Origin of the sequence: Phenylobacterium sp., from assembly GCF_035569475.1 — a bacterium.
Lineage (GTDB): Bacteria > Pseudomonadota > Alphaproteobacteria > Caulobacterales > Caulobacteraceae > Phenylobacterium.
The window spans coordinates 1-55763 of sequence record NZ_DATMNA010000046.1 but is presented as its reverse complement, the minus strand read 5'-3'; the positions used below and the strand labels follow the sequence as shown (position 1 = coordinate 55763).

At 69.9% G+C, this 55763-nt stretch carries 52 protein-coding genes (1 of these 52 running past the window's edge); 34 read left to right on the top strand and 18 right to left on the bottom strand.

What is annotated here, in order from left to right; genetic code table 11:
- Nucleotides 1-704 carry the 5' portion of a cysteine--tRNA ligase gene (cysS, locus tag VNW53_RS07885; protein WP_325554794.1) on the bottom strand. Its footprint begins 694 nt before the window's first position, so only the first 704 of its 1398 coding nucleotides appear in the window; its start codon is at nucleotides 702-704; its stop codon lies off the left edge, out of view.
- Nucleotides 705-898: 194 nt separating this feature from the next.
- Here cysS and folE point away from each other — a divergent pair, with 194 nt between their 5' ends.
- From folE to VNW53_RS07860, 5 genes are all read left to right on the top strand, one after another.
- The gene (gene folE, locus VNW53_RS07880; RefSeq protein WP_325554793.1) at nucleotides 899-1543 is read left to right on the top strand and encodes a GTP cyclohydrolase I FolE; all 645 of its coding nucleotides are present in this window, start codon (nucleotides 899-901) and stop codon (nucleotides 1541-1543) included.
- A 43-nt stretch (nucleotides 1544-1586) separates the two neighbouring features.
- Entirely contained in the window at nucleotides 1587-2729 is a 1143-nt protein-coding gene (locus tag VNW53_RS07875) for a hypothetical protein (protein ID WP_325554791.1), read from the top strand.
- A gap of 166 nt (nucleotides 2730-2895) precedes the next feature.
- Nucleotides 2896-3825 (top strand): PEPxxWA-CTERM sorting domain-containing protein, encoded by a 930-nt coding sequence (locus tag VNW53_RS07870; protein WP_325554789.1) that lies wholly within the window; start codon nucleotides 2896-2898, stop codon nucleotides 3823-3825.
- A 50-nt stretch (nucleotides 3826-3875) separates the two neighbouring features.
- Nucleotides 3876-4271, top strand: coding sequence for a phosphoribosyl-AMP cyclohydrolase (gene hisI, locus VNW53_RS07865; protein ID WP_325554787.1), 396 nt, complete (start codon nucleotides 3876-3878; stop codon nucleotides 4269-4271).
- A complete protein-coding gene (locus tag VNW53_RS07860; RefSeq protein WP_325554785.1) occupies nucleotides 4268-4894 on the top strand; it encodes a LysE family translocator in 627 nt (208 codons plus the stop codon). The genes hisI and VNW53_RS07860 overlap by 4 nt, the downstream gene beginning before the upstream one ends.
- Here VNW53_RS07860 and VNW53_RS07855 read toward each other — a convergent pair.
- A complete protein-coding gene (locus VNW53_RS07855) occupies nucleotides 4891-6546 on the bottom strand; it encodes an alkaline phosphatase D family protein (protein ID WP_325554783.1) in 1656 nt (551 codons plus the stop codon). The two genes, VNW53_RS07860 and VNW53_RS07855, sit on opposite strands and share 4 nt — an antisense overlap.
- A 78-nt stretch (nucleotides 6547-6624) precedes the next feature.
- On the opposite strand from VNW53_RS07855, the gene VNW53_RS07850 reads away from it, so the two are divergent.
- From VNW53_RS07850 to VNW53_RS07830, 5 genes are all read left to right on the top strand, one after another.
- Nucleotides 6625-6942, top strand: coding sequence for a ferritin family protein (locus VNW53_RS07850; protein ID WP_325554781.1), 318 nt, complete (start codon nucleotides 6625-6627; stop codon nucleotides 6940-6942).
- Nucleotides 6932-7945 (top strand): RluA family pseudouridine synthase, encoded by a 1014-nt coding sequence (locus VNW53_RS07845; protein ID WP_325554779.1) that lies wholly within the window; start codon nucleotides 6932-6934, stop codon nucleotides 7943-7945. Before VNW53_RS07850 ends, VNW53_RS07845 begins: the two co-directional genes overlap by 11 nt.
- A 150-nt stretch (nucleotides 7946-8095) precedes the next feature.
- Entirely contained in the window at nucleotides 8096-10777 is a 2682-nt protein-coding gene (locus VNW53_RS07840; protein WP_325554777.1) for a hypothetical protein, read from the top strand.
- A 234-nt stretch (nucleotides 10778-11011) separates the two neighbouring features.
- Nucleotides 11012-11899, top strand: a complete 888-nt coding sequence (rpoH, locus tag VNW53_RS07835; protein WP_414693254.1) for an RNA polymerase sigma factor RpoH — start codon at nucleotides 11012-11014, stop codon at nucleotides 11897-11899.
- A gap of 288 nt (nucleotides 11900-12187) precedes the next feature.
- A complete protein-coding gene (locus VNW53_RS07830; RefSeq protein ID WP_325554775.1) occupies nucleotides 12188-12850 on the top strand; it encodes a hypothetical protein in 663 nt (220 codons plus the stop codon).
- Between the two features lie 45 nt (nucleotides 12851-12895).
- On the opposite strand, the gene VNW53_RS07825 is transcribed toward VNW53_RS07830, so the two are convergent.
- Complete coding sequence (locus VNW53_RS07825) at nucleotides 12896-13381, bottom strand: hypothetical protein (RefSeq protein WP_325554773.1); 486 nt, start codon at nucleotides 13379-13381, stop codon at nucleotides 12896-12898.
- A gap of 311 nt (nucleotides 13382-13692) precedes the next feature.
- Complete coding sequence (locus VNW53_RS07820; protein ID WP_325554771.1) at nucleotides 13693-16488, bottom strand: M14 family zinc carboxypeptidase; 2796 nt, start codon at nucleotides 16486-16488, stop codon at nucleotides 13693-13695.
- Nucleotides 16489-16705: 217 nt separating this feature from the next.
- Here VNW53_RS07820 and VNW53_RS07815 point away from each other — a divergent pair, with 217 nt between their 5' ends.
- The gene (locus VNW53_RS07815) at nucleotides 16706-17695 is read left to right on the top strand and encodes a hypothetical protein (protein WP_325554769.1); all 990 of its coding nucleotides are present in this window, start codon (nucleotides 16706-16708) and stop codon (nucleotides 17693-17695) included.
- 73 nt (nucleotides 17696-17768) lie between these two features.
- On the opposite strand, the gene VNW53_RS07810 is transcribed toward VNW53_RS07815, so the two are convergent.
- A complete protein-coding gene (locus VNW53_RS07810; RefSeq protein ID WP_325554767.1) occupies nucleotides 17769-18578 on the bottom strand; it encodes a response regulator in 810 nt (269 codons plus the stop codon).
- Nucleotides 18579-18680: 102 nt separating this feature from the next.
- Nucleotides 18681-19967, bottom strand: a complete 1287-nt coding sequence (locus VNW53_RS07805) for an adenylosuccinate synthase (RefSeq protein ID WP_325554765.1) — start codon at nucleotides 19965-19967, stop codon at nucleotides 18681-18683.
- Nucleotides 19968-20213: 246 nt separating this feature from the next.
- Between VNW53_RS07805 and VNW53_RS07800 the strand changes: the two genes are divergently transcribed.
- From VNW53_RS07800 to VNW53_RS07790, 3 genes are read left to right on the top strand one after another with little or no spacing between them, the layout of a single operon-like run.
- On the top strand, nucleotides 20214-20633 hold the full coding sequence (locus tag VNW53_RS07800; protein ID WP_325554764.1) for a VOC family protein: 420 nt from the start codon (nucleotides 20214-20216) through the stop codon (nucleotides 20631-20633).
- Complete coding sequence (locus VNW53_RS07795) at nucleotides 20630-21607, top strand: threonine/serine dehydratase (RefSeq protein WP_325554762.1); 978 nt, start codon at nucleotides 20630-20632, stop codon at nucleotides 21605-21607. The genes VNW53_RS07800 and VNW53_RS07795 overlap by 4 nt, the downstream gene beginning before the upstream one ends.
- Before the next feature lie 56 nt (nucleotides 21608-21663).
- Nucleotides 21664-23463 carry a cation:proton antiporter gene (locus VNW53_RS07790; protein WP_325554760.1) on the top strand — a complete coding sequence of 600 codons (1800 nt, stop codon included), beginning with the start codon at nucleotides 21664-21666 and terminating at the stop codon, nucleotides 23461-23463.
- Here VNW53_RS07790 and VNW53_RS07785 read toward each other — a convergent pair.
- From VNW53_RS07785 to VNW53_RS07775, 3 genes are read right to left on the bottom strand one after another with little or no spacing between them, the layout of a single operon-like run.
- Nucleotides 23460-26588 (bottom strand): efflux RND transporter permease subunit, encoded by a 3129-nt coding sequence (locus VNW53_RS07785; RefSeq protein ID WP_325554759.1) that lies wholly within the window; start codon nucleotides 26586-26588, stop codon nucleotides 23460-23462. The genes VNW53_RS07790 and VNW53_RS07785 overlap by 4 nt on opposite strands.
- Nucleotides 26585-27706 carry an efflux RND transporter periplasmic adaptor subunit gene (locus tag VNW53_RS07780; RefSeq protein ID WP_325554758.1) on the bottom strand — a complete coding sequence of 374 codons (1122 nt, stop codon included), beginning with the start codon at nucleotides 27704-27706 and terminating at the stop codon, nucleotides 26585-26587. Before VNW53_RS07780 ends, VNW53_RS07785 begins: the two co-directional genes overlap by 4 nt.
- A gap of 12 nt (nucleotides 27707-27718) precedes the next feature.
- Nucleotides 27719-29155, bottom strand: coding sequence for a TolC family protein (locus VNW53_RS07775; protein WP_325554757.1), 1437 nt, complete (start codon nucleotides 29153-29155; stop codon nucleotides 27719-27721).
- A gap of 291 nt (nucleotides 29156-29446) precedes the next feature.
- Here VNW53_RS07775 and VNW53_RS07770 point away from each other — a divergent pair, with 291 nt between their 5' ends.
- The 14 genes from VNW53_RS07770 to VNW53_RS07705 all read left to right on the top strand — a co-directional run bounded on the left by VNW53_RS07770 (nucleotide 29447) and on the right by VNW53_RS07705 (nucleotide 42618).
- On the top strand, nucleotides 29447-30232 hold the full coding sequence (locus VNW53_RS07770) for a TetR/AcrR family transcriptional regulator (RefSeq protein ID WP_325554756.1): 786 nt from the start codon (nucleotides 29447-29449) through the stop codon (nucleotides 30230-30232).
- 128 nt (nucleotides 30233-30360) lie between these two features.
- Entirely contained in the window at nucleotides 30361-32019 is a 1659-nt protein-coding gene (locus VNW53_RS07765; protein ID WP_325554754.1) for a M28 family metallopeptidase, read from the top strand.
- A gap of 4 nt (nucleotides 32020-32023) precedes the next feature.
- On the top strand, nucleotides 32024-32827 hold the full coding sequence (locus VNW53_RS07760) for a DUF72 domain-containing protein (protein ID WP_325554752.1): 804 nt from the start codon (nucleotides 32024-32026) through the stop codon (nucleotides 32825-32827).
- Between the two features lie 207 nt (nucleotides 32828-33034).
- The gene (locus VNW53_RS07755; protein WP_325554750.1) at nucleotides 33035-33943 is read left to right on the top strand and encodes an SDR family oxidoreductase; all 909 of its coding nucleotides are present in this window, start codon (nucleotides 33035-33037) and stop codon (nucleotides 33941-33943) included.
- Between the two features lie 219 nt (nucleotides 33944-34162).
- Nucleotides 34163-34786 (top strand): TetR/AcrR family transcriptional regulator, encoded by a 624-nt coding sequence (locus tag VNW53_RS07750; RefSeq protein WP_325554749.1) that lies wholly within the window; start codon nucleotides 34163-34165, stop codon nucleotides 34784-34786.
- 2 nt (nucleotides 34787-34788) lie between these two features.
- The gene (locus VNW53_RS07745) at nucleotides 34789-35835 is read left to right on the top strand and encodes an alpha/beta hydrolase (protein WP_325554747.1); all 1047 of its coding nucleotides are present in this window, start codon (nucleotides 34789-34791) and stop codon (nucleotides 35833-35835) included.
- The gene (locus VNW53_RS07740) at nucleotides 35835-36815 is read left to right on the top strand and encodes an NADPH:quinone oxidoreductase family protein (protein WP_325554746.1); all 981 of its coding nucleotides are present in this window, start codon (nucleotides 35835-35837) and stop codon (nucleotides 36813-36815) included. The genes VNW53_RS07745 and VNW53_RS07740 overlap by 1 nt, the downstream gene beginning before the upstream one ends.
- 358 nt (nucleotides 36816-37173) lie before the next feature.
- A complete protein-coding gene (gene map / locus VNW53_RS07735) occupies nucleotides 37174-37923 on the top strand; it encodes a type I methionyl aminopeptidase (protein WP_325554744.1) in 750 nt (249 codons plus the stop codon).
- Between the two features lie 75 nt (nucleotides 37924-37998).
- Nucleotides 37999-38133, top strand: a complete 135-nt coding sequence (rpmH, locus tag VNW53_RS07730; protein ID WP_111457208.1) for a 50S ribosomal protein L34 — start codon at nucleotides 37999-38001, stop codon at nucleotides 38131-38133.
- Nucleotides 38134-38172: 39 nt separating this feature from the next.
- Complete coding sequence (rnpA, locus tag VNW53_RS07725; protein ID WP_325554742.1) at nucleotides 38173-38538, top strand: ribonuclease P protein component; 366 nt, start codon at nucleotides 38173-38175, stop codon at nucleotides 38536-38538.
- A gap of 34 nt (nucleotides 38539-38572) precedes the next feature.
- Complete coding sequence (gene yidC / locus VNW53_RS07720; RefSeq protein WP_325554740.1) at nucleotides 38573-40363, top strand: membrane protein insertase YidC; 1791 nt, start codon at nucleotides 38573-38575, stop codon at nucleotides 40361-40363.
- Nucleotides 40360-40998: a ribosome biogenesis GTP-binding protein YihA/YsxC gene (gene yihA, locus VNW53_RS07715; protein ID WP_325554738.1), complete on the top strand. Its 639-nt coding sequence runs from the start codon at nucleotides 40360-40362 to the stop codon at nucleotides 40996-40998. The genes yidC and yihA overlap by 4 nt, the downstream gene beginning before the upstream one ends.
- A 36-nt stretch (nucleotides 40999-41034) precedes the next feature.
- Nucleotides 41035-41421, top strand: a complete 387-nt coding sequence (locus tag VNW53_RS07710; protein WP_325554737.1) for a YciI family protein — start codon at nucleotides 41035-41037, stop codon at nucleotides 41419-41421.
- Between the two features lie 54 nt (nucleotides 41422-41475).
- Entirely contained in the window at nucleotides 41476-42618 is a 1143-nt protein-coding gene (locus VNW53_RS07705) for an acyl-CoA dehydrogenase family protein (RefSeq protein ID WP_325554735.1), read from the top strand.
- A 174-nt stretch (nucleotides 42619-42792) separates the two neighbouring features.
- Here the strand turns inward: VNW53_RS07705 and VNW53_RS07700 are convergent, their stop codons facing one another.
- Nucleotides 42793-44094, bottom strand: a complete 1302-nt coding sequence (locus VNW53_RS07700; RefSeq protein WP_325554733.1) for a metal-dependent hydrolase family protein — start codon at nucleotides 44092-44094, stop codon at nucleotides 42793-42795.
- Between the two features lie 159 nt (nucleotides 44095-44253).
- On the opposite strand from VNW53_RS07700, the gene VNW53_RS07695 reads away from it, so the two are divergent.
- From VNW53_RS07695 to dapD, 4 genes are all read left to right on the top strand, one after another.
- Nucleotides 44254-44661 (top strand): BLUF domain-containing protein, encoded by a 408-nt coding sequence (locus VNW53_RS07695; protein WP_325554732.1) that lies wholly within the window; start codon nucleotides 44254-44256, stop codon nucleotides 44659-44661.
- A gap of 111 nt (nucleotides 44662-44772) precedes the next feature.
- The gene (argB, locus tag VNW53_RS07690; protein ID WP_325554802.1) at nucleotides 44773-45699 is read left to right on the top strand and encodes an acetylglutamate kinase; all 927 of its coding nucleotides are present in this window, start codon (nucleotides 44773-44775) and stop codon (nucleotides 45697-45699) included.
- Nucleotides 45696-46358, top strand: coding sequence for a pyrimidine 5'-nucleotidase (locus tag VNW53_RS07685; RefSeq protein ID WP_325554730.1), 663 nt, complete (start codon nucleotides 45696-45698; stop codon nucleotides 46356-46358). The genes argB and VNW53_RS07685 overlap by 4 nt, the downstream gene beginning before the upstream one ends.
- Nucleotides 46358-47194 (top strand): 2,3,4,5-tetrahydropyridine-2,6-dicarboxylate N-succinyltransferase, encoded by an 837-nt coding sequence (gene dapD, locus VNW53_RS07680; RefSeq protein WP_325554726.1) that lies wholly within the window; start codon nucleotides 46358-46360, stop codon nucleotides 47192-47194. The genes VNW53_RS07685 and dapD overlap by 1 nt, the downstream gene beginning before the upstream one ends.
- A gap of 27 nt (nucleotides 47195-47221) precedes the next feature.
- Here the strand turns inward: dapD and VNW53_RS07675 are convergent, their stop codons facing one another.
- On the bottom strand, nucleotides 47222-47704 hold the full coding sequence (locus VNW53_RS07675; RefSeq protein WP_325554725.1) for a cupin domain-containing protein: 483 nt from the start codon (nucleotides 47702-47704) through the stop codon (nucleotides 47222-47224).
- A 59-nt stretch (nucleotides 47705-47763) separates the two neighbouring features.
- Here VNW53_RS07675 and dapE point away from each other — a divergent pair, with 59 nt between their 5' ends.
- Nucleotides 47764-48912 (top strand): succinyl-diaminopimelate desuccinylase, encoded by a 1149-nt coding sequence (gene dapE, locus VNW53_RS07670; protein WP_325554723.1) that lies wholly within the window; start codon nucleotides 47764-47766, stop codon nucleotides 48910-48912.
- Between the two features lie 155 nt (nucleotides 48913-49067).
- Here the strand turns inward: dapE and truA are convergent, their stop codons facing one another.
- Complete coding sequence (gene truA, locus VNW53_RS07665; protein ID WP_325554721.1) at nucleotides 49068-49811, bottom strand: tRNA pseudouridine(38-40) synthase TruA; 744 nt, start codon at nucleotides 49809-49811, stop codon at nucleotides 49068-49070.
- Nucleotides 49811-50737, bottom strand: coding sequence for a methionyl-tRNA formyltransferase (gene fmt, locus VNW53_RS07660; protein ID WP_325554719.1), 927 nt, complete (start codon nucleotides 50735-50737; stop codon nucleotides 49811-49813). The genes truA and fmt overlap by 1 nt, the downstream gene beginning before the upstream one ends.
- 110 nt (nucleotides 50738-50847) lie before the next feature.
- Here fmt and VNW53_RS07655 point away from each other — a divergent pair, with 110 nt between their 5' ends.
- Nucleotides 50848-51228 (top strand): cell surface protein, encoded by a 381-nt coding sequence (locus VNW53_RS07655; RefSeq protein ID WP_325554717.1) that lies wholly within the window; start codon nucleotides 50848-50850, stop codon nucleotides 51226-51228.
- A gap of 62 nt (nucleotides 51229-51290) precedes the next feature.
- On the opposite strand, the gene VNW53_RS07650 is transcribed toward VNW53_RS07655, so the two are convergent.
- The 5 genes from VNW53_RS07650 to dnaX form a co-directional block, all read right to left on the bottom strand.
- A complete protein-coding gene (locus VNW53_RS07650) occupies nucleotides 51291-51800 on the bottom strand; it encodes a peptide deformylase (RefSeq protein ID WP_325554716.1) in 510 nt (169 codons plus the stop codon).
- A 61-nt stretch (nucleotides 51801-51861) separates the two neighbouring features.
- Nucleotides 51862-53079 carry a DNA recombination protein RmuC gene (locus VNW53_RS07645; protein WP_325554715.1) on the bottom strand — a complete coding sequence of 406 codons (1218 nt, stop codon included), beginning with the start codon at nucleotides 53077-53079 and terminating at the stop codon, nucleotides 51862-51864.
- 207 nt (nucleotides 53080-53286) lie between these two features.
- Entirely contained in the window at nucleotides 53287-53889 is a 603-nt protein-coding gene (gene recR / locus VNW53_RS07640) for a recombination mediator RecR (RefSeq protein WP_325554714.1), read from the bottom strand.
- Nucleotide 53890: 1 nt separating this feature from the next.
- The gene (locus VNW53_RS07635; protein WP_325554712.1) at nucleotides 53891-54211 is read right to left on the bottom strand and encodes a YbaB/EbfC family nucleoid-associated protein; all 321 of its coding nucleotides are present in this window, start codon (nucleotides 54209-54211) and stop codon (nucleotides 53891-53893) included.
- 134 nt (nucleotides 54212-54345) lie between these two features.
- Nucleotides 54346-55763 (bottom strand): DNA polymerase III subunit gamma/tau (gene dnaX, locus VNW53_RS07630; protein ID WP_325554711.1); only part of this gene is annotated, 1418 nt, incomplete at its 5' end.

Genomic DNA, 55763 nt, shown 5'->3' with positions numbered 1-55763 from the left:
GGGAAGACCAGGTCGATGCCGCCGCCGTGGATGTCGATGGGCAGGCCCAGCTCCTGCTCGATCATCGCCGAGCACTCGATGTGCCAGCCGGGGCGGCCGGCGCCCCACGGGCTCTCCCAGACCGGCTCGCCGGGCTTGGAGGGTTTCCACAGCACGAAGTCGGCGGGGTGGCGCTTGTAGGGGGCGACCTCGACGCGGGCGCCGGCGATCATCTCGTCCAGCGGCCGGCCCGACAGCTTGCCGTAGTCGGAGAAGCTCTGGGTGTCGAACAGCACATGGCCGTCCGCCGCATAGGCCGAGCCGTTGGCCACCAGCCGCCCGATCATGGCGAGGATCGCGTCCATGGTCCCGGTCGCCCGTGGCTGCACGGTGGGCGGCAGGGCGCCCAGCGCCGCGGCGTCGCCGTTGTAGGCCGCCAGATAGCGGTCGGTGATCGCCGAGATCGGCACGCCTTCCTCGGCGGCCTTGGCGTTGATCTTGTCGTCCACGTCGGTGACGTTGGCGGCGTAGCGCACCGCGGCCTCGCCGTAGAGCCGGCGCAACAGGCGGAACAGCACGTCGAACACCACGACGGGCCGGAAATTGCCGATGTGGCTGTAATTGTAGACCGTCGGCCCGCAGACATACATCGTCACCCGCTTGGGATCGGCGGGAACGAAGGGCCGCTTCTTGCGGGCCATGGTGTCGTAGAGGCTGAGGGACATCGATCTTTTCTAACGCGGCGCTGCAGTTTCCCCCGGCTTGCCGAGGGGCGGGTCCGGCCCATATACAGATCGGCGGATCGGGAAGCCACGGGAACCCTGGAGCCCACTTGCCGGTCGAACGATGGGGTGGCCACGCGTCATTTCCGGGACCTTCGTCCCGGCGCAACTCAGCCCCGGAAAGAAAACCTCCCGACATGGACGCTGTCCGCGACCGAACCCTGGTCGGCTCTACTTCTTCGGAAAAGGGCGACCTTGATCTTGACCCCGCCAAGCGCCCCTCTCGCGAGGAGGCCATGGAGGCCGTGCGCACCCTGATCGCCTGGGCCGGCGACGATCCCCGGCGCGAAGGCGTGCTCGACACGCCCAAGCGGGTGGTCGACGCCTACGCCGAATGGTTCGAGGGCTATGCCGCCGACCCGGCCAAGGAGCTCTCCCGCACCTTCGAGGACGTGCAGGGCTACGACGACATCGTCATGCTGCGCGAGATCGAGGTGGAGAGCCACTGCGAGCACCACATGGCGCCGTTCCTGGGCAAGGCCTACGTGGCCTACATGCCCACCAACCGCGTGGTCGGCATCTCCAAGATCGCCCGGGTGGTGGAGATATTCGCCAAGCGTCTCCAGACCCAGGAGACCATGACCCAGCAGATCGCCGACGCCATCACCGACAGCCTCAGGCCCGCGGGCGTGGCGGTGCTGATCGACGCCAACCACCAATGCATGTCGACCCGCGGCGTCCACCACCGCCACGTCTCGACCATCACCACCCAGTTCACCGGCGTCTTCAAGACCGACCCGACCCTGCGCCAGCGCTTCCTGGACTTCGCCAACAAGAAGTAGACTCTCCTCCGCCGAAGCGCAGCCGAGGGTTGGGAGCCAACCGGTGATGCCGATGACCCAGGCCTGCGCCGTCGAGCCGCCGGCCGCCGTGGCCGCGCCTCACGGCCCGACGAGGTTCGTCCTGGGCGTCTGGGTGCAGCCGATCGGGTCGATGGACGCCTGGAAGGCCCGCGGGATCAATACCCTGGTGGAGGTTCCGCAGGGGCACGACCCGGTGGCCTGGGCGCAGGCCGCCGGCGGCAAGGGGCTCTACCAGATCCGGCGGCCGGCCGGCGACCTGGCGGGCGACCTCAAGGACGACCACCTCCTGGCCTGGGCCACGGACGACGAGCCCTCGAACACCAAGGTCGGGCGGGTCGACTACGGCTCGGTCGCCCAGGAGCCCGCCGACCTCGCCAAGCAGGCCGCGCCGTGGCGGGCGGCGGCGAAGGCCGCCGGCCGGTTCGTGCCGATCTGGACCAACCACGTCGGCCCGCACATCTATCCCGACTGGGCCCGGAACAGCGCCCTCATGCAGGACTACATGCGCGGCCCGGCCAGCGACTGGCTGGCCTCGGACTCCTACCCGATCGAGGACCGCAAGCCGCTGTTGATGCTGTCCAACGACGGCTACGCCTCCAGCGTCCAGGGCGTGGCCCTCGATCGCCAGCGCGCCTGGTCGGGCGGCAAGCCGGTGATGAGCTTCATCGGAACCTCCCCGTTCGCCGACGGGTCCGGCGTTCCGACCGTGGGCGAGTTCAACGCCATGGCCTGGAGCTCGGTGATCCACGGTGCGGCGGGGATCATCTATTTCCCGGTGCGGTTCTCGCCGGCCTGGTCCTTCGACGCCACGCCGCCGGAGCTGGTGGACGCGATCACCCGCTTCGACCGGCAGATCGCGGCGATGAACGAGGTCCTGATGGACTCGGGCTCCGGCGGGCGCCGGCCGTTCAAGCTGTTCCGCTCCGCCGGTGCGGGCGCGCGCCCCGCGCCCGATCAACTGCCCTATCCGTTCGAGGCGGCCGAGATCGCCACCGGACAGGGTCCCTACCGGATCGTCCTGAACCTGACGCCGCAGGACCAGGTGCTCGACAAGCCCGAGTGGGGCCTGAAGCAGGCCGCGTTCCCGCCCTATGGCGTTCGCACGGGCCTCGGCGCGGCGACCCCGCCCGCGCCGACCGGCGACGGCGCCGAGGGCTGCAAGTGAGCTGAGCGTCGATGGCGCGCATCGTTCAGCCGCCGAGCGAGCTTCTCGCCTCTGGGGGGAAACCAATCGTGCGCGGCGGGAAAAGGGTTAGGTTAAGCTTCGGAAGACGACGGCCCGAGGGGATCTGTTCGAGACACGGGGCGAAGACGGATCGAAGGGGATCGGTATGAAGATGCGTTCCAGCGCGCTGTCGGGTGCGGTCCTCGCCTTCGGGGCGAGCCTCGTCCTGGCGACGGCGGCCCATGCGTCGACCGTGCTGCCGCTCGGCGCGGCGGCCAACTTCGCGGTCCTCTACGAGGGCACGGGCGGCCACAATCTCGGCGTCACCAACGACACCATCACCGGCAATGTCGGCGTGGGCGGCACGGGCGCGGTCCAGTTCAACGGGCCGGGCGCCATCAACGGCGTGCTGGATTTCTCGGCCGCCAACACCGGCCAGTTCCACAACACCAACGGGTCCAATATCGGCCCCACGTCGGTGACCTACAGCGCTCCCGTCGTCGCTACCGCGCTCAGCGACATCGCCTCGCTGTCGAGCGGCGTCACCGGCGGGGCCAACGTCGCCTTCACCAACGCCGGCGAGACCATCAATGAGTCGTCCGGAGTCCTGGAAACCGTCCTCGGCGTCAACGTCCGGGTGTTCAACGTCACCGCCTACAGCGCCAACAACGCCTCGGTGCTGACCATCGTCGGCGACGGCAGCGGCGCGCCGGTGGTCTTCGATTTCGGGTTCAACTCCAATGTGAACCTCGGCGGCAGCGTGGTGTTCTCCGGCTCCGGGCTGACCAGCGGAGACCAGGTGCTCTGGAATTTCCAGACCACCGGCAAGAACATCAGCCTCACCAACAACGGCGAGACCTTCCGCGGCGTGATCCTGGCCCCGTCCGATGCGATCTCGTTGAGCAACACCAACCTCTACGGACGTGTCCTGGGCGGTGGGTCCAGCGACATGCAGATCGTCTCCGGCGCCAATGTCTATGCGCCCGTCGCGCCTCCCGGCGTGCCGGAGCCGGCCGCCTGGGCGCTGATGCTGGCGGGTTTCGGCGGGATTGGCGCTGTGGCCCGCGCCAAGCGACGGCGTATCGCCGCCGCCTAGGAATCGGCGGGCCCTAGCGCCATCCCGTCCGGCGGCGCCATATGGGGCGCATGACCGCGACCTTCCCGACCGCCCGCGACAAGCACGCCCTGGAGCATGGCGCCGAGCTCGCGCCGCGCTTCGACGCCAACGGCCTGATCGCCGCGGTGGCGACCCACGCCGACACCGGCGAGGTCCTGATGTTCGCCTGGATGAACGCCGAGGCGCTTCAGAAAACGCTCACCACCGGCGAGGCGCACTACTTCAGCCGCAGCCGCGGCGAGCTCTGGCATAAGGGCGCCACCAGCGGCCAGGTCCAGCAGGTCGTCGAGGCGCGCATCGACTGCGACCAGGACTGCGTCTGGCTGAAGGTGCGGCCGCAGGGCGACGGCGGCGCCTGCCACACCGGGGCGCGCTCGTGCTTCTACCGGATCATCGCGGACGGCGAACTGAAGGACGCGCCATGACCGTCCTCCAGGCCCTGCTGGCCTTCTCCGTGGCCGCGGGCCTCCTGACGCTGACGCCCGGGCTCGACACGGCGCTGGTCCTGCGCGCCGCGGCGGTCGAGGGGCCGAAGCGCGCGGGCCTGGCGGCCATCGGCATCGGCGGCGGTTGCCTGGTCTGGGGCGCGGCCGCGGCGCTGGGCCTGGCGGCCCTGCTGCAGGCCTCGGCGCTGGCCTTCAACCTCCTGAAATGGGCGGGCGCCGCCTACCTCGTCTGGTTGGGGATCGGCATGCTCCTGAAGCCCAGGGACCGCTTCGAGGTCGGGGCGGCGGACGCCACGGGCGCCGGCGCGTTGGCCTGGTTGCGCAAGGGCTTCCTGACCAACCTGCTGAACCCCAAGGTCGGCGTCTTCTACGTCTCGTTCCTGCCGCAGTTCCTGCCGAAGGGCGTGGCGCCGGCGCCCTTCATCTTCCTGCTGGCCGGCCTGCACGTACTGATGGGGCTGGTCTGGTTCGCCGTCCTGATCGCCGCCACGCGCCCGATCGCCAGGATGCTGAAGACGCCCGCCGTGGTGCGCTGGCTCGACCGCGCGACCGGCGTCGTCTTCCTGGGCTTCGGCGCGAGACTGGCGCTGGAACGCCGCTAGACCGGCTTCAGCGCCGAGACGCCGTTCGGCCCAGGCGTCGCGCGGTAGGTCGCGAGGGGCCGCGTCGTGAAGGCGCGGTCCTTGATCGACGAGACCGCGATCAGCTCGCCCGTCGCCGAGGTGTGGGTGAGCGTCAGCAGGACGAACCCCTTGGCGGTCTGGTTGTTGAACAGCACCTCGCGATTGTGCCTGGCGAAGGCCTCGCCCAGCGGGATCGTCGGATAGGGCTCGCCCGGCCCCGGGCTGGTGATCCCCGCCGTGCCGAACTCGACGGCCACCCGATGGCCGCCGGTCTCGGCGTCGAACAGCTCATTGGCCCAGAAGGCGTGGCTGTCTCCGCTCATCACGATCAGGTTGGCGCGGGCCTTCTGGACCAGGGCGTAGAGCCGCTGGCGGTCGGCGGGGTAGCCGTCCCACATGTCCGCGCCCCACGGCAGGCCCAGCGCCGCATAGGCTTCCAGCTTGGCCAGCCGGGCCTGCGCGGCGCGGGGCAGTTCGGCCCTGGCGGCCGCATAGGCCTCGGGCGTCATGTACCGGTGGACCGGCGGGGTGAAGAGCCGGGCCATCACCACCTCGTTGCCCAGCACCTGCCAGGGTGTCCCGGACGCCACCGAGGCGGCAAGCCCCCTGGCCAACCACGCTTCCTGCCCGGCCGACATCATCTTGCGCGCCGGGTCGCCGAGCCGCCTGCGCCAGGCCGCCACGTCGGCGGGGGTCGGATCCCGCGGCATCTCGGCGTCGGGATAGAGCTGGTGGTCGCGGGCGGTCAGCCGGGTCTCCAGCATGAACAGGCTGGCCACGTCGCCGAAGTCGAAGGACCGGTTGATGGCGAAGCCGCCGCCCGCCGGCTCGCGGATCGGCATCCACTCGTAGTAGGCCTTGATGGCGGCGGCCTTGCGGACGTTCCAGTCGCCCTCGGTGGCCGGCTGGTGGTTCTCGGCGCCGCCGACCCAGCTGTCGTTGGCGGTCTCGTGATCGTCCCAGACCACGATCCAGGGCGCCCGCGCATGGGCCGCCTGCAGCTGCGGGTCGGTCTTGTACTGGGCGTGCCGGCGGCGATAGTCGGCGAGGCTGACGCATTCGTGGCCGGGATCGTGCGGCCGCTCGCCGGCGACGGCGGAGTCCATGCCGTAGGAGCCCGGCCCGCCGTACTCGTAGATGTAGTCGCCCAGATGCACGATCGCGTCGACGCGCGGCAGCCGGGCGATGGCGCCGTAGGCGTTGAAGTAGCCGTTCGGGAACAGGGCGCAGGTGCAGAAGGCCAGCACCACGTCCTTGGTCGGCCCGTCCGGCAGGGTGTGGGTCAGGCCCACCGGAGAGGCCACGCCGCCGCATTCGAACTGGAAGCTGTAGGCCCGGCCGGGGTCCAGGTTCACGACGTCGACCTTCACCGTGAAGTCGCGGTCCGGCCCGGTGACGCCGCTGCCGTGCTTGCCGCCGCCCTTGCGGTCCAGCGGATCGAGCCGCCAGCGGAAGGCGACGTCGTCGTCGGAGCCGCGCTGGGTGATGCGCGTCCACAGGATGACCCGGTCCTGCAGGGGATCGCCCGAGCCGACGCCGTGCTGGAACGAGATGCGGTCGCGCGCCAGCGCCCCACGCGCCGGGGCCGCTGCGCCCAGGCCCAGCAAGGCCAGGGCTCTGCGCCTGTCCATTCGCATCCTTCGTTCCCGCCCTCGCGCTTGTTCGCCCGCGCACGTATCTAGAGAAATAGCACCGGAGAATGGTCAGCCATGTCCAGCGAAGTCCTGCATGTCCCGCGCGAGAAGCTGCGGCGCGAGACGCTCAACCTTCACTACGCCATCGCCTCCCTGATGGAAGAATTCGACGCCGTCGACTGGTACCGCCAGCGCGCCGACGATTGCGACGACCCGTCACTCAAGGCGATCCTGCTGCACAACGCCCACGAGGAGCTGGAGCACGCCGCCATGGTCCTCGAATGGATCCGCCGCAACGATCCCGAGGTCAACGAACAGCTCAAGGAATACCTCTTCACCGAGGGCTCCATCACAGGGCGCGAAGACAACGCCAGCGAGCGGCATGGCCTCTGAGATTCCGTCCGGCGACGACGAGGAGGAGGTCTTCGGGCTTCGTCTCCTGACTCTGACGCCGCAGGAGGCCGGGGGCCGCATCGACAAGACGCTCGCGGACCTGCTGCCGGAGATGTCGCGGGCCCGCGTCCAGGCCCTGATCTCCCAGGGCCGGGTCAGCCGCGGCGGCGCGCCGGTGCCCGACGCCTCCGGCAAGGCGCTGGCCGGCGAATACCGGCTGGAGATTCCCGCCCCGCTGGCCGCCGAACCCGCCGCCGAGGCGATCCCGCTCGGCGTGATCTACGAGGATGAGCACCTGATCGTCGTCGACAAGCCGGCCGGGATGGCGGTCCATCCTGCGCCCGGCAGCGAGAGTGGCACCCTGGTCAACGCCCTCCTCCACCATTGCGGCGACAGCCTCTCGGGCATCGGCGGGGTGGCTCGCCCCGGCATCGTCCACCGCATCGACAAGGACACCTCAGGCATCGTGGTCGCGGCCAAGACCGACGCCGCCCACCAGGGTCTCTCGGCCCTGTTCGCCGCCCACGACATCGAGCGGGTCTATGTGGCCCTGACCCGCGGCGCCCCGAGAGGCGCAAAGGGCGGCCCCCAGGGGACCATCGAAGGCGCCATCGGCCGCTCCTCCGCCGACCGCAAGAAGATGGCGCTGGTGAAGTCCGGCGGCCGCCACGCGGTCACCCACTACGCCGTGGAACGCGCCTACGGGCCGAAGGACAGGCCGCTCGCGGCCCGCGTCGCCTGCACGCTGGAGACCGGGCGCACCCACCAGATCCGCGTCCATCTGGCCTCTGTCGGCGCGCCGTGCCTGGGCGATCCGGCCTACGGCTCCGGCCCACCGGCCCAGGCCGTTCGCGCGGCGGTCGCGCAAGCCGGCCTGACGCGCCAGGCGCTGCACGCCGCGGTGCTGGGCTTCCGCCACCCGGTCACCGGCCAGGCGATGCGTTTCGAAAGCCCCCTGCCGCCGGACATGGCCGCGCTCCAGGGCCTGCTCGAAAACCTCTGATATTTCGGCGCCGCAGGGCGCCGTCGAGGACGGGCAATCGCCTCGCAACAATGGCGCCCTCTTTTGGCCGGGCTGAACGGCGACGTCTGATCGCCGAGAGCCAAGAGGGAGATCGGCGGGCCGCGCGGCCGGCCCATGGATGGACGGCGCGTGACCCTGCATTTCCCGAACCCCTTGCGGCGCCCACGCCGGGCGAGCCTGCTGTGCGCCTGCGCCGCCGTCCTGACCGCCGCCGCCCAGGCCCAGGCCCAGGCCGCCGCCGCGCCCGCGCCCAAGGCCGGCACGGTCTCCGAACTGGTCGTGCAGGGCGCGCCCAAGGTCGAGCCCGGCGCGGCGGTCGGCGACATCAAGCCCGATCTGCAACTGCAGCCCGCCGATGTGCAGGCCTATGGCGTATCGACCATCACCGAACTGCTCGACGAGCTGGCGCCCGAGATCGGCTCCAACTCCGGCCGCGGCGGCGAGGGCCCGGCGATCCTGGTCAACGGCCGACGGATCAGCGGGATCAACGAGATCCGCAACCTGCCCACCGAGGCGATCCTGCGGGTCGACATCCTGCCGGAGGAGGCCGCGCTCAAATACGGCTTCTCGCCGAACCAGCGGGTGGTCAACATCGTGCTGAAGGACCACGTCGACGTGGAGCTGGCCGACCTGCAGGGCGGCGCCTCCACCGAAGGCGGCGGGGCCTCCGGCCAGGCGGAGGGCGGGATCACCCGCATCTTGGGCGAACGGCGCCTCAACATCGACCTGAAGTACAATCCCCAGGCCGCCCTGACGGAGGCCCAGCGGGGCGTGACCCCGCTGACCACCGGGCCCAGCCTGGACCTGGCCGGCAATCCCGTCGACCAGCGGCCCTACAGGACCCTGCAGCCCGAGAGCCAGAAGGTCTCGCTGAACGCCGTCCTCACCCAGCCGATCTTCGCGGGCGTCAGCGCCACGATCAACGGCACCTTCGAGGACACGACCACCGACGCCCGGCGCGGCCTGCCGTCGGTCGACCTCACAGACCCCTCCGGCGCCCCGATCGCGCGGCTGGCGCCCGGCTTCGGAGCCCTGAACCAGACGGCCGATACCTGGACCGGGCACCTGGGCTTCAGCCTCAACCGCGACGTCTCGCAGTGGCGCCTCGCCCTGACCGGCAACTACGACCACGCCGACGCCGCCAACGACAACGACACGGGCCTCGACGCCTCGGCGTTGCAGGCGGCGATCGCCGCCGGCGCCGTCAACCCGGCCGGGCCCTTCCCGGCCGGCCTGCTCACCCGGCGGCCGCAGGACACCAGTCACTCCAGGTCCGACACCGGCAATGTGCAGTTCGTGGCCTCGGGACCCGTCTGGACCCTGCCCGCCGGCCAGATCCGCACCAGCCTGCGCATCGGCGCCACCGCCTCGGACTTCGTCTCGGAGTCGCAGCGTTCGGGCCTGGTCCAGTCGGCGACCTTCAGCCAGGGCGGCGGCAACGCCCAGGCCAGCGTCGACGTCCCCCTGACCAGCGCCAAGAACAAGGTCCTGCCGATGTTCGGCGAGCTGACCGCAAACGCCCATGTCGGCGCTCAGACGGTCTCCGGCTTCGGGACCCTGCAGACCTACGGCTATGGCCTGCACTGGCAGCCGGTCACGGGCCTCTCGATCCTGGTCAACCGCCTGCACGACGAGGCCGCGCCTTCCCAGCAGCAGACCAGCGCCCAGCTTCTGTTCACGCCCAACACCCGGATCTTCGATTTCGCCACCGGCCAGACCGTCGACGTGATCCAGGTCTCCGGCGGCAACCCGGCCCTGACCAGGGACGGCCGCGACCGCACCTCGGTGCGGGTGACCTTCCAGCCGTTCCAGGACAAGCAGCTCGTCTTCCGGGCCGACTACAACCAGATCCACTACAAGAACCCGATCACCACCTTCCCGGCGGCCTCGGCGGCCATCGAGGCGGCCTTCCCCGACCGCTTCATCCGCGATGCCGAAGGCGAGCTCACTGAGGTCGATTATCGGCCCGTCAACTTCGCCAGCCAGGACGTGAGCACGTTGAAGTGGGGCTTCGACTATTCGCGCCCGATCGGCCCGGCGAGCGCTCCGCCGCCGCGCAACCAGGTGTTCCAGGCGCTGCGCCGCGCCGGCGTCGCCGGACAGTTGGGCCGGCGGCCCGGCGGGCCGCAGCCGGAGGGCGGTGCGCCGCCGCCGGACGGCCCTGCGCCGGGCGCGCCTGACACCGGGGGCGGCCCGCCGGCCGGAGGCCCCCCGCTGGGCGCCGTCGCGGGAGGCCCGGGCGGCCCTGGCGGCCCTGGCGGCGGAGGCGGCTTCGGCGGCGGGCGTGGCGGCGCGGGCGGCCGGGGCGGCGGTGGCGGCGCTCAGGACGGGCGCCTGCGCATCAGCCTCTTCCACACCATCTACCTGGCCGACCGCTTCCTGGTGCGGCCGGGCGGCCCGGTGATCGACTTCCTCGACGGCGCGTCGGTGAACGGCGCCGGCGGCCAGACGCGCCACGAGGTGCAGGCGCAGATCAACATCGCCGAACGCGGCTATGGCGCGGAGCTGAACGCCGACTGGAAGAGCGGCTCGACGGTCAAGGGCGCCGCGGGCGGGACCGGCGACCTCGACTTTTCGGGCCTCACCAAGATCAACGCCCGCGTCTTCGCCGACCTCAACCAGCGCAAGACCCTGATCGAGCAGCAACCCATGCTCAAGGGCGTGCGCATCTCCTTCGGAGTCGCCAACATCTTCGACCAGCGGGTCAGGGTGCGCGACGCCCTGGGCGTCGCGCCGCTGAATTTCCAGCCGGCCTATCTCGACCCCATGGGCCGCACCTGGAAGATCGAATTGCGCAAGCTGTTCTCCTGATCCGGGCGGGGCGCCTCCGTGAGCTTTTCTGCACCCGCATGTGAGAAACCATGGCCTTGAAGGCGCCCCGTTCGGAGGTTAGAAAGTCCCACTAAAGCAGTCGGACATTCAGGGCCGGCTCGGGTCTTCCGCAACTGCAACCTCGTACATATCTGAGAGGTTGAGGGGAGCGGACGGCTTTTCGCGCATGGCGCGGCGGCCCGGACCGTCCAGGAGTGAAGGGGAATAAAAACGATGGCCGCAAGCGCCCTGGCTGTGATGTCGCCCGATGGGGGCCTCAGCCGTTATCTGTCCGAGATCCGCAAGTTTCCCATGCTGGCCAAGGACGAGGAATTCATGCTCGCCAAGCGCTGGCAGGAGCACGAGGACCCCGAGGCCGCCCACCGCCTGGTGACCAGCCACCTGCGTCTGGTGGCGAAGATCGCCATGGGCTACCGCGGCTACGGCCTGCCGATCGGGGAAGTGATTTCCGAAGGCAACGTCGGCCTGATGCAGGCGGTGAAGAAGTTCGACCCGGACAAGGGCTTCCGCCTGGCGACCTACGCCATGTGGTGGATCCGCGCCTCGATCCAGGAATACATCCTGCGCTCGTGGAGCCTGGTGAAGATGGGCACCACCGCCGCCCAGAAGAAGCTGTTCTTCAACCTGCGCAAGGCCAAGAGCGAGATCTCGGCCCTGCAGGAGGGCGACCTGCATCCCGATCAGGTCTCGACCATCGCCACCAAGCTCGGCGTGCTGGACGAGGAAGTGATCTCGATGAACCGCCGCTTGAGCGGCGGCGACGCCTCGCTGAACTCGCCGATGCGCGCCGACTCGGAAAGCGAGTGGCAGGACTGGCTGGTGGACGACACCACGCCGTCCCAGGAGACCGTGGTCGCCGACACCCAGGAGAAGTCGCTGCGCATGGGCCTCCTCGAAGAGGCCATGACCGAGCTCTCCGACCGCGAGCGCCACATCCTGACCGAGCGACGCCTGAAGGACGAACCGACCACCCTCGAGGACCTCGCCTCGCAATACGGCGTCAGCCGCGAGCGCGTCCGTCAGATCGAGGTCCGCGCCTTCGAGAAACTGCAGAAGTCGATGAAAGCCGCCGCGTTGGACCGCAACCTGGTCGACGCATAGGGCTCGCGAGACAGCAGACTGACAGGAAGCCGCCGAAAGGCGGCTTCCTTTTTGCCCACGATCCGAGGTGTCGGCCCCTCGTTCATTGTTCCCTATTTGTTCTTGACGATCAGGCTCCGCTGTGAGATAGTTCACAAGCGTCGTTCACTGCGCCACGCCATCCGCCGTTAGGCGGACAAGGCCCGCAGCAAAAAGTCACGCGCTCCCAACCCCATTCGCTGCAGCGGCGGAGCCGTCGCCGCGCGCCCGCTGCTGTCGAGCGCGGGCATTCCCATGAGGAGAGCAAGCATGACCTATGGTCAGGTCGATCCCGCGCGCCTGGATGGCGACGCGCTCACACGCTGGTATCTACGTTCGCCGGCAGACATCGAGCAGGCGCGCCAAGCTGCGGCGACGCAAAGCTACAATGACTTCTTTGGAAACCCGGATGGTTCTGACGATGGTTTAGCGTCGGCGACCGCCGAAAGCTCGTCGGCTGACGATGATCCCAGAACGTCACCGGCGCCCTTGGGGTCGGACGTTCCGCTAAGGCCGTTATCTGCCGGAGCCGACAGCGGAGAACATGGCTATCTCGACGACGGAGTCTACCGTCCCGGACAGGATGATGACCAGAACATCCCGGCTGCCGACACTGTCTGGAACTGTCCGACTTGCCACGGGAGACTTCCGCTCCCGCCGCAACTTCAGCCGTTGCAGCCGCTGTTTCGCTATTTCCCGCCATCGTCCGGCGGCTCCTCATCCTCCGAGCCCGGCCGAGACCGTTATCCACAATGTGAAATGCAGGAGCGGCAGGATCGCGGGATCTGCGCCCAGCAACCGACAGAACCTGCCAAGGCGGTGTGCAATGCGAGCGCAACCGACCGGCGCGAGTGGTGCGAAACTCATCAAGGTGAAATTGGATCGCCGGATCTGTTCACGGCTCGGCGCAAGGATGGTCGACGCTGGCCGTGAACAAGCCCCAGCTTGTTTCGTCCCTGAGATAGTAAGCGCGTTAGCTCATTTGGCGCCGACCCAAGGCCGCAGGGTGTCATCGATATCTGGCGAGAAGCTGAAACGGGCGATGCTCGCCCGTTCTCCATCATCATCGAAGGTGAAGATGTGAATGTATTTCCAGGTGGAGGCGAAGCCGGTCGCCATCGTTGAAATCGCACTTTCTGGGACCAGCAGCGTTGCGCGGAGTTCACCGCGCTGCGCTGTTGGGTTTCGAAAAGAAACCTGTCCGACGTCGTCGTCCGGTCCGAATTCGAGGTCCGGCCCGAAAGGCAGAATCCAGACCCAGATGGTCTTCGATTGAAGATTCCGAGGCGCGCGAATGAGCCCTCGAACATCAAAACTGCGCCCATAGCTCAGGCCGCCCTGGAACCTCTGGTCTGGTGGCGTCAAATCGGAACAGAGCCCCACGTGCAGGTTCCAGTTCCAGGCTTCGATCTCGACAAGGAGCCGTTCTTCGAGGGGGGCGGATATTGGGGTCGTGTCGGTCATGACATCACCTGTCTACCCACCTACGCTCACGGTCGTACCGGCTTTGTTCTCTTGCCGCAAGGCGGCTTTTTTGTCCACGAACCACACCTACCTCCCCCATTGCGGCAGCAATGGCGGGAGGGGGACCGCCCGCCGACCCCGGCGAAGCCGGGGGAAGAGCGGGTGGTGGAGGGGGCGAGCCCCATGCGCTGACTCAGGTCCGCCGTTCGATCCGCCGAGCCTGCGGTTTGCCCCCTCCACCACGCCCTCCCGCCGCTACGCGGGGGAGGTAGGTGCGGTTCGTGGATGACTTGCGCGCGGCTGACGCCGCCCTACCCCTCCGCCTTCTTCTCCGCCTCGTCCCCCTTCTTCTCGTCGTCCTTGGCGTTGGGGTCAGGGATGACCGGCGGGCCGCCGAGGCCCGTGCGCAGGTCCTTGTAGGAGAACAGGGCGTTGTAGAGCATCCGGTACTCGCCGAAGTTCTGCCAGCGGTAGATCGGGTTGGTCATGAACATCACGACCTGGCCGGCGCCCACCGGCAGGTCGACGATGGCCGGGCGGTCCTTCACGTCGGAGGCGCCCACCATCAGCCCGCTCTGCACGGACTTCTCGCCGCCGGGGAAGCTCATCAGCACGTTCTGCTGCTCGCGGACCGGCAGGGACAGGAGCGACGCCGAGGCCCATCGCACCGTCGTGGTCGGCTCGGTGTAGCCGTAGAAGATCGGATTGGCGGGCTTCAGGATCTTGGCCGTCACGATCGGCCCCGGCGCGTAGAAGGTCGCCCCGGGACGGCGCACCTCGACCTGCGGGACGATCCCGAAGTCGGCCGGCACGGCGCTGGAATCGCCCAGGGTGATCAGGGTCCCGCCCTCGGCCACGAACCTGCGCAGTTCCTCCAGGCCCGTCAGCCCCAGGCCGCCGCGGATGTCCGGCGACGAGCCATAGGCCCCCTGCGTCGGGTACTCCGCCGTCTTGGTGTAGGGCAGCGGCTTGCCGGTCATGGGAATGTCGAAGACGAAGTTCTTCGACGAACGGCCCTGGCTGGGCACGACGATCACATCGTACCTGGCGCGAAGCCCGCCCTTCTTCACCTCGTCCTTGAAGATCAGGTCGTAGGGCGTCTCGTACTGGTCGAAGGCGTAGCGCACCCAGCCGACGTTCTGGGTCGAGCCCCAGGTGGAATAGACCGCCAGGCGCGGCAGGGCCGCCTCGTGGGCCGCCACGGTCGGCTTCTCAGCCAGCGCCACCGCCGTCAGGCCCAGCGGAACCACGGCGGCCTTCAGCTTCTCATAGGCCTTGCCGTCGACCAGGAACGAACCCGCCGGCACGGTGACATCGCCCGCCTTGAACGAGGCCTCGGCGATCCGCACGCCCTCGCCCTTCAGCCGGTAGCGCAGGGTCGCCAGGTTGATCGAGCCGTGGTCGATCACGGCGTAGGCCGCCGCGCCCGCCGCGCCGATCGAACCCTCCACCACGTCGCGGTCGACCGGCGTCGCGGCCACGTCCAGGGCCTTGAGGTCGGCGCTGGGCGTCACCTTCACATGGGCCATCATCCCCATGGTCCAGGCGCTGTCGTCATAGGTCTTGAGCTTGTTGTCGGGGAAGGTCTGCTTTTCCAAAAGAATCTTGGCCAGGCGCCCATAGGGCTGGTCGCGCTTGACGATGAACGACCCGGCCGGGAACTTGCCCTCCTTCAGCGTGATCTCCGCCGTGGTCCTCCCCACCTCGATCCCCTGCATGCGCAGCAGGTTCACCACCAGGGCCGCGCGGGTCATGTCCGCCTGGTCGCCGGGAATCAGGAAGGCGTAGGGCGCATCCTTCCTGCCCGCTTCGATGGAGTTGCGGCTCTTCCTGTAGAAGTTCTCGACGATCAGCTCAGGGTTCGACGCCACCGCCGAGAGGCCGGTCAGCACGCCGGTCTCCATGTAGTTGGTGTTGTTGCGCATCGACCATTCGACGACCTTGTAGGGCGGGTCCGGCCGGAACCAGTCGCGGACGGTCTGGTCCTGGGCGTGCAGGTCCTCGCCCGGCCCGTCCACCGGCTTGACGTGGCGCAGCTCGGTCGTGGCGCCGCCGTTGCCGAAGGTCTCGTACATCTTGAAGAGGCCGTTGTGGTTCGTGGACATGAAGCCCACGTAGCCCGGCGACCACTCGTCCACGTAGCCGTGGGTCCAGACGCCCGGCATGCCGTACTTGGTGAGCTGCGCCATCTCGAAATTGGCGATCCAGGGCATCTCGCCGAACAGGATCGGGTCCAGGCTCGGGTTCTGCGGCGCCTGGCCGGAGAAGGTGTAAAGGAAGGGCACGGACTCGTGCAGGTCGTGCATCACCGGCGGATGCCAGGCCAGGTAAAAGTCCAGCAGATTCCGTGCGCTAAGGCCGGTGTAGTTGATGTCCCGGTTGTTGTCGTGGAAGATGTACTTGCCCCAGTAGGGCGCGCCCGGGACCGCGTTCAGGTCGTCGGTGTCGTCGATCTTGTTGCGGTAGTACCAGTCCGTATAGCGGTCGCGCCCGTCCGGGTCGGTGGCCGGGTTGATGCCGACGATCACGTTGTTGCGGATCTGGGCGATCAGCGGGCTGTCCTCAGTGACCAGCCGATAGGCCAGCTCCATCAGCATTTCCGGCGGGCCGGTCTCGGCCGAGTGCAGGCCGCCCAGGGCCAGGTACATCGGCTTGGTCCTGGCGATGATCGCCTTGGCCTCGGCCTCGGACAGGCCCCGGGGATCGGCGAGCCGGGCGAGGTTCTTCCGGTTGGCCTCGACGCCGGCGATGTTGTCGTCCGACGAGATCAGCACGACCACCGTGGGCCGGCCCTCCTCGGTCTTGCCGGTCTCGACGATCTTCACCCGCGGCGACTTGGCCGCCAGCGCGCGGTAGTACTTCAGGATCGCGTCGTAGTGGTCCAGCACCCGGGGCGCGCCGATGTCGTGGCCCAGCACGTCGCGCGGACTGGGCACGGTCGCGGACGCCGGCAGGTGGTCGACCAGCGGGCTCGAGAACTCCGGCTTGGTGGTCCAGGCCTTCTGGTGCTCGGCGAAGGTGGGGTCCATTTGCTGCTGCGCGAACGCCGGCGCAGCCAGCACCGCGCACAGCACGGCCCCGCGCACGAAAGCTTTGGAAAGCAGCATACGGAAATCCCCGAACCCGACTGAGCTCGCAGGGATAGACGAGCCGGCGCGGCTGTCTAGGCCGGCCGGCTCGAACGCCGCCGGCGCCCGCTCCTGCCGCTCCTCCCAGGAGCGCAGCTCGATGGGAGAGGAGCCCATGCCAGCCGCCAGCCCATTGCGGACTGTCGGAGAGTCCGCCTACCGTCGTTCGCGAATGGTCCGTCGGGGGGCTCCAAGCATGGATCTGAAAACGATCGGGAGCGGGTTCTGCGTGCTCTTCCTGGCCGGCCTGCTGGGCCTGTCGGGAGCCAGCGCCGCCGCGGGGCAGGGCTATCGCGCCCCGCGAAACGCATATGGCGCGCCCGACCTGAACGGCGTGTGGAACAACAATGCGCTCACGCGGCTGCAACGCCCGGCCGGGCTCCTGCCCCTGGTCGTGCGGCCCGCCGATGTCGCGGAGGCGGAGCGCAAACTGATGACCGGCTACTCGCCGCCGAGCACGGCGGCGAACGTCGGCGGCTCCGAGAGCGAGTGGTGGGACGGAGCGCACCTGGCCCGGGTGAGCGGCGAATTTCGGAGCTCCTGGCTGGTCGACCCCGACGACGGCCAACTGCCCTACTCGGCCGAGGGCAAGCGCCGTGTCGAGGTGTTCGCCAAAGCCCAGATCGAGTCCTTCGACGGTCCTGAGTCACGGCCCGTGGCGGGGGACCGCTGCCTGCTGCCGAGCTGGGGCGCCATGGGGCCGGTGATGATGAACTCCCCCTACAACGCGAACTACCGGATTGTGCAGACCCGCGACCAGATCGCGATCATGGCGGAGAACAACGGCGAGTTGCGGATCATCCGGATCGGCGCGGCGCACCTGCCCGCCCAGATCCGGCCTTGGACCGGCGACTCCATCGGTCATTGGGAGAAGGACACCCTGGTGGTGGAAACCACCAACCTGCGCACGGACGCCCCGTTGAGCCAGGCGCCGTTCTTCTTCACCGCCGGGGCGAGGGTCGTGGAGCGGTTCACGCGCGTCTCGCCCGCCGCGCTGAAATATGAATTCACCGTCGAAGATCCAATGATCTTCACCCGTCCCTGGCGGGCGGAGATGGCGTTCGTCGCGACCGACGCAGCGCTCTACGAGTTCGCCTGTCACGAGGGCAACTACGCGATGACCAACGTCCTGGCCGGCGCGCGCGCGGTCGAGCGGGCGCCGGCCCCGGCGACCCCGGCGCGCTAGAACTCATCCCACTCGGCTGACGTCCGGCAGGTTCGCTCTGCGGCGGCCAAGCAACTGCCCGCGGCCGCCGTTCTCAGGCCGCGACCGCCTCGTCCTTGGGCATGTAGGCCAGCAGCGCGGCGGCCTTGTCGGTGAGCAGGGCCTGGTCGTAGGGCGCGCCCTTCTTCTCGACCTGGTCGAGGACCCGGCCGAAATCGATGGCCGCGGTGGTCAGCTTCAGGTCGGCGACGCTCATGCCGCATTTGCGCAGGTCGACGACCTGGGCCTGCATGGAGCGCATGGCCTGTTCCGGGTCGCTGCCGACCGCGGCGATGGCCGAACGCAGGATCTTCAGCGCCTGGGCCAGGCGTTCGCTGTCCGGGGTGTCACGCGCGTCGGAGCGTCGCTTCAGCGAACCCTGGTAGTCGCCCGAGTTGAACCGCCGCCGGTCGGGGCCGATGTAGTCCACGGCCTCCACCCAGTCGCGCTGGCGCAGCGTCACCGCCTCCAGGCGGCGCAGCAGGTCCTTCAGGGTGAAGGGCTTGCGCAGGAACTCGTGCACCCCGCCGTCGCGGGCGGCCAGGATGCCGGCGGCCGTGGCCTGGCCGGTGACCATGATCACCGGGGCGTAGCGGGCCGCCAGGTGGCTGCGGCGCAACTGGCGGGTGAAGGCGATGCCGTCGATGGGCGCCGGGCCCATCTCGGCGAAGATGATGTGCGGGTCGTAGCTGCCGGCCAGGCGGATCGCCTTGTCGTTGGTCTCCGCCACCCAGACCTGCGAGCGCGCGATGTCGCGCATCAGCTCGCCGATCAGCCGCGCGCCCGCCGGCTGCGGATCGACGATCATCACCCGCTGCAACAGCGGAACCATCCGCTGGATGACCTTGGCGTCGGCGTTGAACAAGGGATGGGCTCCGGCTGCTGGGCCAGACCCTAGGGCCTCGTCAGTAAAGATCGAATTGACGATAACGTCGTTCGAACGCCGCGTTTCGGACCTCCCGGCGATTTAGTCCTGGAACGGGTCGCGCATCAGGATGGTGTCGTCGCGTTGCGGGCTGGTGGACAGCAGCGCCACCGGCGCCCCGATCAGCTCCTCGATCCGGCGGACGTATTTCACCGCATTGGCCGGCAGGTCTCGCCACGACCGCGCCCCTTGGGTCGTCTGGCTCCAGCCCTCCATCTCCTCGTAGACGGGGATGAGCTGGCTCTGCGCCTTCAGGCCGGCCGGCAGGTAGCTGAAGTCCCGATCCGCCAGCCGATAGCCGGTGCAGATCTTCAGCGTCGCCAATCCGTCCAGCACGTCGAGCTTGGTGAGCGCGATGCCGCTGATCCCGTTCAGGGCGACCGACTGGCGCACCAGGGCCGCGTCGAACCAGCCGCAGCGGCGCGAGCGGCCGGTGACCGTGCCGAACTCCTTGCCGACCGAGCCCAGGTGCTGGCCCACCTCGTCGTTGAGCTCGGTGGGGAACGGCCCCTCGCCGACCCGGGTGGTGTAGGCCTTGACGATCCCCAGCACATAGCCCGGTCCCTTGGGGCCCAGGCCCGAGCCCGCCGCCGCCTGGCCGGCCACGGTGTTGGAGGAAGTCACGTAGGGATAGGTGCCGTGGTCGACGTCCAGCAGGGCGCCCTGCGCGCCCTCGAACAGCACCCGCTTGCCGGACTTCACCAGATCGCCGAGCAGCAGCCACGCGGGCTTGGCGTAGGGCAGGATCAGGGGCGCCAGGCGTTCCAGCTCGGCCAGCAGGGCCGCCCCGTCGGCTTCCGGCAGGCCCAGGCCCCGGCGCAGCGGCGCGTGGTGGGCCAGCAGGCGGTCGATCTTGGCCTCCAGCGCCTCGCGGTCGGCGAGGTCGGCGACGCGGATCGCGCGGCGGCCCACCTTGTCCTCATAAGCCGGGCCGATGCCGCGTCCCGTGGTGCCGATCTTGTTGGTCGCCGCGGCCTCGCGCGCCTGATCCAGGTCGCGGTGCAGGGGCAGGATCAGGCAGGCGTTGTCGGCCAGCACCAGCAGGTCCGGCCCGATCGCCACGCCCTGGCCGCCGAGCTTGGCGATCTCTTCCAGCAGGTGCCAGGGATCGACCACTACGCCGTTGCCGATCACCGAAAGCTTGCCCTGCACCACCCCCGACGGCAGCAGGCTCAGCTTGTAGACCTGGTTCCCCACCACCAGGGTGTGGCCCGCGTTATGCCCGCCCTGGAAGCGCACCACCACGTCGGCGCGGTTGGACAGCCAGTCGACAAGCTTGCCCTTGCCCTCGTCGCCCCACTGGGCGCCGATCACGGTGACATTGGCCATTTGGATACGATCCCTCTCCCTGCCGGAGAGAACCAGCCGCCCTTCGACAGGGACTCGGCGGATGGCCTGGATCAGGTCTGAGGCGCCGACGGCGAACCGGGCGCGGCGGGTGTGTAGACGAGAGCGGCGGGCGACTCAAGCCTCCTCTCCCCTCCCATTTCATGTGGGGGGAGAGGTTCCGCGAAGCCTCCGCTCGCGCTATCAGGCGGGCCTTCGCGCCGCAGTCGGGCGCGCCATGAGGCACAGATGGACATTCCGCGCTTCCACCTCGCTTTCCCGGTCCGCGATCTCGCCGAGGCCCGCGCCTTCTACGGCGGCCTCCTGGGCTGCCCCGAGGGCCGCTCCAGCGACGAATGGATCGACTTCGATTTCCACGGCCACCAGATCGTCGCCCACCTGGCGCCCGATGAGGTCGGCCACAAGTCCACCAACGACGTGGACGGTCACAACGTCCCGGTTCGCCACTTCGGCGCGCTCCTGTCGCCCGCCGACTGGGACGTCCTCGCCGAGCGGCTGAAGACCGCCGGGACCCGGTTCGTCATCGAGCCTTACACCCGCTTCAAGGGCGAGCCCGGCGAGCAGTCGACCATGTTCTTCCTCGACCCCTCCGGCAACGCGCTGGAGTTCAAGGCCTTCGCCGACGACGCCATGGTCTTCGCCAAATGAGCGTCAGCTTCGCCGACATCCAGGCCGCCGCCGGGCGCCTGAAGGGCCACGCCGTCGAGACCCCGCTGTTCGAAAGCCCGGCGCTGAACGAGCGCCTGGGCGGCCGGGTGCTGATGAAGCTCGAGACCCTGCAGCGGGTCGGCGCCTTCAAGTTCCGCGGCGCCTACAACCGGCTGGTCCAGCTCGACCCCGAGCAGCGCAAGGCCGGCGTCGTGGCCTTCTCCTCCGGCAACCATGCCCAGGGCGTGGCGCTGGCGGCCCGGCTGCTCGGCCTGCCGGCGGTCATCGTCATGCCGTCCGACGCCCCGGCCGTGAAGGTCGCCGCCACCCGCGGCTACGGCGCCGAGATCAGGCTCTACGACCGGCTCACCGAGAGCCGCGAGGCCATCTCCGCCGAGATCGCCCGCGAGCGCGGCGCGGTGGTGGTTCCGGCCTTCGACGACCCGCACATCGTGGCCGGCCAGGGGACGGCCGGACTGGAGATGATGGCCCAGGCCAAGGCCGCGGGCGCGACCTTCGACACCCTGGTCTCCCCGGTCGGCGGCGGCGGCCTGCTGTCCGGCGTCTCCCTGGTGGTCAAGGAACTCTCGCCCACGACCGAGATCTGGGGGGCCGAGCCCAGCGCCTACGACGACCTCGCCCAGTCCCTGGCGACGGGCGAGCGCGTCACCATCAAGCCGTCCGTGCGGACCCTCTGCGACGCGCTCGAGAGCCCGGCGACCGGCGACATCACCTGGCCGATCCTCAAGGCCAACCTCGCCGGCGCCGTCGGCCTCACCGACCCCGAGATCGCCGAGACCCTGCGCTACGCCTTCTCGACCCTGAAGCTGGTGATCGAGCCCGGCGGCGCGGCGGGCCTGGCCGCCCTGCTCACCGGCAAGGTCGAGGCCAAGGGCAAGACCGTGGGTGTGGTGGTCTCCGGCGGCAACGTCGACCCGGAGCTCTACGCAAAGATCCTGCGGGGGGAGATCTAACACTCGCGCGAGCCGGCCGCCTTGCCGCGGCCGGCGTCCTCCCGCACCAATGGGGGATGACCGCCCACGACGTCTCGCCCGGCGACTACAAGGACCTGGTCCTCTTCCTGGCGACCGCGGGCGTCGTGGTGCCGCTGTTCACGCGGCTGAAAATCTCGCCGATCCTGGGCTTCCTGGGGGCCGGCGTCGTGCTGGGGCCCGAGGGGCTGGGCGCGCTGGCGGCGCGGGCGCCGTGGCTGGGCGCCTTCACCGTCGGCAAGCCGGCCGAGGTGGCCCAGCTCGCCGAGTTCGGCGTCGTCTTCCTGCTTTTCACCATCGGGCTGGAGCTGTCGTGGGAGCGGCTGCGCGCCATGCGCCGGCTGGTCTTCGGCCTGGGCGGCGCCCAGGTGGCCGTGGGCGCGGCCCTGCTGGCGACGGGCGGGATCGTGGTCCTGCACCTGCGGCCCCTGGTGGCGGCGATCCTGGGCCTGGCGCTGGCGCTGTCGTCCACCGCCGTCGCCCTGCCCGCGCTGGCGGAGCGGAAGCGGCTGCAGTCGCCGGCCGGCCGCGCGGTCTTCGCGGTGCTGCTGTTCCAGGACATCGCCGTGGCGCCCCTGCTTGTGGGGCTCAGCGTGATCGGCAGCGGGGCCCAGGGCCTGGGGCCGGAGGTGCTGCTGGCGCTCGCCCCGCGGGTCGGCGGGCTGCTGGCGCTGGCGGTGGCCGGACGGCTGCTGCTCAGGCCCATGATGCGCTCGGTGGCCAAGGCCCGCAGCCCGGAGCTGTTCGTGGCCGCGAGCCTGCTGGTGGTGATCGGCGCGGGCCTGGTGGCGGCCGCCACGGGGCTGTCCATGGGCCTGGGCGCCTTCATCGCCGGCCTGCTGCTGGCCGAGACCGAGTACCGCCACGAGGTCGAGGTCACGGTGGAGCCGTTCAAGGGCCTGCTGCTCGGCCTCTTCTTCCTGTCCATGGGGATCGGCCTGGACCTGTCCCTGCTGTTCCGCCAGCCGCTGCTGGTGCTGGGCATCGCCGCGGCCCTGATCGCCCTCAAGGCCGGCTCCGTGGCCCTTCTGGCGCGGCTGTTCCGGCTCAGGGCCCGCGGCGCGCTGGAGACCGGCCTGGCGCTGGCGGCCGGCGGCGAGTTCGCCTTCATCGTCGTCACCCAGGCGACGGCCGCGGGCCTGCTACCGGAGGGCACGGGCCAGGCCTCGCTGACCGCCGTGACCCTGAGCATGTTCGCCATTCCCGCGCTCACGGCGCTCGGGGCGCGGATCGGCCAGGGCGCGGCCGTCACCGCGCCGGTCGAGCATCAGCCGCCCGCCCTGCCGCGCGGCTCCGAGGCGCGGGTGCTGATCGTGGGCTTCGGCCGGGTCGGCCGGCTGGTGGCCGAGATGCTGACCCACCACGCGGTGCCCTGGACCGCCATCGAGCGCGACACCCGCCTGGTGGACGCCGCCCGGCGGGAGGACAAGACGATCTACTTCGGCGACGCCTCGCGGCCCGAGCTGCTGCGCCGCTGCGGCCTGGACAGCGCGCCCGCCCTGGTGGTCACCATGGACAGCCCCGACGGGGCGGAGGCGGTGGTGGCGTCCGCCCGGGACCTTCGCCCCGACCTGATGATCGTCGCCCGCGCCCGCGACGCCCGCCACGCCGGGCGGCTGTACGCCCTGGGCGTCACCGACGCCGTGCCGGAGACCATCGAGGCCAGCCTGCAGCTTTCCGAGAGCCTGCTGGTCGACCTGGGCGTGCCCATGGGCCTGGTGATCGCCTCGATCCACGAGAAGCGCGACGAGTACCGCAAGGCGCTGAACCGCCCCCTGGCCCTGGGCGCCCGCGGCCGCCGCGCCCGCGACGCCCGCGGACCGCAGGGACCAGCCTAGAGCCGGTCCTCGGGCGCGGGCTCGCCCACCGGCATGCGCGGGGTGATCAGCCGGGCGAGCTTGGGCCTCAGCCACTGCTCGAAGTCGTCGACGAAGCGGTAGACGACCGGCACCAGCACCAGCGACAGCATGGTGGACGTGATCAGCCCGCCGATCACCGCCACGGCCATCGGCTGGCGGAACTCCGAGCCCTTCTCCAGGGCGAAGGCGGTAGGCAGCATGCCGGCCGCCATCGCCACCGTGGTCATGATGATCGGGCGAGCCCGCTCGCGGCAGGCCTCGAGGATCGCGTCATGCTGGCTCAGGCCGTCGCGCTCGCGCTCGATGGCGTATTCGACCAGCAGGATGGAGTTCTTCGCCGCCAGGCCCATCAGCATCAGGAAGCCGATCAGCGAGGGGATCGACAGCGACAGGTTGAAGAGCAGCAGGCCGAAGAACGCGCCGCCAAACGAAAGCGGCAGGGCGGTCAGGATGATCACCGGCTTGAAGAAGCTCCGGAAGAGCAGCACCAGCACCGCGTACATCAGGAAGACGGCGGCTGCGAATGCGGCGAGGAAGCCGCCGAACAGCTCGGCCATGGCCTGCTGGTTGCCGACCGCGGCCGGCCGCACGCCGCTGGGCAGGTGTTTCATGATCGGCAGGTTGTTCACCGCCTTCTGCGCCTGGCCCATCTCCACGCCGTTCAGCTCGGCCCGCTCGGTGAGTTGGCGCTCGCGGTTCAGGCGGTCGATGCGCGCCGGCCCGGCCTGGAAGCCGATGTCGGCCACGCTGGACAGCGTCGTGGTCCCGCCGTTGGCCGTAGGCACGCGCAGGTTGGCGATGCGCTGGATGTTGGCCCGCGCATCCTGCGGCAGGCGCACGCGGATCGGGATCCGCCGTTCGCCCTCGTTGAACTTGGCCACATTGGCGTCGATGTCGCCGACCGTGGCCACGCGCACGATGGTGGCGATGGCGTCGGACGAGACACCCAGCCGGGCCGCCTCCTCGGTCTTCGGCCGGATGACGATCTGCGGGGCCTCGGGCGGCTTGGACGGGTGCGGGTCCGCCAGCTCCGGCAGCTTGCGCATCTCCCTCTCGAGCTCATGGGCCGCGCGAGTCAGGTTCTCCGGATTGTCGCCGGTCAGAATCTGCTGGAAGCCGGCGGCGCCCTGGAAATCCAGGAAGCTCAGGCGCGCGTCGGGAATGGCGCGCAGCTTCTCGCGCAGCCGGTTCTTGATCTCGTCGCCCGGCGGGCGATGGTCGGTCTTCAGCAGGATGGTCGCCGTACCGCTGCGCAGATCGCCGCCCCCGCCGCCGCCCGAGTTCGGGCCGAAGGACGCGCTGGCGTTGGAGCCGATCTGGATGAACACCCCGGTGACTTCCGGTTGCCCGAAGAAGACGTCGTTGATGCGCCGCGCGGTATCCTCCATATCGGCCACCGAGCCGCCGGGCGGTCCCTGGATATCCACGTAGAGGAAGTCCGGGTCGCCGGCCGGCTGGAAGCCCTGCGGCAGCAGCGGAAACAGCATCAGCGACAGCACGAACAGCACGAAGCCCAGGAAGGCCGCGACGATCCGGTGGGCCAGCGCCCATTCCAGGACGTTCCGGTAGAATCCCTTGAAGGCCTTGCGCTCATGCGGCGTTACGTTGGGCCGCAGCAGGTAGGCGGCCATCAGCGGCGTCACGAGGCGGGCCACGGCCAGGGAGAACAGCACCGCGACCGACACGGTCAGGCCGAACTCCTTGAAGAACTGGCCCGGGATCCCGGGCATGAAGCTCACCGGCGTGAACACCACCACGATCGCCATGGTGGTCGCCACGACCGCCAGGCCGATGGCGTCGGCGCCTTCCATGGCGGCCTGGTAGGGCCGCAGGCCCCGGGCGACCCGCTTTTCGATGTTCTCGATCTCGACGATGGCGTCGTCGACCAGGATGCCGATCACCAGGGTGAGCGCCAGCAGCGTCACCATGTTCAGCGAGAAGCCCAGCAGCTTCATCACGAAGAAGGTGGGGATCAGCGAGATCGGCATGGCCACCGCGGTGATCGCCGTCGCGCGCCAGTCGCGCAGGAAGAACAGCACCACCAGCGCGGCCAGGAACATGCCCTCGGCCAGCACGTGCTCGGTGGCCTTGAAGCCGGCCCGGGTGTTGGTCACCGAGGAGAAGATCTTGGTGACCTTCACCTGCGGGTTCTTCTTCTCGAGCTGGACGATGGCCTTTTCGACCGCGTCCTCGGTCACCACGTCGGAGGCTTCCTTGGTCTTGGAAACCTGGAAGCCCACGACCGGCCGGCCATTCAGGCGCGCGAAACCGCGCACCTCCGACGCCCCGTCGCCCACGTCCGCCACGTCGGAGAGCTTCACGAAGCGCCCGGAGCCGGTCGGGATGGTCATGTCGCGGATCTGGGCGACCGTCGCAGGGTTGGAATAGACCCGCAGCGTCTGCTCGCGGCCGCCGACGTTCACCCGCCCACCGGGTGAATCGGTGACGAAACCGCGCAGGGCGGTGTTCACCTGGGTCGCCGTCAGGCCCCGCGCGGCCAGGCGGTCGGGGTTGATGACCACGTTGATCTCGCGGCTGACCCCGCCGACGCGGTTGATCTGCGAGACGCCGTTGGCGGCCTGCAGGGTCCGCGCCACCGTGTCGTCGATGAACCAGGAGACCTCGTCGTCGGTCATGGTCGGCGCGGAGACCGCGTAGGTCAGGATCGGCGCGGCGGAGTCGATCTCGATCCGCTGGATGATCGGCTCGTCGATGTCGCGCGGCAGGATCGCCCGCGCCGAGGCCATCTTGGTGCGGATCTCATCGGTCTTCTTCTGCAGGTCCTCGCCGATCTCGAACTCCATGGAGGTCGTCGACACGCCGTCGGTGACCGTGGACTGGATGTTCTTGATGCCGCTGACCCCGGCCACCGCGTCTTCGACGGGGCGCGTGATCTGGGTCTCCATCTCGCCGGGATCGGCGCCGTTCTGGGTCACCGTGACCGCGATCACCGGCAGTTCGATGTTCGGGTACTGCTTGATCGGCAGGCCCATGTAGGAAATCAGCCCGGCCATGATCAGGCCGAGGAACAGCACCGCGACGGGCACCGGGTTGCGGATCGCCCAGGCGGAGATCGCGAAATGGCGGCCCTGGGATTCGCTCATTTGCGCGCGACCTTGCCCGGCGCGGCGAAGGACCCCGGGGGATCCGCGGCGTCCGTCGGCTTCACGAGATCGCCGTCGAGCAGGAAGGCCGCGGCGTTCTGGACGATGTGCGAGCCGCGCGGCGGCCCCTTGATGAGCTGCACATAGCCGCCGCCGCGCTGGCCGGTCTGGACGGGGTAGTGCTTCACCCGGTTGTCAGGGCCCACGACCATCACGCTGGCGCCGTCGGCGTCGTAGCGGATCGCCGTCTCCGGCGCGGCCAACGCCAGGCCGGACACCTCGTTGAACACCGCGCGCCCGAAGCCGCCGGCGCGGATATCGCGACCGACCGGCAAGTGGACACGCACGACGCCCAGCTTGGTGGCGTTGTCGATCTGCGGGCTCACCAGGCGCACCACGCCCTGGACCACGGCGCCGCTGGGCAGGGTCACGTCGGCGTGCTGGCCGGGGCGGATCTTCGCCAGGTCGTCTTCGGAGAGCTGGGCGGCGAGCTCGATCTCGCTGTCGCGCGCCAGCCGGAACCAGGGCGTGGTGGAAGCGGTGGCCGACATGTCGCCCGGGCGTACGGTGCGCTCCAGGACCAGGCCCGAGACCGGCGCGGAGACCGACAGCTTGCTGATCCGCGTGCGCAGGTCCTTCAGCGCCGCAGCCTGGGCGTTGGCGGTGGCCTGGGCGGCGCGCGCCTGGAACCGGCGCTGGTCGATGGCCTCCTGGCTCAGCACCCCGGCGTTGTCGAGGTCCTTCACCCGGTTGGCCTGGTCGGCGGCCTGCAGGGCCTGGACCTGGGCCTGGGCGGCGACCGCCTCGGCCTGGGCGAGCTGCGCCTGCACCAGGGCGGGGTCGAGGGTGACCAGGGTCTGGCCCTTCTTCACCGTGTCGCCGACGTCGACCAGCACCCGGGACACCCGGTAGCCGCCCACTTCCGGCAGCACCGCGGCTTCCTCGCGCGGGACCAGGTCGCCGGACGCGGCCAGGGCGCCGGTGATCGGCATGTCGGCCACCGTGACCACGCGCACCGCCCGGGCGGTCTGCGCCTCCGTCGTCTTGGCGGCGAGCTTGTGGCAGCCGGCCAGCGCGAGCGCCGCCATCAGCGGCAGGAGGGGAAGGAGTCGTTTCATGCGGGTCACGTCTCAGCGGGCCTGCTTGTCGGTGGGGAAGCGTTCGGCGGGCCAGCCGCCGCCGAGCGCCTTGTAGACCTGGATGGTGCGGCGGGCGGCCTGCACCTGCGCGCCCGTCAACTGCGAGCGGGTCGACCGCCAGGACTGCTCGGCGCTGAGCGCCGTCTGCAGGTCGGTGAGGCCGCGGTCGTAGCCGAGCTTCGACGCCCGGTAGCCGCGCGCGGCGCGGGCCTCGCCGTCGGTGAGGAGGGCCACCCGCCGGCGGTCGGCGTCGAGATTCACCAGGGCGCCCTCCGAGTCGGCGAAGGCGGTCTGCACCGACTTCTCGTAGGCGATCACCGCCTGCTCGGTCCGCGCGTTCTGGGCCTTCAGCTCGGCCAGCAGCTTGGGGATCGAGAACAGCGGCTGGGTGATGGCCCCGCCGGCGATCACCGACTGGGTGGTGACCGAGAAGCCCGGTTGCGACTGCTTCGACCAGGCCAGGCCGGGGGTCCAGTTGATCACCGGCAGCAGCGCCAGGATGTCGGTCTGCGAACGGCCCGTGGCCGCGGCCACCCGGGCGCTCGCCTCGCGGACGTCGGGCCGGCGCTTGAGGAGTTCGCTGGGCAGCGAGTCAGGGACCGGCGGCAGCTCGCCGACGCTGGCCTCGACGGCGATGTTCGAGGTGGGCTCGACGATGCGCCCGGCCAGGATCAGCAGGGTGCGCCGCTCGGCCTGCAACTGGGCTTCCAGGCCCTCGGCCAGCGCCTTGGCCTGGGCCAGGTCGCCCGCCACCCGGTCGGCGTCGGAGGTCGGCGCCAGGCCGAGCGCCCCGCGCTTGGCGGCGGTGTCGTAGAGTTCCTGCTGGATGCGCTGGGACTCGCGCGCGTCGGCGAGCTGGATGGCCAGCCCGCGGGCCAAGAAATAGGCGTCGGCCACATTGGCGGCCAGGCTGGCGCGCGCGCCCTCGTAGTTGAAGCGGGCCGCGGCGATGTCGCCGTTGACCGCCTGCCGCGTCGCCAGGAAGCGGCCGAAGATGTCCACCTCCCAGCTTACGTTCAGGTTGGCCGAAGAGGCGTTGGAGACGCCCGAAGAGGAGAAGCCCGGGAAGTTGAACACCGTGCCCGCGAGCTGGTGGGTGTCGGTGCTCCGCGTCGAGCCGGTCACGTCGCCCTGCGGCAGGTAGTGGGTCAGCGACTCGATGCGATTGGCGCGGGCCTCGGTGAGGCGCGCCGCGGCGCTGCGGGCGTCGGGGTTGCGGGCCAGGGCCTGTTCGATCAGCCCGTTCAATTGCGGGTCGTTGAAGGCCAGCCACCAGCGGTCGAGGTCGATCGACCCGGGCGGCGCGCGGTCCGCCGGCCCCTTGGCGCCCTCGAAGGCGGCGGGCATGGCCACGTCGGCCGGGCGCGCATGGGCGCAGGCGCCGAGAGCCAGGCAGGCCATCAGAACGGCGGAGACACGGGAACGCATGGCGGGGATCCGGGAGCGGGACGCAGGCGACATCGAGGCGGACAGGGAGGAGCTTTCGCCCCTAGTCGCCGCGGAGAACCGCATTGGATGCAGAGCCCGAATACGGACGTCTAGCGACATGAATACACAAGCCCAGTGACGCGGGCTCCGGCAGATTCCGGCCCGCGAAGTCCCCCGGCCTGACGCCCCAGGCCGGCCCAAATCCCGGAAGAATCCCCTGCCCCGCCTCTGCCGGGCGCGTTGCGGCCCTCCTCTGAGCCAAACTCCGTATGTTGTAAAGTATTATTCGCCGTGCAATTTGGTCCCATGGCGACGGAGTTCTCAGGCGGCGGCGATCCGGGGCGAAGCATCGCGCTCTTGTGGGGCGTGGCGGGCGCGAGCCCGGGCGGCGCGGCCCGCCGCGGGCCCAAGCCGCGCCACTCGGTGGACGAGATCGTGGCCGCCGCCATCCAGCTCGCCGACGCCGAGGGTCTGGGCGCCATTTCCATGCGCCGCCTGGCCGAGACCCTGGGGATCTCCCCCATGTCGCTCTACACCTACGTCCCGTCCAAGGCCGAGCTTGTCGACCTGATGCTGGACCGGGTGGCCGGCGAGGATCCGGCGCCCGACGCCGACGGCGGCTGGCGCGGCCGCCTCACCATGATCGCCCGCCAGCGCTGGGCCATGGCGCAACGCCACCCCTGGTTCCTGCAGGTGGGCGTCCACCGCCCGCCGCTCGGCCCCAACGTCCTCGCCCGCGTCGAGGCGACACTCAGCGCTATCGACGGCATAGGTCTTTCGGAAACCGAGATGGACCAGGTCACGTCCCTGGTCGGCGACTATGTTCGCGGGGCGGTGCGCGGCGCGCTCGAGGCCCGCGAGATCGAGAAGCAGACCGGAATGACCGACGAGCAGTGGTGGGCCATGAACACCCCCCTGCTGGAGGGCCTGGTCGACCCCGCGCGCTACCCCACCACGGTGAAGATCGGCGAGGCCTTCAAGGCCGGCCGCATGCCGCCGCCCGACCACGAGCGCAACTTCGAGTTCGGCCTGCAGCGCGTCCTCGACGGCATCGAGGCCTTCATCGCCAATAGATGAGTCGCTCCCTGATCCTTCTCCCCTTGCGGGAGGAGGACCACCTAACCTAACCGCCAAGTGGCCCTAGCGGCGCGGCGACCTCCCCATTAGGGTCCCGGCCAGCCTGTGTTCCCCTTGCCGAGTGATCGATGAAAAAGCTTCTCCTGAGCGTCGCCGCCTGCGCTCTCGCCACCACCGCCTTCGCCGCCCCAGCCGCCGACCCCAAGATCGACCCGGCGCTGATCTCCGAACATATCAAGGTGCTGTCGTCCGACGCCTTCGAGGGCCGCGGGCCGGCCACGCCCGGCGAGGTCAAGTCGGTCGCCTACATCACCAAGGAGTTCAAGGCCGTGGGCCTGCAGCCCGGCGGCGACAAGACCAAGACCGGCCGCGCCTGGACCCAGGACGTCCCGCTGGCCGAGTTCGACATCAAGGGCCCGGTGGCCTTCACCGTGAAGGCGGGCGGCGCGGCCCAGAGCTGGAAGCAGGGCGTCGAGATCGCCATCCGCGCGCCCGAGACCGGCGTCGACCACATCGACCTGAAGGACATCCCCGTCGTCTTCGTGGGCTATGGCGTCAAGGCGCCGGAGCGCAAGTGGGACGACTTCAAGGGCGTCGACCTGCACGGCAAGCTGGCGCTGGTCCTGGTCAACGACCCCGACTACGAGACGGGCAAGGGAGACTTCGGCGGCAAGGCCATGACCTATTACGGCCGCTGGACCTACAAGTACGAGGAGGCCGCCCGCCAGGGCGCGCTCGGCTTCATCGTGATCCACGAGACCGGCCCGGCCAGCTACGGCTGGAACACGGTCAAGAACTCCAACACCAACGCGGTCTTCGACATCATCCGCAAGGACCCGTCCAAGGTCCACGCCCCCATCGAGGCCTGGATCCAGCGCGACCAGACGGTGGACCTCTTCAGGCAGGCCGGCCTCGATTTCGAGGCCCTGAAGAAACAGGCCCAGACCCGCGACTTCAAGCCGGTGACGCTGAAGGGTGTCACCATGTCCACGGCGTTCAAGGTCGAGGCCAAGCACGTGATCTCGCACAACGTGGTGGGCGTCCTGCCGGGGACCAAGCATCCGAACGAGCGGGTCATCTACTCCGCCCACTGGGACCACCTGGGCGTGGGCCTGCCCGACGCCAGGGGCGACCGGATCTACAACGGCGCGGTCGACAACGCCTCGGGCGTCGCCGGCATGATCGAGATGGCGCGGGCCTTCGCGCGCGCCCCGCGCACCGAACGCACCGTGCAGTTCATGGCGGTGACCGCCGAGGAAAAGGGCCTGCTGGGCTCGGAGTACTACGCGACCAACCCGCTCTATCCGCTGGCCACCACGGTCGCCAACATCAACACCGATGGCGGCGCCGTGAACGGCCCGGCCAAGGACATCAGCGTCTCCGGCGACGCGGGCCTCACCCTGCAGGACGACCTGATCCGCGTCGGCAAGGACCACGGCCGCTATTTCACCGCCGACGCGCGGCCGGAGGCCGGCAGCTTCTTCCGCTCCGACCACTTCTCCTTCGCCAAGCAGGGGGTGCCGGCGCTCAGCTTCCACTCCGGCCAGGACCTGGTGAAGGGCGGCGTCGCGGCCGGCAGGGCGGCGTCGGAGGCTTACACCCGCGACAAGTACCACCAGCCCGCCGACGAGTTCGATCCCAACTGGGACCTGACCGGCATGAGCCAGGACCTGGCGATCCTCTACGACCTCGGGACCCAGCTCGCCAACTCGCGCGAGTGGCCGGAATGGAAGCCGGGCTCGGAGTTCAAGGCGGCGCGGGACAAGACCGCGGCCTTGCGGAAGTAGCGCCATGGCGGCCGGAAAAATCCGCCTCGGCATCGGCGGCTGGACCTTCGAGCCCTGGCGCGGGGTCTTCTACCCGCCGGGGCTGAAGCAGGCCGACGAGCTCGCCTATGCAGCCTCCAAGCTCACCGCCATCGAGATCAACGGCACCTACTATTCCAGCTTCAAGCCGGACAGTTGGGCCAAGTGGCGGGCGGCCACGCCCGACGGCTTCAAGTTCGCGGTCAAGGCCTCGCGCTTCTGCACCAACCGCAAGGTGCTGGCCGACGGCGCCGAGAGCCTGGGCAAATTCCTGAACCAGGGCCTCTCAGAACTCGGCGACCGGCTTGGTCCGATCCTCTGGCAGTTCGCCAACACCAAGAAGTTCGATCCGGACGACTTCGAAGGCTTCCTGAAGCTGCTGCCCGCGACGCAGGACGGCCTGCCGCTGGCCCATGTGCTGGAGGTGCGCCACCCGACCTTCGTCGACCCGGCCTTCGTGGCGCTCGCCCGCAAGTACGGCGCGACCATCTGCCTGGCCGACCACTTCACCTATCCGATGATCCCCGACGTCAGCGGCGATGTGGTCTACGCCCGCCTGCAGACCGGCTCCGACGACGTCCCCACCGCCTACAAGCCCGCCGACCTCGACCTCTGGGTCGAGCGCTTCAAGACCTACGCCGCGGGCGGCGCGCCCTCCGACCTGCCGATGGCCGACGCAGCGACGCCCGCGCCGGTGAAGCCCCGCGACGTCTACGCCTTCGTCATCCACGAGGGGAAGGTCCGCGCCCCTGCCGCCGCCAAGGCGATGATCGAGCGGGTCGGCGCGTAAAAAGCTCCGCTCATTCCCGCGAAAGCGGGAACCCAGGCGTTTTTGTTACTGAGTCGATGCGCCTCCAGGGTCTCCAACCGTCCGAAACACATAAAAAACCTGGGTCCCCGCTTTCGCGGGGATGAGCGGTGGTTGGGAAAGCCTGCGCCTTGACCGACCCTAGGTCAGGGCGCTTCGCTGCCCGGAGAAACCAGGGAGGATGCGGCCATGGCCGAGCTCGCGATGGACGACCTGATGTTCCGCCCCGGCCTGATGCAGGGCCAGCGGATCCTGATCACCGGCGGCGGCACCGGCCTGGGCAAGGTGATGGCCGAGGCCTGCCTGATGCTGGGCGCGGAGGTCTATATCTGCGGCCGACGCGGCGGCGTGGTCGAGGAAGCCGCCAGGGATCTGACGGATGCGCACGGCGGCAAATGCGTAGGCCTAGCCTGCGACATCCGTGTGCCCGAGGCCATCGCCGAGATGGTCGACACCGTCTGGGCCGACGGCGGGGCGCTGACCGGCCTGGTCAACAACGCCGCCGGCAACTTCATCAGCCGCACCGAGGACCTCTCGCCCCGCGGCTTCGACGCCATCGCCAACATTGTCTTCCGCGGCTCGTTCTTCGTGACCCAGGAGTGCGGCAAGCGCTGGCTGGCCGAGGGCAAGCACGCCTCGGTGGTCTCGATCCTCACCACCTGGGTCTGGCACGGCGGGCCGTTCACGGTGCCCTCGGCCATGTCCAAGGCGGGCCTCAACGTCATGACGCAGTCGCTGGCCGTGGAGTGGGGCAACCGCGGCCTGCGCTTCAACGCCATCGCGCCCGGCCCCTTCCCGACCGAAGGCGCCTGGGCGCGGCTGAACCCGGGCTCGGGCACGGAGTCCGAGAAGAAAGACCCGACCATCCCGCTCGACCGCAACGGCGAGATGCGCGAGCTGGCCAACCTGGCCGTCTACCTGCTCGATCCCGGCTCGGCCTATGTGAACGGCCAGACCATCGCCATCGACGGCGGCTCGCACCTGCGCGGCGGCGGCGGCTTCGCCCGCCTGGCCGCCTGGGGCGACGCCGAATGGGAAGCCGCCCGCTCATCCATCCGCTCCGCCAACGAGAAGGACCGGGCGCAACGGACGGTCTAGACCCTCTTCCCTTCCCAATTTTGGGAAGGGGGACCATCGGCCGGAGAGCCGATGGTGGGAAGGGCAAGCCACGAGCTCGGCGCTGCCGCTTTCCCTCTCCACCATTCCCTCTTCGGGGAACGGTCCCCCTCTCCCGCTTCGCGAGAGAGGAAGGTTTGCTTTCCTCGACAGCGACCGTAGAGTGACACGCGTCACTTTTGAGTCCCAGCAAAGCTGTCCATGTCCCAGGTCGCCTACCTCATCTCCGGCAAGCGCGAGCAGACCAAGGTCGCCAATCGCCAGGCGATCCTCGACGCCGCACGCGAGGTGTTCGGGGAGCTGGGCTACGAGGCCGCCACGGTGCGCGACATCATCCGCCGCACCGGCCTCGCGGCCGGCACCTTCTACAACTACTACCGCTCCAAGGAGGAAGTGTTCGCCGCCCTCGCCGACGACGGCGCGCGCCGCTTCGCCCCGATCCTGAAGGGCCTGCGCGGCAAGGGCTATTCCTTCGAGGACTTCGTGCGCAAGGCGATCGCCGCCTACTTCGACTTCATCGCCGAGGAGCAGCGGACCTGGATCGAGCGCCGGCCGGCCGGCGAGCCGCATCCCCACGTCCAGGGCGAGACCCCGGAGATGGCCGCCGTCTTCGCCGAGATCCGCGACGCCCTCGCCGAGGACATCGCCCGCCGCAAGGGGCCCTTCGCCGACCCGGACTACATGGCCGCCGCCTGCATCGCCATCGCCCGCGAGGTCGGCGACAAGATGCTGGAGCGCCGCCCGGTCGACACCAAGGGCGCGGCCGAGTTCGCCGTCACCATGATCCTGAGCGGGCTGAAGGGCCTGCCCAAGGCCCACGGCTAGCCATGACCAGCCCCGCCACCCAACGCATGATGGTCCGCAAACTGCTGAGCTTGCCGATTCCCATGCTCCGCTTGATGGCCGGCGGCGGCGTGGTCTACCAGGGCGGCCGCACGCTCGACCCGCGGCTGCAGTACCTGGCCGCCCAGGCGCGCGGCGCCCCGCCGATGACCACCCTCACGCCCGAGGAGGCGCGGCAGGCCAGCGCCATCGGCCTGGCCGTCACCGGCGGCGACCCGGAGCCCGGCGTCCGCACCGAGGCCCTGAGCCTCCCGGGCCCCGGCGGCGACATTCCCGCCCGCGTCTACCGGCCCGACAACCAGGACGCCCAGGCGCCCCTGATGGTCTTCGCCCACTTCGGCGGCGGGGTGATCGGCGACCTGGAGACCTGCGACGCCTTCTGCTCGATCCTGGCCCACACCGCGCGCGGCCCGGTGCTCTCCGTCGACTACCGCCTGGCGCCGGAGCATCGCTTCCCGGCGGGGCTGGAAGACGTGCTGGCCGCCTACCGCTGGGCCCGCGACAACGCCCAGCGCTTCGGCGCGCCGCCGGCCCAGGCGGCCATCGGCGGCGACTCCATGGGCGGCAACTTCGCCGCCGTCGTCTGCCAGGAACTGAAGAAGGCCGGCGAGCCGCAGCCCGCCCTGCAGCTCCTGATCTATCCCTGGGTCGAGGTGGTCTGCGAAAGCGCGTCCATGACCACCTACGGCGACGCCTTCCCGTTGACCCGGTCCACATTGGAGTGGTTCGCCGGCCACTACATGGGCCCGGGCGACAGCCCGGCCGATCCGCGCCTTTCCCCCCTCAGGGCCCCGGACCTGTCCGGCCTGGCGCCCGCCGTGGTCGTGACCGCCGGCTTCGACCCCCTGCTCGACCAGGGCGAGGCCTATGCGCGGCGGCTGAAGGAGGCGGGGGTTCCGGTCATCTACCGCTGCTACGACGGCCTGGCGCACGCCTTCACCGCCTTCACCGGCGCGGTGCCCTGCGCCGACGTCGCCTGCCGCGAGGTCGCGGGCCTGGTGCGCGAGGGCTACGAAGGCCGCATCACCTGATGAAGGCGCTGGTCGTGGAGCGGCTCGCGCCCGACTACCAGGGCTGCGCGGTCAAGCAGGTCCCCATGCCGCAGCCCGGCCCCGGCGAGGTCCGCATCCGCGTCCGCGCCGCGGCGGTGAACTTCCCCGACCTGATGCAGACCCGCGGCGAGCATCAGCACAAGCCGCCCGTGCCCTTCATCCCCGGCATGGAGCTGGCCGGCGAAGTCGACGCCCTGGGCGATGGCGTGGAGGGCCTTGCGCCCGGCGATCCGGTCTGCGGCGGCGGACGCGGCGGCATGGCGGAATACGCCGTGCTCCCGGCCGCGGGCCTGCGCCGGAAGCCCGACACCCTGACCTTCAGCCAGGCGGCCGGCTATCCGGTGGCCTATCTGACGGCCTACGTCGCCTTCGAGCGTTGCGCGCGGCTGCAGCCCGGCGAGTGGGTGCTGGTCCACGGCGCGGCCGGCGGCGTGGGCCTGGCCGCCGTGGACCTGGCCCGGATCATGGGCGCCCGGGTCATCGCGGCCTCGGCCTCCGACCACAAGCTCGACGTCATCGCCCGGGAATACGCCCCCGAGGCCACGGCCAACGTCACCCAGGGCTTTCGCGAGCGGGTCAAGGAGATCACCGGCGGGCGCGGCGCGGACGTGATCTACGACCCCGTCGGCGGCGACGTCTTCGACGAGAGCCTCCGCTGCATCGCCTTCGGCGGCCGGATCCTGTCCATCGGCTTCACCTCCGGCCGGCTGCCGGTGCTGCCGGTCAATATCGCGCTGATCAAGGGCTTCTCGGTGATCGGCGTGCGCGCCGGCGAATACGGCCGCCAGTTCCCGCAGAAGGGCCGCGAGAACAACGACGCCATCTGGAAGCTCGCCGAGGCAGGCAAGGTGAAGCCCAGGGTGGACGCCGAGTATGCGTTGGATGACTGGCGGGCGGCCTTCGATTCGCTGGCCGACCGCAAGGTGATCGGCAAGACCATCGTGCGGCCGGATCTCTAACGATCTAGCTCGCCCTCCGCTCATCCCCGCGAAAGCGGGGACCCAGGCTTTTTTCGTAGCTACAGAGCAACGCCGCGAGCCGTGCCAGTCCAAGCTCCCGAACACAAAACACCTGGGTCCCCGCTTTCGCGGGAATGAGCGGTTGGAGGGAGAGTCACGTCCCGTCACACCCCAGCTTAAATTTCATGGCGGCGAGCATGCCTTCGGGCCTGGGCAACTCAAGGACGCGCGGAACGCGCGCCGCCACGCGGGCGGCCAGCGGCCGCTCCTTGACTTGCCCAGGCCCGAAGGCTCCCATCATCCGTGAAATCTAAGGACGGGAGGCATCCCAAGGATGCTCCCTTGGGGCCAAAGGCGCATGACCATCGGCAGCGAAGACGAACTCGAAAAGCTCAAAATCGCCGGCCGGGTCGTCGCCCAGACGCTGAAAGCCATGGGCGAGGCCCTGGAACCCGGCATCACCACGCGTGAGCTCGACGCCATCGGCCGCCGCCTGCTGGAACTGGAAGGCGCCCGCGCGGCCCCGGAGCTGACCTACGGCTTCCCGGGCGCGACCTGCATCTCGATCGGCCCCGACGTGGCGCATGGGATCCCCGACGACCGGGCCATCGCCGCGGGCGACCTGGTCAACATCGACGTCTCCGCCGAGATCGACGGCTTCTTCGGCGACACCGGCGCGAGTTTCGCCGTGCCGCCGGTCGCCCCCAGGGTCGAGCGCCTGTGCCGCGACGGCCGCCGCGCGCTCTGGACCGGCATCCGCGCCGTCCGCGCCGGCGGCGAGCTGGGCGCCATCGGCCGCAGCATCGAGGCCTTCGCCGACCGCAACGGCTACAGCCTGATCCGGAACCTCGCGAGCCACGGCGTGGGCGCGGCCCTGCACGAGGAGCCGAGGGAAATCCCCACCTGGAACGAGCCCGGCGACCGCCGCCGCATCGACGAAGGCCTGGTCTTCACCATCGAGCCCTTCCTGTCGCTGGGCGACGACTGGGTCGACGAGACCGGCGACGGCTGGACGCTTCGCCCCACGCACGGGACGCCCACGGTGCAGTATGAGCACACCCTGGTGGCCACTCGGCGCGGGCCGGTGGTGCTGACTCTGGGGGAATGAAGCGGCCACGGCGGTTGACACGCCCCGCCTCTTCCCCTATCCACCGCCGCTCGATTTTCGACCCCGGAGCTCCCCGTGAAGCGGACTTTTCAACCGTCGCGCCTTGTTCGCGCCCGCCGCCACGGCTTCCGCCTGCGCATGTCCACGAAGAATGGCCAGAAGGTTCTGGCCCGCCGCCGCGCCAAGGGCCGCAAGCGGCTCAGCGCCTAGGTTTGGGCGCCTAAGACCTGACTGCGGTATGGTGTCGGAGTGTCCGACGCCCCTCTTAAAATCGAACGCCTCAAGAAGCGCCCGGATTTCCTGGCCTGCGCGCAGGGCCCCTATTGCGCCCGCGGCGCCGTGCTGGTCCAGGCCCGGCCCCGCGACGAGACGCCGCTGGTCCGGGCCGGCTTCACCGCCACCAAGCGGATCGGCGGGGCCGTGGAGCGCAATCGCGCGAAAAGGCGATTGCGGGAGGCCGCCCGCCTCTTGCTTCCGGCGCTGGCGTCCCCAGGTTTCGACTATGTATTCATCGCACGCGGCGGTGTGACGACGCGCCCTTGGCCGCGTTTGCTTGACGATGTGAAAAGCGCGCTGATAAGGCTCGCCGCCGACCGCGACCGCCCTCAATCCTAAGGGCCTCTCTCCTTACCGGACCGCGCCCGTTCCCATGCAAGACGATTCCAGCCGCAACACGATCATCTTCCTCGTGTGTGCGCTCGCACTGTTCATCGTCTATCAGATGTTCGTGCTCGAGCCCGCGCAGAAGCGCAAAGCCGCCGAGCTGAAGGCCCACCCGCCCGCCGCGGCCGCCCAGCTCCTGCCCGGAGCGCCGGCCCTGAACGCCCCGCCGGCGGTCACCCGCGCCGCGGCGCTGGCGGCCACGCCCCGCGTGCCCCTGGCCGCCCCGGCGCTGAAGGGCTCCATCTCCCTGCGCGGCGGCCGCCTCGACGACCTGTTCCTGACCAAGTACCGGCAGACCACCGACAAGGGCTCGCCGCCCGTCGAGATGCTGCGGCCGGAAGGCGCGCCCTTCCCCTGGTTCATCGACTTCGGCTGGGTCGGCCAGAACGTCCCCGCCCTGCCCGGCGCCACCACGAACTGGACCCTGGCGGAGGGCTCGACGCTGGCCCCCGGCGCGCCGGTCACGCTGACCTACAACAATGGCCAGGGCCTCAGCTTCACCCGCCGGATCGCGGTCGACCAGAACTACATGTTCACCGTCACCGACACGGTGGCCAACGCCGGGCCGATCCCGGTGACGCTCGCGCCTTACGGCACCGTGCAGCGCCAGGGCGTGCCTCCCGACGTGGCCAAGTCGGGCGTCGTGCACGAAGGCGCCATCGGCTACCTCGACGGCCACGTGCGGGCCTTCACCTACAAGGACCTGTCGAAGAACGGCGGCTCGACCCAGGAATTCAACTCCGCGGGCGCCTGGACGGGCATCACCGACAGATATTGGCTGGCGGCCCTGATCCCGGACGCGGGCGAGCAGGTGCACGCCGTCTACCGCGACGCCAAGGCGGGCAATGTCGATGTCTACGAGGCCAACTACACCGGGGCCGCGCGCACCATCGCGCCCGGCGGCCAGGTCACGGTCACCCAGCATCTGTTCGCCGGCGCCAAGACCGTCCCCCTGCTGCAGGCCTATCAGAAGTCCCTCGGCATCGCCCATTTCGACGACGCGGTGGACTGGGGCCGGTTCTTCTTCTTCCTGACCCGGCCGATCTACACCTTCCTGACCTTCATCTTCCACCAGGTCGGCACCTTCGGGGTCGCCATCCTGCTGCTCACCGTCTGCGTGCGCGTGGCCTTCTTCCCGATCGCCAACAAGCAGTACGAGTCGATGACCAAGATGAAGAAGGTCCAGCCGCTGATGGAGGACCTGCGCCGGCGCTACAAGGACGACCCGGCCAAACAGCAGCAGGAGATCATGGCCCTCTACCAGCGCGAGAAGGTCAATCCGCTGGCCGGCTGCCTGCCGATCCTCCTGCAGATCCCGGTGTTCTATTCGCTCTACAAGGTGCTCAACATCTCCATCGAGATGCGCCATGCGCCGTTCCTGGCGTTCAGCGACCTGTCGGCGCGCGACCCGACAACCATCTGGAACCTGTTCGGCCTGATCCCCTGGAATCCCGCGCACCTGCCGCTGCTGGGGCCGATCCTCGACACCAGCCTGCACCTGGGCATCCTGCCCCTGGCCTACGGCTTCACCATGTTCCTGACCACCTCGATGACCCCGCAGACGGGCGTCGATCCGGCCCAGCAGCGGATCTTCCAGTTCATGCCGCTGATCTTCATGTTCATCATGGCCCCCTTCGCCGTGGGCCTGCTGATCTACTGGACCTGGTCGAACGTGCTGACGACCCTGCAGCAGTACGTGATGATGCGCCGCTTCAAGGTGGACAACCCCATCGACCGCGCGCTCGCGCGCCTGACCGGCAAGGCTGGCGGCGGGTGAGCGACGACTTCACCGCCGAGGAGCTGGAGGCCGCCCGCGTCCTCTTCGCCCACGAGGTGACCTTCATGATGGGGGCCGTGGCCATCGCTGGCCTGCCGCCCGCGGACCTTCCGGAAGTGGCCTTCGCCGGCCGCTCCAATGTGGGCAAGTCCACGCTGATCAATGCGGTCGCCGGGCGCCTGCATCTGGCGCGGGCGTCCAACTCGCCGGGCCGGACGCGGGAGGTGAACTTCTTCGTCGCCGACGAGAAGCTGCGCCTCGTCGACCTGCCCGGCTACGGGTTCGCCCGAGCGTCCCGCGGCGACGTGAAGAAGTTCCAGAACCTCGGCCGCGACTACCTGCGCGGCCGGCCGAACCTGAAGCGCGCCTATCTGCTGATCGACGCGCGCCACGGGCTGAAGGACGTCGACACCGAGGCGCTGGACGCCTTCGACCTGGCCGCCGTCTCCTACCAGATCGTGCTGACCAAGTCCGACAAGCTGAAGCCCGCCGAGGTCGAGGCCGTCACCGCCCGCACCCTCGCCGCCATCGCCAAGCGCCCCGCCGCCTTCCCCCGGGTGCTCGCCACCTCCTCGGAAAAGGGAACCGGCATCCCCGAACTGCGGGCCGAGATCGTCGCCGCCTGCGCCATCTAGGCCACGTTGTGGTACCCTCGCCTTCGGGAGGAACCCATGGCCCAGAACACCCTCGCCGCGATCCTGACCGCCGCGATGCTGGCGACGGCCGGAGCCGCGCAGGCCCAGCCGAACCAGCCCCTGTTCCTGTTCATCTACAGCCCTGGCCCCGCCTGGAAGCCTGGTGTGCCGGCGGGCCAGCAGGCGCTGGCCCCACACGGCAAGTACATGGCCAGCCTCGCCGCTGATGGGCGCCTGGTCGCCGGCGGCCCGCTGCTCGACGCCGACGGCGGTATGGCCATATTGCACGCCGCCGACGCCGAGGCCGCTCGCGCCATCCTAGCCGCCGACCCGGCAGTAAAGGCCGGGATCATGAAGGCGGAGATCCATGGCTGGTCGCCGCAGTTCGGCTCGAACGACCCCTTGCTGCCCAAGGCCCACTGACGCCCGCGACGGCGGGACTAGGCGGACCTCGCGTCATCGCGCTAGGAAGTCGCCATGCTGAACACCGACACCCGCACCGTCTTTGACGAAGACCTGAACCTCTTCCGCGACCAGGTCCGGAAGTTCTACGACAAGGCCCTGATCCCGAACCTCGACCGCTGGGAAGAGGAAGGTGTCGTGGACCGCGGCTTCTGGCTGGCGGCCGGTGAGGCGGGGCTGCTCTGCCCGCAGGTTCCCGAGGAATACGGCGGCCTGGGCGCCGACTACCGCTACAACACCGTGATCGGCGAGGAGCTTTCCTACGCCGGCTCCAGCGCCGGCATCACGCTCCAGTCCGACATCGTCGTCGACTACATCATCAACTACGGCTCCGAGGAGCAGAAGCGGCGCTGGCTGCCGGGGATGGTCTCCGGCGAGGTGATCACCGCCATCGCCATGACTGAGCCGGGCGCCGGCTCCGACCTGCAGGGCGTGCGCACCACCGCCGTGCGCGACGGCAACCACTACGTCGTCTCGGGCTCCAAGACCTACATCACCAACGGCCAGAGCGCCGACCTGATCGTGGTGGTCGCCAAGACCGACCCGACCCTGGGCTCGAAGGGCATCTCGCTGATCCTGGTGGAAGGCGACCGCGCCGGCTTCAAGCGCGGCCGCAACCTCGACAAGGTAGGCCAGAACTCCGCCGACACCTCGGAGCTGTTCTTCGAGGACGTCCGCGTGCCGATCACCAACTGCCTGGGCGAGGAGGGCAAGGGCTTCGCCTACCTGATGAACCAGCTCCCGCAGGAACGGCTGCAGATCGCCATCGCCGGCCAAGCGGGCGCGCAACGCGCCTTCGACGAGGCGGTGAAGTTCACCAAGGAGCGCAAGGCGTTCAAGCAGACCGTGTTCGACTTCCAGAACACCCGCTTCACCCTGGGCGCGCTGAAGGCCAAGCTGCAGGCCGGCTGGGCGCACCTCGACTGGTGCATCGCCCGCCACCTGGAAAAGAAGCTCACCGCCGCCGAAGCCAGCGCCGCCAAGCTCTTCCACACCGAGCTGCAATGGGAAGTCTGCGACGCGGCCCTGCAACTGCACGGCGGCGCCGGCTACATGAACGAGTACCCCATCGCCCGCCTCTGGCGCGACGCCCGCGTCCAGCGGATCTACGGCGGGACGTCCGAGATCATGAAAGAGGTCGTGGCGCGCTCGATCTAAGCCTCCTCTCCCCCGACGCGAAGCGCGAGGGGAGAGGGTAGGGTGAGGGGGGGCTGGGTCCCGTCAGTCTCGCCCGGGGTCGCCCGAGGGCCCTCGCCCGACCGTCGGCGGATCAGCGCTTCACGAGCCGCCCCTCACCCTACCCTCTCCCCATGCTTCGCTGGGGAGAGGAGGCTACGGAACCCGCTTCACCACCTCCCCGCCCTTCATCACGAACACCGGATGCTCCAGCACGGTCACGTCGCTCAGGGGATCGCCCTTCACGCCCACCAGGTCGCCATAGTGGCCGGGGGTCGCCTGGCCCACGTCCTTCACCCGGTCCAGCGCCTGGGCCGCGGTGAGCGTCGCGCTCTGGATGGCCTGTAGCGGCGTCGCCCCATAGCGCACCATCACCGCGAACTGCCTGGCGTTGGTCCCGTGCGGATAGACGCCCGCGTCGGTGGAGAAGATCATCCTCACGCCGGCCTTCAGCGCCTTGCGGTAGTTCTCGCGCTGGATGTCGCCGATGTCGCGGTCCTTCTGCAGGTTCTCCTCCAGCACGCCGTTCTTCTTGCCCTCGGCCTGGGTGTAGTCGGTGTTGTAGATGTCCATGCCGAAGTAGGCGCCCTTCTGGACCGCGAGCTTGATGCCCTCGTCGTCGACCAGGCTGGCGTGCTCGATGGTGTCGACCCCGCCCAGGATCGCGGCCTTGATGCCGCTGGCGCCGTGGGCGTGGGCGGCGACCCTCATGCCGGTGGCGTGGGCCTCGTCGACGATGGCCCGGATCTCCTCGAGGGTCAGTTGCTGGGCGCCGGGCGTGTCGCCGTGGCTGAAGACCCCGCCGGTGGCGCAGATCTTGATCACCTGGGCGCCGTACTTGTGCATCTCGCGCACGCGCCTGCGGCCCTCGTCGGGACTGTCGATCACCGCATCGCCCTTCTGGCGCATCGAGGGCGGGAAGGAATTTGAGTCGCAGTGCCCGCCGGTGGAGCCGATGGCGTAGGCCGCCGGCACGATCCGCGGCCCCTCGACATAGCCCGCCTCGATCGCCTGCATCAGCCCCACGTCGTCGAAGTTGCGCGAGCCCACGTTGCGCACCGTGGTGAAGCCCGCCTCCACCGTCGCCTTGGCGTGGGCCGTGGCGATGGCCGGCCAGAAGCTGTCGGTGAACTGCAGGCGGTTGTAGCCGCCGTAGAGCGGCGAGGACGTCAGGTGCACGTGCATGTCGATCAGGCCGGGCAGCAGCGTCACGCCCGGCAGGTCGACCCGCTCGGCGCCGGCCGGATAGTCGGCGCGGCCCTGCGCCTGCACCGCCTCGATCCGCCCGTCGGTGATCAGCACCGCGGGCTTTTCCACATATTTGCCGGTGGCTACGTCGAGCAGCCGGTCGGCCGTCACGATCACGGTGCGCGCCTGCGCCCCCGACGCCCACGCCCCGGTCGCCAGCGCCACCCCGGCCACGGCCGCCGCCACGACACCCGCAATCCGCATGTTCATCCCCCTCTAAAGCCCTGCCCCAAGGCTTAGCACGGCGGCCGGCCGGGAACAGGGCGCCGGGACGAACTGACGCCTTCCACGATTCAATCAATGCGTGCAGAAAAAACAACCGGAACGGCAGGCGAGTCGGCCGGCCGTCGGAGGGGGCGTCGAGCCAGGATGTTGAAGTCGGTATTCTATGTCAGCGCCAAGGCCGCCCCCTGGCCGCACGACGGCCCCGACGTTGAGGCGATCACCCGGGTCGCCCGCGCCCGCAACGCCGCCCTGGACCTCACCGGGGCCCTGATTTCCAGCGACGAGCACTTCGCGCAGGTCCTTGAGGGGCCGGCGGCGGCGGTCGATGCGGTGATGGCCAGCATCTTCCGCGACCCTCGCCACTGGCGGGTGACGGTGCTGGAGGAGGCCGCCCGGGGCGAGCGCCGCTTTCCGCAATGGTCGCTGGCCTACGCGGGACACACGCCCCTGGTCGCCCTGCGCATCGCGCCCCGCCTGCTGACCCCGCGCGCCCAGCCGCAGGACACCGCGGAGCTGATGAAACTCATCCAGGCCGTCGCCAGGCCGCTGTAGCCGCGCCCGCCACGCCGCCGCCGAAGGTGACAGGCGCCCCTGCGTCCGCTATCGGAGCGCTCCGAACTTCGAAGAGCCGAGACGCGCCCCGTGCCCCCCGATTCCTCCAAGGTGGACGACAGCCAGGGCCAGGCCGGCCCGGAGCAGGGATGGGCGACCGCCAGGACGCTCGCCGAGGCCCTGCCCTACATCCAGCGCTATGACCGCGAGACCGTGGTCATCAAGTACGGCGGCCACGCCATGGGCGAGGAGCAGGTGGCCAAGCAGTTCGCCGCCGACGCGGTGCTCCTGAAGATGCTGGGCCTGCATCCGGTGATCGTCCACGGCGGCGGGCCGCAGATCTCGGCCATGCTGGAGCGCGCGGGCGTCAAGTCCACCTTCATCGACGGCCTGCGCGTCACCGACGCGGCGACCATGGAGGTGGCCGAGATGGTCCTCTCCGGCGCGATCAACAAGGAGATCGCCAACTGGATCACCCTGGCCGGTCGCGAGGCCGACGTGCGCGGCGTGGGCCTGTCGGGCAAGGACGCGCGGCTGATCACCGTCGAGAAGGTCACGCGCACCAAGAAGGACCCGGACTCCAACATCGAGAAGGCCGTGGACCTGGGCTTCGTGGGCGACCCCAAGCGGGTCGACCCCAAGCTGATCGAGGCCCTGATCTACGCCGACGAGGACTACATCCCGGTGATCGCGCCGATCGGCGTCGCCGAGGACGGCCAGACCTACAACATCAACGCCGACACGGTGGCCGGCGCCCTGGCCGGCGCGTTGAACGCCAAGCGCATGCTGCTGCTCACCGACGTGGTGGGCGTGCTGGACAAGAACGGCGAGCTGATCCGCCAGATGACGCTCGCCGAGGCCCGGGCCGCCATCGCCGACGGCGTCGCCACCGGCGGCATGATCCCCAAGCTGGAGACCGCCATCGCCGCGGTCGAGTCCGGCGTCGGCGCGGTGGTCATCCTCGACGGCCGCAAGCCCCACGCCATGCTGGTCGAGCTCTTCACCGAGCACGGGGCGGGCACGCTGGTCTGCGAATGATCGCCGACCTGAGACACGTCGACACCTGGCTCTTCGACCTGGACAACACCCTCTATCCGGCCGAATCCGGATTCATGGGCGAGATCGAGCGGCGGATGACCGCCTACGTCCAGAAGGTCACCGGCCTGGGGCGCGACGACGCCTACCGCCTGCAGAAGCAGTATCTGGCCGACTACGGCCTGACGCTGGGGGGCCTGGTCGAGCACCACGGCGTCGATCCGGCGGACTTCCACACCATCTTCCACGACATGTCGCTGGAGGCCCTCGCCCACGACCCGGAGCTGGTCGCCGCCATCGAGCGCCTGCCCGGCCGGCGGCTGATCTTCACCAACGCCGACGCCGTCCATGCCGAGCGCGTGCTCGGGCGGCTGGGCCTGACGCACCTCTTCGACGACATCTTCGACATCGGCTCGGCCGACTATGTGCCCAAGCCCGCCCGCGCCACTTTCGAGAAGATCAACGCCGCCCACGGCATCGACCCGGCCGCCGCGGCCTTCTTCGAGGACTCCGAACGCAACCTGGCGCCGGCCGCCGAACTCGGCATGACCACCATATTGGTGGGCCCGCACGCCGAGGCCTCCACCGCTCCGTTTGTCCGCTACAAGACCGCGAAGCTCGCGCCCTTCCTGGCGCAGGCCCGCCTCAAGGAAGCCGCCTGATGCCCGACCATTCCGACCTCAAGAGCGTCATCGAGGCCGCCTGGGAGGACCGCGAGGCGATCAGCCACCAGACCCAGGGCCCGGTCCGCGAGGCGGTGCTGGAAACCATCGAGCGCCTCGACGCGGGGACCCTGCGGGTCGCCAGCCGCGAGGCCGACGGCGCCTGGGTCACCCACCAGTGGGCCAAGCAGGCGATCCTGCTGTTCTTTCGCCTGACCCCCAACGCCCTGACCTCTTCCGACACGCCCGGTCCCTATTGGGACAAGGTCCCGATGAAGACCACCGGCTGGGACGCCGCACGGTTCGAGGCCGCGGGCTTCCGCGCCGTCCCCGGCAGCCTGATCCGCAAGGGCTCGTTCCTCGGCAAGGGCGTCGTCGCCCTGCCCTCGTTCGTCAACATCGGCGCCTATGTCGATGAGGGGACCATGGTCGACGGCTGGGCCACGGTCGGCTCCTGCGCCCAGATCGGCAAGCACTGCCACATCTCCGGCGGCGCGGGCATCGGCGGGGTGCTGGAGCCCCTGCAGGCCAACCCGACGATCATCGAGGACAACTGCTTCATCGGCGCCCGCTCCGAGGTCGCCGAGGGCGTCATCGTGCGCGAGGGCAGCGTGCTCTCCATGGGCGTCTACCTGACCTCGACCACCCCGATCGTCGACCGCAAGACCGGCGAGACCATCACCGGCGAGGTCCCGCCCTACTCCGTCATCATGTCCGGCTCGCGCCCCAACCCGCACGACCCGACCCTGCCGTCGACCTATTGCGCGGTGATCATGAAGACCGTCGACGAACGCACCCGCTCGAAGACCAGCATCAATGAGTTGCTGCGGGACTAGATGCTCCCCTCAGGGGGAGGATCTTGGCTACCGGCTCCGCGCGGTCCGGGCGTCGACATAGGGCGTTCCGTCCTTGTGCCGGTATTCCAACTCTCCTGTCCCGAGGGTCAGGTCGATGTCCGGATAGTCGCAGGCGTCCTCGTCCTCCCGCCGCGAACCTACCTCGAGCAGCACGGCCTCTACGGACGACCGGTTCTGCAGATGGTGGCCGTTGGGGGCGCCGGCCGGGAAGCCCGCGCAGTCGCCGGCGCGCAGCACCTGCTCGCCCTCGTCGGTGACCAGCACCACCTCGCCGGAGACCACCCAAACGAACTCGTCCTCCGCCGTGTGCCAGTGCCGCTGGCTGGACCAGACCCCGGGCGCCAGCCGCTGCAGGTTGACGCCGAACTGGGTCAGGCCGGCGGCGTCGCCCAGCTTCCAGCGCTTGCGCCGCTGGCACGGCGCGTCATAGGGCGGCGGATAGCCGGTCCCGAACCGGGTGGGCGCGGCATCGATGTCGATCTTGGGCACGGGTTCATTCCGGTCTAGGAGGGTCCCCCAACCTATCAAACACCACGCCGGAGGCGAGCTTGATCGACGCGATCAACCTGACCAAAGAGCTGATCCGCGCGCCCTCGGTGACGCCCGCGGACGCCGGCGCCATGGACATCGTCGAGCAGACGCTGACGGGCCTGGGCTTCGCCTGCCGCCGCATGAAGTTCGGCGAGATCGAGAACCTCTACGCCCGCTACGGGACCGCGAGCCCGAACCTCTGCTTCGCCGGACACACCGACGTGGTGCCGACCGGCGACGAGGCGGCCTGGACCTCGGGCGCTTTCGACGCGGCCGTGGTCGACGGCGTGCTGGTGGGCCGCGGGGCCGTCGACATGAAGTCGGCCATCGCCGCCTTCGCCGCCGCCTCGGCCAAGGCCATCGCCGCGGGCCAGGTCACCGGCTCCCTCTCCTTCCTGATCACCGGCGACGAGGAGGGCGTGGCCACCCACGGCACCAAGATGGTGGTCGAGGCCCTCGACCTGGAGGACGAGCCCATCACCCACTGCGTGGTCGGCGAACCCACGTCGTCGGAGGCCTTCGGCGACATGATCAAGGTCGGCCGCCGCGGCTCGATCAACGCCGAGATCACCGTCACCGGCGTGCAGGGCCACGTGGCCTATCCGCAGCGCGCGGCCAATCCCGTGCCGGTTCTGCTGCGCCTCCTGCTGCGCCTGCAGGAGCGCAAGCTGGACGGCGGCTATCCGGAGTTCCAGCCGTCGAACCTGGAGATCACCCAGATCGACGTGCCCAACACGGCTGCCAACGTCATCCCGGGCGTCGCCAGGGCCAGGCTGAACATCCGCTTCAACCCCAACCACACCGGCGAGGACCTGGCCGCCTGGATCGCCGGCGAGGCCGAAGCCGAGGCCCGCGGCTTCCAGGGCTCCATCCAGGTCGTCCCGCAGATCAGCGGCGAGGCCTTCCTCACCGAGCCCGGCCCCTTCACCGACGTGGTGGCCGCCGCCGTCCGCGACGTGGCCGGCCGCGACCCGGAGCTCTCCACCTCCGGCGGCACCTCGGATGCGAGGTTCATCCGCGCGCTGTGCCCCGTGGTCGAGCTGGGCCTGGTCGGCAAGACCATGCACCAGGTCGACGAACGCGCGCCCGTCGCCGAGATCCTGCAGCTCCAGGCCGTCTACGAACGCCTGATCGCGCGGTATTTCTTGGCGTTCAGGGAAGCGTAGCTCCTTCTCCCCTCGCGGGAGAAGGTGGCCGCGAAGCGGTCGGATGAGGGGGCAGTAGCCTGGTGACATATGGGCGTCGGAGCCCGCTAACGCCGATGCTCCCCCTCATCCGTCACCCTTCGGGCGACACCTTCTCCGGCGAGGGGAGAAGGGATCTATTCTTCGTAACTCACGCCGGTCAGATAGAGCCCGTCCGCCGGCGCAACCTGCCCACACGCGCGCCGGTCCTTGGCCTCCAGGGCCGCCTTCAGGTCTTCCGCCGTCCAGCGCCCCAGGCCGACCTCGGCGATGGAGCCGGTCATCGACCTCACCTGGCGGTGCAGGAAGGAGCGCGCCTCGAACACCAGCACCACCTCGTCGCCCTCGCGCCGCACCGTCGCCACGTCCAGGGTCTTCACCGGCGACTTCGCCTGGCAGGCCACGTCGCGGAAAGTCGTGAAGTCGTGCAGCCCGACCAGCGCCTGGGCCGCGGCGTGCATGGCGCCCGCGTCCAGCGGCGCCTTGACGTGCCAGACGTGGCCGCGCTCCAGCCCCGGCGGGCCGACCCGGTTCAGGATGCGGTAGCGGTAGCGCCGCTCGGTCGCCGAGAACCGCGCGTGCCAGCCCTCCGGCGCGACCTGCGCATCCAGCACCACGATGGGCTCGCCACGCAGGTGGGCGTTCAGCGCATTGCGCACGGTCTCCGCCGGCCAGTCCTTCGCCAGGTCGATGTGGACCACCTGGCCGGTGGCGTGGACGCCGGTGTCGGTGCGCCCGGCCGCGTGGACGCGCACGACCTCGCCGCAGAAGGCCGCCACCGCCCGCTCCAGCGACCCCTGCACCGTCGGCTGGTCGGCCTGGGCCTGGAAGCCGTTATAGGGGCCGCCGTCATATTCGAGGGTGAGCCGGAAGCGGGGCATCAGCCGAGCTGCGTCCCGGCCGCCACCGCCTGGCCGTTCAGGAAGGCCTCGGCGTCCTGCGGCCCGCGACCCTCGCGCTGCAGCCGCAGCAGGCGCACGGCGCCCGCGCCCGTTCCCACCAGCAGGCGGTCGTCCAGCACCCGGCCCGGCGGCCCATCCAGGTCCTCGAAGGCCGAGAGCAGGGCCTTGGCTCGCACCGGCCCCTTGTCGGTGGGCAGCAGGAACCAGGCGCCGGGCGACGGAGACAGGCCGCGGATCTTCCAGTCGACCTGCCGGCCGGGCTTGGCCCAGTCGATCCGCGCCACCTTCGGTCCGATCTTCTTGGCGTAGGTGACGCCTTCTTCCGGCTGCGGCGTCTCGATCGCGGTCCCGGCCTCGATGTCGACCAGCGTCCGCGCCAGCAGCTCCGCGCCCACCGCGGCCATCCGGTCGTGCAGGGTCCCGGCGGTGTCCAGCGGGCCGATGCGCAGGGTCTCGCTGGCCAGCACCGGCCCCTCGTCCAGCCCCTCGGTCATCCGCATGACCTCGACGCCGGTCAGCAGGTCGCCGGCCATGATCGCGCGCTGGATCGGGGCCGCGCCGCGCCAGCGGGGCAGGAGCGAGCCGTGCAGGTTGAAGGACCCCAGCCGGGGCGCCTCCAGCACCGCGCCCGGCAGGATCTGGCCGAACGCCACCACGCAGGCCGCGTCGAGCTCCAGCGCTGCGAACGCCGCGATCTCCGCCGGATCGCGCATGGAGGCGGGCGTCCTGACCGGCAGGCCGTGCTCCAGGGCGAAGGCGTGCACCGGCGACGGCTTCAGCGCCTGGCCGCGCCCGCGCGGGGCCGGCGGCTGGGAGTAGACGCAGGCGATCTCGTGCCCGGCGGCCGCCAGGCGGCGCAGGGCGGCCAGGGCGAAGTCGGGGGTTCCCAGGAAGGCGATCCGCATGGCCGTTGCTCTACCCGCCGCCGGGCCGCCCGCAAAGGCGCGGAACGCAAAGGCCGCGGAACCACGAGGCAAGCTTGGCCGTTGGTTGGCGGACCGAATAGGAGCCTGCCATGCGCACCCTCACCGCCATCGTCGCGCTCAGCGCCTGCCTGGCGCTGGCCGCCTGCTCGAAGTCGACCCAGGAGAAGACCGGCCAGGACCTCAAGGCTGTCGGCTCCGACGCCGCCTCGGCCGTGAAAGACGTCGCCAACGCGCCGGCCGCCAAACAGCTCGGCTCGGACCTGAAGCAGGGCACGGAGGAAGCCGCCGCCAAGACCAAGGTCGCCGCCGACCAGGCCGGCGAGAAGCTCAAGGCCGGCGCCAGCGAAGCCGGCGACAAGCTGAAGGCCGGGACCGAGAAGGCCGCTGCGGACATCAAGTCCGGGACCGACAAGGCCGCCGCCAAGACCGACGCCGCCGTCGATCACGCCAAGGACAAGGTGACGCACTGACAGGGGCTGTCATCGCGGTTTCGCCGCAGGCAAAGACCGGGATGACACCCTGAGGTGGAAGCCTAGGCCGCCTTGGCCTGCTTCTTGACCTTCTTCACCGCCTGCTCGCGCTTCAGGCGCGACAGGTGGTCGATGAACAGGACGCCGTCCAGGTGGTCCATCTCGTGCTGGATGCAGACGGCGAACAGGCCCTCGGCGTCCTCCTCGATCGTCTCGCCCTGGTAGTTCATGTAGCGCAGCTTCACCTGCGCCGGCCGCTCGACCTCGTCGTAGATCTCAGGCACCGACAGGCAGCCCTCTTCGTAGGGCGCGGTCTCCTCCGAGGCCCAGAGGATCTCGGGGTTCACGAAATACTGCGGCGCAGGGGGTTCGCCCTCGCGCGCCAGGTCCATGACGATCACCCGCTTGGGCACGCCCACCTGGATCGCCGCCAGGCCGATGCCGGGCGCGGCGTACATGGTCTCGAGCATGTCGTCCATCAGCGCGCGCAGCTCGTCGTCGACCGCGGCCACGGGCGCCGACACCTTCTTCAGGATCGGATCGGGGACAATCAGGATCTCACGCACGGCCATGGCGGCGAGGTAAGGGCCCTATACCCGAGCGTCAAGGTCGGCCAATGGCCTCACCGCAGGACTACCCCTCGTCGCCCGCCACCAGGCGCACCTGCGGCGGGGTCTCCGGCGACAGCTTGGCGAGCGGGCGCACCGCGGCGTTCAGGGGCTCGATTTGCGGGATGTCGCGCCCTTCGTGATCCACCTTCAGCTCCTCGAAGCGGCGGGCTTGCGTCAGGACCTGGGTTTCCAGCGAGCCGACGAACTGATTGTAGCGTCCGATCGCCTGCTCCAACGACTTGCCGACCGCCGCGGCATGGCCGCCCATCACGGCGATGCGCTTGTAGAGTTCGCGGCCCAGCTCAACGACCTTCTGGGCGTTGGCCGCCTGCTCTTCCGCCCGCCAGCCATAGGCCACGGCCTTGCACAGCGCGAAGAGCGTTGTGGGGGTCACGATCACCACCCGACGGTCCATGGCTTCCGTCATCAGGTCCGGCGCGCGGTCCAGGGCCGCCGCCAGGGCCGAATCCAGGGGGACGAACATGGCCACGAAGTCGGGGGAGTTCTTGAACTGGTCCCAATAGGCTTTCGCCGAGAGGCCCTGGATATGGCCGCGCACGCTCTGAAGATGCCGCAGGCCGATGCTCTCGCGCGCGGCGTCATCCGTGGCCTCCTGCAGCTCCAGGAAGGCGTTGAGGGAGCACTTGGCGTCGATGACGAACAGGCCGCCGCCCGGCATCTTCACCGTGACGTCCGGTCGCCGGCGGCCTTCCTCGGTGTCGGTAGAAGTCTGTTCCTCGAAATCGTAGCGGTGGGACAGGCCGGCGGCTTCCAGCACGTTGCGCAGGGTCTGCTCGCCCCAGCGCCCCTGTACGCCCGCGCCGCGCCGCAAGGCCGCGGAGAGCTTGCGCGCCTCGTCCTGCGTCGCCGTGGAGGCCGTCAGGAGCTGGGCGATCTGTTCCTTCAGGCCGCCGGTCTCCTCGACCCGGTTCTTCTCCACCAGGGCCACATGCTCCTGGAACTTCTGCAGGCTCTCGGCCACCGGCTTGAGCTGCGCCTCCAGCCGGGCCTGGGCGAGCCGTTCGCGGCCCGCGATCGCCTCCTCGTTCTTCTTGAGGATCGCCTCGGCCACGCCGGTCGCCGACTGGGTGAGCTGGGCGGCCACCAGGTCCGCTTGCTCCTGCATCATGCCGACCCGCATCTCGGCCGCGGCCGCCCGCATCCGCTCCTTCACCGCCCAGGCGACGGCGCCTGCGGTGGTGAGAGCAAACGCCAGCGTGGCAAGCAGGTACCCGTTCATGTTGCGTTCTTAGCGCAAGCGGTGAGTCGGGGCCAGCGCGCTCCTCCCCCGACCCGAAGAGGACGGGGGAGGTGGATCGCGCGGCAAGCGCGAGACGGAGGGGGCGCAAGGCCCCAGTCTCCGAGGTTGTCGCTTTGCGCCCCCTCCACCGCGTTCCGCGGTCCCCCTCCCCCGAAGTGTTCCCTTCGGGTGAGGAGCGTACGGCGCCTACGCCGGCCTGCGCGCCCTCATCGCCTGCGCAATGGTCCCGTCGTCGAGCCAGTCGAGCTCGCCGCCCACCGGCACGCCCCTCGCCAGCATGGTCACCGAGACGCCGGCGCCGGCCAGGCGGTCGGCGAGGTAGTGGGCGGTGGTCTGGCCGTCGACGGTGGCGGGCAGCGCCAGGATCACCTCACGGACCGCGCCGTCCGAGGCGCGCGCCACCAGGCCGTTGACCCTGAGCGCGTCGGGGCCCACGCCGTCCAGGGCCGACAGCAGCCCGCCCAGCACGTGATAGCGGCCCCGGAACGCGCTCGCCCGCTCCATGGCCCAGAGCGCGCCCACCTCCTCGACCACGCAGATCAGGGCGCCGTCGCGGCCGTTGTCGGCGCAGATCGCGCAGGGGTCCTGGGTGTCGAGCGAGCCGCAGGTCGCGCAGACCTTCACCCGCGCCGCGGCCTCGGCCAGGGCGTCGGCCAGGGGGACCAGGAGCTGGTCGCGCCGCTTCAGCAGCGCCAGGGCCGAGCGCCGCGCCGACCGCGGCCCCAGGCCGGGCAGCTTGGACAGCAGGCCGATCAGCCGCTCGATCTCGGGTCCGGCGGAGGCGGCCAAGCTAGAACTTCGGCATGCCGGGCATGCCGGCGAGCGGCCCGGCCGCCTTCTGCATCAGCTCCGCCGAGCGGGCGTCGAGCTGGCGCTTGGCGTCGGCGTGGGCGGCGGCGACCAGGTCGCCCACCATGTCCGCCTCGCCCGGGACCATCAGGCTGTCGTCGATGTCGACCCGCACGATCTGGCCCGTGCCCTTCAGCGTCACCTTGACCATGCCGTCGCCGGCCTGGCCCAGCAGCACGAGCTGCTCCAGCTCCGCCTGGGCCTGCCCCAGCTTCTCCTGCATGGCCTGGGCCTGCTTCATCAGGCCGGCGAGATCTTTCATGTGTGCAAGCCTTTCACCCTAGGCCGCCACAGGCGGCCATCGAACCACCAAGACCACCAAGATCACCAAGCTTGCAAGCAGGCCCGCCCTTGGTGTCCTTGGTGGTCTTGGTGGTGAAACAGAGGGCTTCGCCCTCAATCCTCATCGTCGTCGTCCTCGGTCTCGGTGGCCGAGCCTTCCGGGGCTTCGGCTTCGGCGATCTTGCGGATGCCGACGATCTCGGCGCCGGGGAAGGTCTGCATAACCGCCACCACGAAGGGGTCCTGCTCGATCTGGGCGCGCACCTCGCGCTCCTCGCGCTTCTGGCGTTCCCAGAGGCTTTCGGCCCCGCCGCCGCCCTGGGCCGCGATCAGCCAGCGCTCGCCGGTCCAGTCCTTCAGCCGCCCCACCAGGCGCTGGGCCAGGTTGCTGGGCGCGCCGGGCGCGGCCTCGTACTCGATCGCGCCCGGCCGGAAGCTGATCGGCCGGACATAGCGCTCCACGTCGAGCTTCAGCGCGATGTCGCGCTTCTTCTCGATCAGGGCCAGCATGTCCTCGAAGGTGTTGAGCACCGCCACCGGCTCGTTCGACGCCTGCGGCTGCGGCGCCGCAAAGCCCCGCGCCACCGTCGGCCCGCCCGCCTGCCGCGCCGAAGCCGACCCCGTCGGCGAAGGCTGACCGCCCGAGGCCCCACCGGCCGGCCCCGGCCCCGCCGCCGGCGCATCGCCCGCCTGCAAGCGCTTCAAGGCCTCCTCCGGCCCCGGCAGGTCGGCGGCGTAGGCCAGGCGGATCAGCGCCATGTCGGCCGCCGCCGCCGCGTCCGGCGCGCGGCGCACCTCCTCGTAGCCCCGGAGCGTGAGCTGCCACAGCCGCGAAAGCGTCCCGGCCGAGACCGCCGCCCCCACCGCCGCCAGCCGCTGCGCCTGGTCCTTGGGCATAATCAGCGCCTGCGGCCCGATGGCCTTGGCCACCGAGGCGCCATGGCAGTGGTCCAGCAGGTCCAGCATCACCTGGTCGGGATTGGCGCCGTAGCCGTAGAGGGTGCGGAAGGTCTCGATCGCCGGCCCCGCCTCGCCGCGCATCACCTGCTCGAACAGCGAGATCGTCTGGGCGCGGTCGGCGAGCCCCAGCATGTCGCGGATGGTGGCCGCGGTGACCGTCTGGCCGGGCTCGGCCTGGACGATGGCCTGGTCGAGCATCGACTGGGCGTCGCGCACGCTGCCCTCGGCGGCGCGGGCGATCAGCATCAGCCCGTCGGCCTCGACGCGAGCGCCCTCGGCCTCGGAGATCATCTCCAGGTTCCTGACGATCACCTCCGGCTCGACGCGGCGCAGGTCGAAGCGCTGGGTGCGCGACAGGATGGTCACCGGCACCTTGCGGATCTCGGTGGTGGCGAAGATGAACTTGGCGTGCGGCGGCGGCTCTTCCAGGGTCTTCAGGAGCGCGTTGAAGGCGCCCGTCGAGAGCATGTGCACTTCGTCGATGATATAGACCTTGTAGCGCGCCGAGACGGGCGCATAGCGCACCCCGTCCAGCAGCTCGCGCATCTCGTCCACCTTGGTCCGCGAGGCCG

What these genes read in the sequence shown, in the direction of transcription:
- folE (WP_325554793.1), top strand. Translation starts at nt 899, where the DNA reads ATGGACGCTGTCCGCGACCGAACCCTGGTCGGCTCTACTTCTTCGGAA.
- VNW53_RS07870 (WP_325554789.1), top strand. Translation starts at nt 2,896, where the DNA reads ATGAAGATGCGTTCCAGCGCGCTGTCGGGTGCGGTCCTCGCCTTCGGG.
- hisI (WP_325554787.1), top strand. Translation starts at nt 3,876, where the DNA reads ATGACCGCGACCTTCCCGACCGCCCGCGACAAGCACGCCCTGGAGCAT.
- VNW53_RS07860 (WP_325554785.1), top strand. Translation starts at nt 4,268, where the DNA reads ATGACCGTCCTCCAGGCCCTGCTGGCCTTCTCCGTGGCCGCGGGCCTC.
- VNW53_RS07855 (WP_325554783.1), bottom strand. Translation starts at nt 6,546, where the DNA reads ATGGACAGGCGCAGAGCCCTGGCCTTGCTGGGCCTGGGCGCAGCGGCC.
- VNW53_RS07850 (WP_325554781.1), top strand. Translation starts at nt 6,625, where the DNA reads ATGTCCAGCGAAGTCCTGCATGTCCCGCGCGAGAAGCTGCGGCGCGAG.
- VNW53_RS07845 (WP_325554779.1), top strand. Translation starts at nt 6,932, where the DNA reads ATGGCCTCTGAGATTCCGTCCGGCGACGACGAGGAGGAGGTCTTCGGG.
- rpoH (WP_414693254.1), top strand. Translation starts at nt 11,012, where the DNA reads ATGGCCGCAAGCGCCCTGGCTGTGATGTCGCCCGATGGGGGCCTCAGC.
- VNW53_RS07830 (WP_325554775.1), top strand. Translation starts at nt 12,188, where the DNA reads ATGACCTATGGTCAGGTCGATCCCGCGCGCCTGGATGGCGACGCGCTC.
- VNW53_RS07825 (WP_325554773.1), bottom strand. Translation starts at nt 13,381, where the DNA reads ATGACCGACACGACCCCAATATCCGCCCCCCTCGAAGAACGGCTCCTT.
- VNW53_RS07820 (WP_325554771.1), bottom strand. Translation starts at nt 16,488, where the DNA reads ATGCTGCTTTCCAAAGCTTTCGTGCGCGGGGCCGTGCTGTGCGCGGTG.
- VNW53_RS07815 (WP_325554769.1), top strand. Translation starts at nt 16,706, where the DNA reads ATGGATCTGAAAACGATCGGGAGCGGGTTCTGCGTGCTCTTCCTGGCC.
- VNW53_RS07805 (WP_325554765.1), bottom strand. Translation starts at nt 19,967, where the DNA reads ATGGCCAATGTCACCGTGATCGGCGCCCAGTGGGGCGACGAGGGCAAG.
- VNW53_RS07800 (WP_325554764.1), top strand. Translation starts at nt 20,214, where the DNA reads ATGGACATTCCGCGCTTCCACCTCGCTTTCCCGGTCCGCGATCTCGCC.
- VNW53_RS07795 (WP_325554762.1), top strand. Translation starts at nt 20,630, where the DNA reads ATGAGCGTCAGCTTCGCCGACATCCAGGCCGCCGCCGGGCGCCTGAAG.
- VNW53_RS07790 (WP_325554760.1), top strand. Translation starts at nt 21,664, where the DNA reads ATGACCGCCCACGACGTCTCGCCCGGCGACTACAAGGACCTGGTCCTC.
- VNW53_RS07785 (WP_325554759.1), bottom strand. Translation starts at nt 26,588, where the DNA reads ATGAGCGAATCCCAGGGCCGCCATTTCGCGATCTCCGCCTGGGCGATC.
- VNW53_RS07780 (WP_325554758.1), bottom strand. Translation starts at nt 27,706, where the DNA reads ATGAAACGACTCCTTCCCCTCCTGCCGCTGATGGCGGCGCTCGCGCTG.
- VNW53_RS07775 (WP_325554757.1), bottom strand. Translation starts at nt 29,155, where the DNA reads ATGCGTTCCCGTGTCTCCGCCGTTCTGATGGCCTGCCTGGCTCTCGGC.
- VNW53_RS07765 (WP_325554754.1), top strand. Translation starts at nt 30,361, where the DNA reads ATGAAAAAGCTTCTCCTGAGCGTCGCCGCCTGCGCTCTCGCCACCACC.
- VNW53_RS07760 (WP_325554752.1), top strand. Translation starts at nt 32,024, where the DNA reads ATGGCGGCCGGAAAAATCCGCCTCGGCATCGGCGGCTGGACCTTCGAG.
- VNW53_RS07755 (WP_325554750.1), top strand. Translation starts at nt 33,035, where the DNA reads ATGGCCGAGCTCGCGATGGACGACCTGATGTTCCGCCCCGGCCTGATG.
- VNW53_RS07750 (WP_325554749.1), top strand. Translation starts at nt 34,163, where the DNA reads ATGTCCCAGGTCGCCTACCTCATCTCCGGCAAGCGCGAGCAGACCAAG.
- VNW53_RS07745 (WP_325554747.1), top strand. Translation starts at nt 34,789, where the DNA reads ATGACCAGCCCCGCCACCCAACGCATGATGGTCCGCAAACTGCTGAGC.
- VNW53_RS07740 (WP_325554746.1), top strand. Translation starts at nt 35,835, where the DNA reads ATGAAGGCGCTGGTCGTGGAGCGGCTCGCGCCCGACTACCAGGGCTGC.
- map (WP_325554744.1), top strand. Translation starts at nt 37,174, where the DNA reads ATGACCATCGGCAGCGAAGACGAACTCGAAAAGCTCAAAATCGCCGGC.
- yidC (WP_325554740.1), top strand. Translation starts at nt 38,573, where the DNA reads ATGCAAGACGATTCCAGCCGCAACACGATCATCTTCCTCGTGTGTGCG.
- VNW53_RS07710 (WP_325554737.1), top strand. Translation starts at nt 41,035, where the DNA reads ATGGCCCAGAACACCCTCGCCGCGATCCTGACCGCCGCGATGCTGGCG.
- VNW53_RS07705 (WP_325554735.1), top strand. Translation starts at nt 41,476, where the DNA reads ATGCTGAACACCGACACCCGCACCGTCTTTGACGAAGACCTGAACCTC.
- VNW53_RS07700 (WP_325554733.1), bottom strand. Translation starts at nt 44,094, where the DNA reads ATGAACATGCGGATTGCGGGTGTCGTGGCGGCGGCCGTGGCCGGGGTG.
- VNW53_RS07695 (WP_325554732.1), top strand. Translation starts at nt 44,254, where the DNA reads ATGTTGAAGTCGGTATTCTATGTCAGCGCCAAGGCCGCCCCCTGGCCG.
- VNW53_RS07685 (WP_325554730.1), top strand. Translation starts at nt 45,696, where the DNA reads ATGATCGCCGACCTGAGACACGTCGACACCTGGCTCTTCGACCTGGAC.
- dapD (WP_325554726.1), top strand. Translation starts at nt 46,358, where the DNA reads ATGCCCGACCATTCCGACCTCAAGAGCGTCATCGAGGCCGCCTGGGAG.
- truA (WP_325554721.1), bottom strand. Translation starts at nt 49,811, where the DNA reads ATGCCCCGCTTCCGGCTCACCCTCGAATATGACGGCGGCCCCTATAAC.
- fmt (WP_325554719.1), bottom strand. Translation starts at nt 50,737, where the DNA reads ATGCGGATCGCCTTCCTGGGAACCCCCGACTTCGCCCTGGCCGCCCTG.
- VNW53_RS07655 (WP_325554717.1), top strand. Translation starts at nt 50,848, where the DNA reads ATGCGCACCCTCACCGCCATCGTCGCGCTCAGCGCCTGCCTGGCGCTG.
- VNW53_RS07650 (WP_325554716.1), bottom strand. Translation starts at nt 51,800, where the DNA reads ATGGCCGTGCGTGAGATCCTGATTGTCCCCGATCCGATCCTGAAGAAG.
- VNW53_RS07645 (WP_325554715.1), bottom strand. Translation starts at nt 53,079, where the DNA reads ATGAACGGGTACCTGCTTGCCACGCTGGCGTTTGCTCTCACCACCGCA.
- VNW53_RS07635 (WP_325554712.1), bottom strand. Translation starts at nt 54,211, where the DNA reads ATGAAAGATCTCGCCGGCCTGATGAAGCAGGCCCAGGCCATGCAGGAG.